The sequence below is a fragment of the Streptomyces sp. BoleA5 genome (genome assembly GCF_000373665.1).
Taxonomy (GTDB): Bacteria; Actinomycetota; Actinomycetes; order Streptomycetales; family Streptomycetaceae; genus Actinacidiphila.
Genome location: NZ_KB892100.1, coordinates 115,344 through 165,417 on the forward strand (window position 1 = coordinate 115,344; position 50,074 = coordinate 165,417).

At 72.0% G+C, this 50,074-nt stretch carries 44 protein-coding genes and 3 pseudogenes (1 of these 47 running past the window's edge); 24 read left to right on the forward strand and 23 right to left on the reverse strand.

From position 1 onward, the window contains the following. The 3 genes from B085_RS42550 to B085_RS42555 form a co-directional block, all read left to right on the forward strand. Window positions 1-2,699, forward strand: partial view of a carboxypeptidase regulatory-like domain-containing protein gene (locus B085_RS42550; protein WP_018559483.1) — the 3' portion only. It extends 1,522 nt beyond the left edge of the window; the window shows 2,699 of its 4,221 coding nt (coding positions 1,523-4,221); its start codon lies off the left edge, out of view; it ends in the stop codon at window positions 2,697-2,699. 512 nt (window positions 2,700-3,211) lie between these two features. Next, window positions 3,212-4,012 (forward strand): SDR family NAD(P)-dependent oxidoreductase, encoded by an 801-nt coding sequence (locus tag B085_RS0115535; RefSeq protein ID WP_018559484.1) that lies wholly within the window; start codon window positions 3,212-3,214, stop codon window positions 4,010-4,012. A gap of 738 nt (window positions 4,013-4,750) precedes the next feature. Further along, entirely contained in the window at window positions 4,751-5,422 is a 672-nt protein-coding gene (locus B085_RS42555) for a TetR/AcrR family transcriptional regulator (protein WP_267881089.1), read from the forward strand. A gap of 224 nt (window positions 5,423-5,646) precedes the next feature. On the opposite strand, the gene B085_RS0115545 is transcribed toward B085_RS42555, so the two are convergent. Then, a complete protein-coding gene (locus tag B085_RS0115545; protein ID WP_037731767.1) occupies window positions 5,647-8,451 on the reverse strand; it encodes an ABC transporter permease in 2,805 nt (934 codons plus the stop codon). 5 nt (window positions 8,452-8,456) lie between these two features. Next, complete coding sequence (locus B085_RS0115550) at window positions 8,457-9,155, reverse strand: ABC transporter ATP-binding protein (protein WP_018559487.1); 699 nt, start codon at window positions 9,153-9,155, stop codon at window positions 8,457-8,459. 69 nt (window positions 9,156-9,224) lie between these two features. Between B085_RS0115550 and B085_RS0115555 the strand changes: the two genes are divergently transcribed. From B085_RS0115555 to B085_RS0115565, 3 genes are all read left to right on the forward strand, one after another. Next, window positions 9,225-9,815 (forward strand): PadR family transcriptional regulator, encoded by a 591-nt coding sequence (locus tag B085_RS0115555; RefSeq protein ID WP_018559488.1) that lies wholly within the window; start codon window positions 9,225-9,227, stop codon window positions 9,813-9,815. 162 nt (window positions 9,816-9,977) lie between these two features. Then, on the forward strand, window positions 9,978-10,433 hold the full coding sequence (locus B085_RS0115560) for a GNAT family N-acetyltransferase (protein ID WP_267881090.1): 456 nt from the start codon (window positions 9,978-9,980) through the stop codon (window positions 10,431-10,433). A gap of 76 nt (window positions 10,434-10,509) precedes the next feature. Continuing rightward, on the forward strand, window positions 10,510-11,043 hold the full coding sequence (locus B085_RS0115565) for a hypothetical protein (RefSeq protein ID WP_018559490.1): 534 nt from the start codon (window positions 10,510-10,512) through the stop codon (window positions 11,041-11,043). 72 nt (window positions 11,044-11,115) lie between these two features. Here B085_RS0115565 and B085_RS0115570 read toward each other — a convergent pair whose 3' ends face one another. Further along, window positions 11,116-11,550 (reverse strand): hypothetical protein, encoded by a 435-nt coding sequence (locus B085_RS0115570; protein WP_018559491.1) that lies wholly within the window; start codon window positions 11,548-11,550, stop codon window positions 11,116-11,118. Between the two features lie 351 nt (window positions 11,551-11,901). Between B085_RS0115570 and B085_RS0115575 the strand changes: the two genes are divergently transcribed. Together B085_RS0115575 and B085_RS0115580 are read left to right on the forward strand one after the other, a co-directional pair. Further along, window positions 11,902-12,348, forward strand: a complete 447-nt coding sequence (locus B085_RS0115575; RefSeq protein ID WP_018559492.1) for a DUF2690 domain-containing protein — start codon at window positions 11,902-11,904, stop codon at window positions 12,346-12,348. A gap of 179 nt (window positions 12,349-12,527) precedes the next feature. Continuing rightward, window positions 12,528-13,019: an FBP domain-containing protein gene (locus B085_RS0115580; protein WP_018559493.1), complete on the forward strand. Its 492-nt coding sequence runs from the start codon at window positions 12,528-12,530 to the stop codon at window positions 13,017-13,019. Between the two features lie 121 nt (window positions 13,020-13,140). Here B085_RS0115580 and B085_RS0115585 read toward each other — a convergent pair whose 3' ends face one another. Both B085_RS0115585 and B085_RS0115590 read right to left on the reverse strand, forming a co-directional pair. Beyond that, on the reverse strand, window positions 13,141-14,007 hold the full coding sequence (locus B085_RS0115585; RefSeq protein ID WP_018559494.1) for an AraC family transcriptional regulator: 867 nt from the start codon (window positions 14,005-14,007) through the stop codon (window positions 13,141-13,143). A 329-nt stretch (window positions 14,008-14,336) separates the two neighbouring features. After that, the gene (locus B085_RS0115590; protein ID WP_018559495.1) at window positions 14,337-15,095 is read right to left on the reverse strand and encodes a helix-turn-helix domain-containing protein; all 759 of its coding nucleotides are present in this window, start codon (window positions 15,093-15,095) and stop codon (window positions 14,337-14,339) included. A gap of 237 nt (window positions 15,096-15,332) precedes the next feature. Here B085_RS0115590 and B085_RS0115595 point away from each other — a divergent pair, with 237 nt between their 5' ends. Continuing rightward, a complete protein-coding gene (locus tag B085_RS0115595) occupies window positions 15,333-15,998 on the forward strand; it encodes a DUF4097 family beta strand repeat-containing protein (protein WP_018559496.1) in 666 nt (221 codons plus the stop codon). Window positions 15,999-16,064: 66 nt separating this feature from the next. On the opposite strand, the pseudogene B085_RS46945 reads toward B085_RS0115595, so the two are convergent. Then, window positions 16,065-16,427 (reverse strand): annotated as a pseudogene (locus B085_RS46945) (class I SAM-dependent methyltransferase); the annotation flags it as partial. A gap of 120 nt (window positions 16,428-16,547) precedes the next feature. Next, window positions 16,548-17,744: an MFS transporter gene (locus B085_RS0115600; RefSeq protein ID WP_106434947.1), complete on the reverse strand. Its 1,197-nt coding sequence runs from the start codon at window positions 17,742-17,744 to the stop codon at window positions 16,548-16,550. 47 nt (window positions 17,745-17,791) lie between these two features. Between B085_RS0115600 and B085_RS0115605 the strand changes: the two genes are divergently transcribed. After that, window positions 17,792-19,207, forward strand: coding sequence for a PLP-dependent aminotransferase family protein (locus B085_RS0115605; protein ID WP_018559498.1), 1,416 nt, complete (start codon window positions 17,792-17,794; stop codon window positions 19,205-19,207). Between the two features lie 35 nt (window positions 19,208-19,242). Here B085_RS0115605 and B085_RS0115610 read toward each other — a convergent pair whose 3' ends face one another. Both B085_RS0115610 and B085_RS0115615 read right to left on the reverse strand, forming a co-directional pair. Next, complete coding sequence (locus B085_RS0115610; RefSeq protein WP_018559499.1) at window positions 19,243-19,518, reverse strand: SGNH hydrolase domain-containing protein; 276 nt, start codon at window positions 19,516-19,518, stop codon at window positions 19,243-19,245. Window positions 19,519-19,623: 105 nt separating this feature from the next. After that, a complete protein-coding gene (locus tag B085_RS0115615) occupies window positions 19,624-20,841 on the reverse strand; it encodes a serine hydrolase domain-containing protein (protein WP_018559500.1) in 1,218 nt (405 codons plus the stop codon). A 408-nt stretch (window positions 20,842-21,249) separates the two neighbouring features. Between B085_RS0115615 and B085_RS0115620 the strand changes: the two genes are divergently transcribed. Continuing rightward, window positions 21,250-22,020, forward strand: a complete 771-nt coding sequence (locus B085_RS0115620) for an alpha/beta fold hydrolase (RefSeq protein ID WP_018559501.1) — start codon at window positions 21,250-21,252, stop codon at window positions 22,018-22,020. A gap of 204 nt (window positions 22,021-22,224) precedes the next feature. After that, complete coding sequence (locus B085_RS0115625) at window positions 22,225-22,653, forward strand: VOC family protein (protein ID WP_018559502.1); 429 nt, start codon at window positions 22,225-22,227, stop codon at window positions 22,651-22,653. 64 nt (window positions 22,654-22,717) lie between these two features. Here B085_RS0115625 and B085_RS42560 read toward each other — a convergent pair whose 3' ends face one another. From B085_RS42560 to B085_RS0115660, 7 genes are all read right to left on the reverse strand, one after another. Continuing rightward, a complete protein-coding gene (locus tag B085_RS42560; protein WP_158689744.1) occupies window positions 22,718-24,280 on the reverse strand; it encodes a hypothetical protein in 1,563 nt (520 codons plus the stop codon). Window positions 24,281-24,493: 213 nt separating this feature from the next. Further along, on the reverse strand, window positions 24,494-25,363 hold the full coding sequence (locus tag B085_RS0115635) for a nucleic acid/nucleotide deaminase domain-containing protein (protein ID WP_026251070.1): 870 nt from the start codon (window positions 25,361-25,363) through the stop codon (window positions 24,494-24,496). Window positions 25,364-25,398: 35 nt separating this feature from the next. Beyond that, window positions 25,399-25,971 carry an SUKH-4 family immunity protein gene (locus tag B085_RS0115640; protein ID WP_018559503.1) on the reverse strand — a complete coding sequence of 191 codons (573 nt, stop codon included), beginning with the start codon at window positions 25,969-25,971 and terminating at the stop codon, window positions 25,399-25,401. Between the two features lie 64 nt (window positions 25,972-26,035). Next, window positions 26,036-27,820, reverse strand: a complete 1,785-nt coding sequence (locus B085_RS45640; RefSeq protein ID WP_051102065.1) for a nucleic acid/nucleotide deaminase domain-containing protein — start codon at window positions 27,818-27,820, stop codon at window positions 26,036-26,038. Window positions 27,821-28,066: 246 nt separating this feature from the next. Next, on the reverse strand, window positions 28,067-29,056 hold the full coding sequence (locus tag B085_RS0115650; protein WP_018559504.1) for an NAD(P)-dependent alcohol dehydrogenase: 990 nt from the start codon (window positions 29,054-29,056) through the stop codon (window positions 28,067-28,069). A gap of 108 nt (window positions 29,057-29,164) precedes the next feature. Beyond that, on the reverse strand, window positions 29,165-29,851 hold the full coding sequence (locus B085_RS0115655; RefSeq protein WP_026251071.1) for a TetR/AcrR family transcriptional regulator: 687 nt from the start codon (window positions 29,849-29,851) through the stop codon (window positions 29,165-29,167). A gap of 113 nt (window positions 29,852-29,964) precedes the next feature. Further along, window positions 29,965-30,183: a hypothetical protein gene (locus tag B085_RS0115660; RefSeq protein WP_158689745.1), complete on the reverse strand. Its 219-nt coding sequence runs from the start codon at window positions 30,181-30,183 to the stop codon at window positions 29,965-29,967. 66 nt (window positions 30,184-30,249) lie between these two features. Between B085_RS0115660 and B085_RS0115665 the strand changes: the two genes are divergently transcribed. Beyond that, the gene (locus B085_RS0115665) at window positions 30,250-30,990 is read left to right on the forward strand and encodes a VOC family protein (RefSeq protein WP_026251072.1); all 741 of its coding nucleotides are present in this window, start codon (window positions 30,250-30,252) and stop codon (window positions 30,988-30,990) included. A 55-nt stretch (window positions 30,991-31,045) separates the two neighbouring features. Here B085_RS0115665 and B085_RS0115670 read toward each other — a convergent pair whose 3' ends face one another. Further along, the gene (locus B085_RS0115670) at window positions 31,046-32,086 is read right to left on the reverse strand and encodes an aldo/keto reductase (protein WP_018559508.1); all 1,041 of its coding nucleotides are present in this window, start codon (window positions 32,084-32,086) and stop codon (window positions 31,046-31,048) included. 185 nt (window positions 32,087-32,271) lie between these two features. On the opposite strand from B085_RS0115670, the gene B085_RS51655 reads away from it, so the two are divergent. The 10 genes from B085_RS51655 (at window position 32,272) to pqqE (ending at window position 42,638) form a co-directional block, all read left to right on the forward strand. After that, window positions 32,272-32,892 carry a TetR/AcrR family transcriptional regulator gene (locus B085_RS51655; protein ID WP_018559509.1) on the forward strand — a complete coding sequence of 207 codons (621 nt, stop codon included), beginning with the start codon at window positions 32,272-32,274 and terminating at the stop codon, window positions 32,890-32,892. Window positions 32,893-33,115: 223 nt separating this feature from the next. Then, window positions 33,116-34,510, forward strand: a complete 1,395-nt coding sequence (locus B085_RS0115680; RefSeq protein ID WP_026251073.1) for a DNA-binding protein — start codon at window positions 33,116-33,118, stop codon at window positions 34,508-34,510. Window positions 34,511-34,541: 31 nt separating this feature from the next. Further along, complete coding sequence (katG, locus tag B085_RS42570) at window positions 34,542-36,821, forward strand: catalase/peroxidase HPI (RefSeq protein WP_018559511.1); 2,280 nt, start codon at window positions 34,542-34,544, stop codon at window positions 36,819-36,821. Window positions 36,822-37,091: 270 nt separating this feature from the next. Further along, complete coding sequence (locus B085_RS0115690; protein WP_018559512.1) at window positions 37,092-37,553, forward strand: MSMEG_3727 family PQQ-associated protein; 462 nt, start codon at window positions 37,092-37,094, stop codon at window positions 37,551-37,553. 13 nt (window positions 37,554-37,566) lie between these two features. Further along, window positions 37,567-39,267, forward strand: coding sequence for a PQQ-dependent dehydrogenase, methanol/ethanol family (locus tag B085_RS0115695; protein ID WP_018559513.1), 1,701 nt, complete (start codon window positions 37,567-37,569; stop codon window positions 39,265-39,267). 44 nt (window positions 39,268-39,311) lie between these two features. After that, window positions 39,312-39,434 carry a pyrroloquinoline quinone precursor peptide PqqA gene (gene pqqA, locus B085_RS46225; protein ID WP_063741021.1) on the forward strand — a complete coding sequence of 41 codons (123 nt, stop codon included), beginning with the start codon at window positions 39,312-39,314 and terminating at the stop codon, window positions 39,432-39,434. Window positions 39,435-39,553: 119 nt separating this feature from the next. Beyond that, window positions 39,554-40,441, forward strand: a complete 888-nt coding sequence (gene pqqB, locus B085_RS0115705) for a pyrroloquinoline quinone biosynthesis protein PqqB (RefSeq protein ID WP_018559515.1) — start codon at window positions 39,554-39,556, stop codon at window positions 40,439-40,441. A 4-nt stretch (window positions 40,442-40,445) separates the two neighbouring features. Then, a complete protein-coding gene (gene pqqC, locus B085_RS0115710) occupies window positions 40,446-41,156 on the forward strand; it encodes a pyrroloquinoline-quinone synthase PqqC (protein WP_018559516.1) in 711 nt (236 codons plus the stop codon). 5 nt (window positions 41,157-41,161) lie between these two features. Then, entirely contained in the window at window positions 41,162-41,485 is a 324-nt protein-coding gene (gene pqqD / locus B085_RS0115715; RefSeq protein ID WP_026251074.1) for a pyrroloquinoline quinone biosynthesis peptide chaperone PqqD, read from the forward strand. Further along, window positions 41,478-42,638: a pyrroloquinoline quinone biosynthesis protein PqqE gene (gene pqqE, locus B085_RS42575; protein ID WP_037731721.1), complete on the forward strand. Its 1,161-nt coding sequence runs from the start codon at window positions 41,478-41,480 to the stop codon at window positions 42,636-42,638. Before pqqD ends, pqqE begins: the two co-directional genes overlap by 8 nt. Here the strand turns inward: pqqE and B085_RS0115725 are convergent. The 5 genes from B085_RS0115725 to B085_RS0115745 all read right to left on the reverse strand — a co-directional run bounded on the left by B085_RS0115725 (window position 42,598) and on the right by B085_RS0115745 (window position 49,321). Beyond that, complete coding sequence (locus B085_RS0115725; RefSeq protein WP_018559519.1) at window positions 42,598-43,137, reverse strand: manganese efflux pump MntP family protein; 540 nt, start codon at window positions 43,135-43,137, stop codon at window positions 42,598-42,600. The two genes, pqqE and B085_RS0115725, sit on opposite strands and share 41 nt — an antisense overlap. Before the next feature lie 274 nt (window positions 43,138-43,411). Next, window positions 43,412-45,940 (reverse strand): CehA/McbA family metallohydrolase, encoded by a 2,529-nt coding sequence (locus tag B085_RS0115730; protein WP_158689746.1) that lies wholly within the window; start codon window positions 45,938-45,940, stop codon window positions 43,412-43,414. A 515-nt stretch (window positions 45,941-46,455) separates the two neighbouring features. Further along, entirely contained in the window at window positions 46,456-47,529 is a 1,074-nt protein-coding gene (locus B085_RS42580; RefSeq protein ID WP_018559521.1) for a PP2C family protein-serine/threonine phosphatase, read from the reverse strand. A gap of 220 nt (window positions 47,530-47,749) precedes the next feature. Continuing rightward, a complete protein-coding gene (locus B085_RS0115740; RefSeq protein WP_037731773.1) occupies window positions 47,750-48,643 on the reverse strand; it encodes a class I SAM-dependent methyltransferase in 894 nt (297 codons plus the stop codon). 93 nt (window positions 48,644-48,736) lie between these two features. Then, window positions 48,737-49,321 carry an XRE family transcriptional regulator gene (locus B085_RS0115745; protein WP_018559523.1) on the reverse strand — a complete coding sequence of 195 codons (585 nt, stop codon included), beginning with the start codon at window positions 49,319-49,321 and terminating at the stop codon, window positions 48,737-48,739. Window positions 49,322-49,424: 103 nt separating this feature from the next. Between B085_RS0115745 and B085_RS50755 the strand changes: the two are divergent. Beyond that, window positions 49,425-49,608, forward strand: a pseudogene (locus B085_RS50755) (FAD-binding protein); the annotation flags it as partial. 136 nt (window positions 49,609-49,744) lie between these two features. Here B085_RS50755 and B085_RS0115750 read toward each other — a convergent pair. Then, window positions 49,745-50,074 (reverse strand): annotated as a pseudogene (locus tag B085_RS0115750) (ABC transporter substrate-binding protein); the annotation flags it as partial.

Below are 50,074 nucleotides of genomic sequence, written 5' to 3' on the forward strand. Positions count from 1 at the left end.
TGACCCGGAACGCCGCGCTCTCCGCCGTGCCGACCGCCACGGTCTCCGGGACCGTCCGTGACGGCGGCGGCCACGGCTGGGGCCTCTATGCCCGGCTGACCGTCGACGGTGTCCCCGGCACCGTCCACACCGACCCGAGGACCGGGCGCTACTCCGTCCGCCTCGAGCGCGGCCGGACGTACACGCTGCGCGCCACCGGCCTCTACCCCGGCTACCGGCCGGCCGAGACGAAGGTCGAGCTCGGATCGTCCTCGAGGACCGCCGACCTCGCGCTGCCCCTGGTCGGCACCGGCGCCCTGCCGCCCGGCTACGCCGTCGAGTACGGCGGTGGCGGCTTCCAGTCCTTCGACACCGCCGCGAAGCCCGCCGGGTGGAGCATCGTCAACCACACCGACGCCGGGGGCTGGGGTTTCGACGACCCGCTCACCCGCGGCAACCAGACCGGTGGTGACGGCGGTTTCGCCCAGGTCGACGACTACGCGCTCGGCTGGGGCGAGGTCGACACCGAGCTGATCAGCCCGGAGTACGACCTGTCGAAGGAGACGCGGCCGACACTGGAGTTCGACACCGCTCTGCCGAGTCTGTGGCGCTTCAACGACCCGACGGCCGACATCGACGTGAGCACCGACGGAGGGGACCACTGGGAGAACCTCTGGCACCACACCGACGTCGTGGAGGGCCCTTCCCACCAGACGGTTGCGCTCACCGCCTACGCCGGGAAGCCCTCGGTGCGGCTGCGCTTCCACTTCGCGGGCTCCCTGACCGGCATCTGGCAGCTGGACAACGTGGCCGTCGGCACCCGCTCCCTGGTCACGGTGCCCGGCGGGCTGCTGACGGGCCGGGTGACGGACGCCAACACCGGTGCCGGGGTCGTCGGTGCGACCGTCTCCGCCGCCAAGACGCCGCAGGACAGCGGCCGGAGCATCGCGTCGCCGGACGACCCGGCCGTCGGCGACGGGCTGTACTGGGCCTTCTCCTCCCGTACCGGCCGCCAGGAGTTCACCGCCGGGCTGCCCGCGTTCGGCTATCCGGCCGGCACGTCCACCGTGAAGGTCGAGGCCGACGCCGTCACCTCCGCGGACTTCGCCCTTCGCCCGTCCCGGCTGAAGGCCTCCCCCGGCGCGGTGGGCGTCACCGTCCCGTGGGGTGGGAAGAAGACCGTCACCGTGAAGGTGCGCAACACCGGGGGCGCCCCGGCCTCTCTCACCGTCGGCGAGCAGGCCGTCGCGCTGACCTCGGCGCGCATGCCGGGGGCGCCGAGGGAGCGGACGGCCGCCAGGCCCGACCCGCTCGACGTCGCGACGGCCACCGCCGCGGCCCCGGGCGGCGCCGCCGGGGCGACCGGCGGGGAGGCGTGGCAGCCGCTCGCGGACCTCCCGCAGCCCATGACCGGGGGGATCGCGGCCGCGAACGACGGAGTCCTGTACAGCGGTCTGGGGCAGACGCCCGACGGCCAGTGGACGACCGCCCTTCGCTCCTACGACCGGGCCACGGCGACCTGGAAGGACCTCGCCCCGGCGATCACCAAGCGCAGCGGCGCGGCCTACGGGTTCGTCCGGGGCAAGCTGTACGTCGTCGGCGGCAAGAACCGCGCGGGCACGCCGATCGCCGGCGGCGAGGTCTACGACCCGGCGACCGACACCTGGTCGCGGATCGCCGACGCCCCGAAGGCATACGGGAATTCCGCCGCGGCGGCGGTGGGCGACCGACTCTATGTGGTCGGCGGCTGCACCAGCGTGTCCTGTGGCACGCGCGACGTCCAGGTCTACGACCCGGCGGGCGACACATGGTCGACGGGCCCGGCCTACCCCGTGCCGACCTCCTGGCAGAGCTGCGGGACCGTCGACGGGACGCTGTACTGCGCGGGCGGTGTCCACCAGGGCGACGGGCAGCCTCCGCACGCCACGGCCGCCGGCTACGCCCTGGACCGTGCCGCCGGCCGCTGGACGCCGATCGCCGACCCGCCCGTGGACTTCTGGGGTGCCGCGACGGCCGTCGGCGCGGGCCGGCTCATGGCCGCCGGTGGTGTGCTCGTCGGGGCCGCCGCGGTGACCAACGAGGCGTACGCCTACGATCCGGCCGCGGACACGTGGAGCGCGCTGCCGAACCTGCCGCAGCCGCTGTACGCGGCGGCGGGTGCACCAGGCTGGTCCGTCGTGGGCGGCCAGAGCGCCGACAGGGTGATGCAGACCTCCGCCCTCGAACTGCCCGGCTACGACGCGCCCCACGGGGACGTGGCGTGGCTGGCGGGGAGGGCGAGCTCCTCATCCGTCGGCGCGGGCAGGACGGCGGAGCTGACGGTCACCGTCGACGCGCGCGCCATGGGGCCCGCCGACGCGGGCGCGCACCGGGCGCGGCTGGTCGTCGACAGCGACGGGCCGTACGCCTCCGTCACCGTGCCCGTCACCATGACGGTGGTGGCGCCGCCCGGCTGGACGCGTCTGAGCGGCACCGTCAGCGGCTCCGGGCGGCACGGCGGCACCACGCCGCTGGCCGGCGCCACGGTCCGGGTCGGGAGCGGAGCGGGTGCGCACACGCTGAGCACCGCCGCCGACGGCACGTACCGGCTGTGGCTCCCGCCGTCCGGAGGCGGCGTCCCGCTCGCGGTGAGTGCCGAGGGGTACCGGTCGGCCGAGCGCACCGTGCGGCCGCGCGGTCGCGACGCCGTGACCGTCGACGTGGTCCTGACCAGGCGTTAGGCGGTTTCCGCACGCCATGATGGGGCCGGTCCGGTGGGACCGGCCCCATTGTGTTCGGCGGGTCTGACGGACACGCGCGGCGGCGGGCGGCCGGGGGGGCACACGGCGGTGATCGACGGATGCCGCGGGGAGGACCCCGCCTTCCGGGCCCGGACGGCCGGCCCCTCATACCGAAGGTCGTGGGGAGGGGCTTCGTGGGCGCCGGGGGGGCACGATCACCCGCGCCGGCTCCTGCCCGGAGCCAGGCAGTGACCGTGGCGCCCGAGGGGGGCGCGTACTCCAACCGCCTCGGCCGCCTGTGACGGCAGGCTTCTCTCGGGGCACGGCCTGCCTCGACTCGACGATGTCCTCGACGTCCCGGCAGGTACGTCCCGCCCTCGCCAAGCTGCGCCACCCCGCGGCGACGCCCCGGCGAACGCGGCGGAACGCCCTCAAGTCTACATCTGTATACTTACCTGCACAGCACTACCTTCCCGTGCTGCGGCACGGGAGCAATCGCATGGGAGCAAGGAATGAACCTCAATCTCGAGGGCAAGCGCGCTCTGGTCACCGGTTCGAGTGCCGGCCTGGGCGAGGCCACCGCGAAGATGCTGGCGGCGGAGGGCGCCGCGGTCGTGATCCACGGCCGGGACAAGGACCGCGCGGAGCAGGTCGCCGCCGGCATCCGCCGGGCCGGAGGCACCGCCACCGCGGTGCTGGGCGACCTGGCCACGGATGAGGGCGCCGCCGCGGTCGCCCAGGCGGCCACCACCGACGGTCCCGTCGACATCCTCGTGAACAACGCCGGCTTCTACCGGCACCTGTCGTGGGCGGAGGCGAGTCCGGCGGAGTGGACCGAGGCCTACAACGTCAACGTCGTCTCAGGTGTCAGGATGATCCGGCATCTGGTTCCGGCGATGCGCGGGCGCGGCTGGGGTCGCGTGGTCACGATCGGCGGCGGTCTCGCGTCCCAGCCGATGAACACCCATCCCCAGTACAACGCCACGCTGGCGGCCCGGCACAACCTCGCGGTGTCGCTGGCCCGAGACCTCAAGGGCACCGGAGTCACCTCGAACGTGGTCTCGCCCGGCGCGATCCTCGTCGAAGCGACGAAGGAGTTCGTCACAGCGATCGGTCCCGCCCGCGGGTGGGGTGAGACCTGGGAGGAGGTCCAGCCGAATGCCGTGGACGCCCTCATTCCGAACGACCGCGGCCGTTTCGGCAAGCCGGACGAGATCGCCGCTGCCGTGGCTTACCTGTGCAGCGACTACGCCGAGTACGTCAGCGGGGCCACGATCCGCGTGGACGGCGGACTGATCCGCTCGGCGTTCTGAACGAGGGCACCGTTGTGGTCCGGGCGCCGTACGGCGCCCGGACACGGGACCCCTCCAGCGGCGGCCCGCACGGCAGGTCGAGGGGTACGGCCCGCGCGCCCATGCGGCACCTGGCCGCCGCGCGCCCGTCGGCACTGCGGCGGGTGTGGGCCGCCCAATTGACCGACGGGTCGACCTTTCGGCCCGCCGTCCCGGCGGGCGGTTCGGGCAAGGCCGTGAGCGGACCCGCGGAGCGCGAAGCCGCCGAAGGCGGAGCCCGGCACAACGCGTCCGCGGCCGGACGGAGTTCGAGGTGAACAGGGGCGTCGACGTCCGCGCGCTCGCGAGCGGCACGGCGGCCCGGCAAGCCGGTACGGCGGCGGCGCCGCGGCGCTGGCCACGTCACGCCTGGGACCGCGAGCGGCACAGAACGCAGGGTGAGGTTCAGCAGTCCGGTGACGGCGCGAAGGCGCCCGCAAGCATGCCGCGCCCCGGTGAGCCGTGGGCGCGGAGTCGGTGCGGCGCCGGCACCCGGGCTGTCGCAGCGAGCGCTCGTCGTGCGGGGCGGGCGGAGACGGGTGGACGGCGTCGGTTCACCGCGGGGCCTCCGGTGTGGCGGGCGCGCGTCCCGACCTCCGCTGCGGCAGGACGTCGAGGCCTCGCCTCTCCGCGAGCGGGGCCGAGTAGGTGTCACAGGCTACGCAGACCCCGGCGCTCTACGACTGTAGACCGCGCTTCCGGCCTCACTACACTTGTGTCGTGGAAAACGAATCGCCCCGGCCCGAGCCGCGCCCTGCCGCCCCCCGCCGGTCCCGAAACGCGGCTGCGACCCGAGAGGCGATCCTCTCGTCCGCGGTGGAGGCCTTCACTCGCCTCGGCTACGACGGCGCGGGCGTTCGGGACATCGCGAAGGACGCAGGCGTCACCGCCATGATGGTCAACCGCTACTTCGGCTCCAAGGAGCAGTTGTTCGCCGAGGTGGTGGACACGACCTTCGCCCCGCGCACCGTGGTGGGCAGCGATCCGGCGACCCTGGTCCGCGACGTCGCCAGGTCGCTGGTCGAGCGCACCGCGCCCGAGGCCGAGGGGCTGAGCCCCTTCCTGCTGATGCTGCGGTCCGCCTCGAATCCGCGGACGGCCGAGATCGCCCGCCAGGGCATTGAGCGGCACGTGGAACGGCGCCTCGTCGGCCTGTTGACGGGCGAGAACACTTCGGAACGTTCCGCGCTCGCGTTGTCGGTGATCGCCGGCGTGTGGCTGATGCGGAAACTGATCGGGAACACGGCACTGGTGGAGGCGGATCCCGACGAGTTGGCCGAACGACTGGAAGACGTTTTGCGGATCCTGCTGGAGGACACTCTCCCGGAGGACAGTGACCAGGCCCGCTCCGCGGCCCGGGCGCCCGTCGACGAATCCTCCCGGATCTCGTAGTCGAACAGACCGCGACCAGTAGTACGTCATGCGTTCCACTGTGGCTGCGACGTATGGTCGGGACCCCATCGGGCGGGACGCGGGTAGGGCCGAACCCACCGCGAGGGTCCGGCCTCCGCTGCCGGCGGTGGACATCACCCGCCGGACCGTCCCACACCGTGCCCGCCGCGCCCGGGGCTCGGTGACCGGTGACCGGTGACGGTAGCCGACCGCCCTGCCGGCCGTCACCCCGCCGCCAGCATCCGCGCGGGGGCGATGCGCGACTGGGCGCGGACGGGGAAGGCCAGGGCGGCGCAGACCAGGGCCACCGCGGCCAGGGTGGCCAGCAGCGCCGCCCCGCCGACCGCCGGGAGGCGTCCGCCCAGCGTGCCCCAGCCGATCGCCAGGACCGTCGCCAGCCCGGTGACCGCGCCGGCGAGGCCGCCCAGCAGCGCGAGCAGGGCACCCTCGTAGAAGCTCAGCCGGGCGAGATCCCGCGTCGTCCAGCCGGTGGCGCGCAGCACCGCCAGATCCGCGGCGCGTTCGCGCATGGACAGCACCAGCACGTCCACGGCGCCTGCGGCTCCCAGCAGCAGCGACAGGGCGACGCTCAGGTAGTCCGCGGTGCGGGCCTGTGCGACGACGGCGTTGCCCAGCAGCGAGCCGGCCACCTCGCCGCGGAAGCCCAGGGTGAGGGCGAGCAGCACGGTGAAGGCCGCCACCGCCAGCGCCAGGCCAGCCGCGCCGAGCGCGGTACGGCCGGGGAAGCGCAGCAGATTGCGTACGGCGAGCCCGAGGACCGAACGAACCGGCGCCGCACGCCCGGTGGCGGTCACCGGGGGTGTGATCGCGTCCAACGGCCTCAGGCGCGTGGCGCGCCAGGCCGGGAGCAGCCCGGCGGTGACCGCGAGGAGCAGCGCGACGGGCAGTACGAGCGCCGCCTTCGGCCCGGAGTCGGGCAGCCCGAGCACCACGCCCAGGACGTAGGCCAGTACGGCGCCGAGGGCTCCCGCGCCCAGGCCGATGACGAGGAGTTCTCCGAGGATGAGCCGGAGGATCTCCGGTGGGCTCCAGCCCACGCAGCGCAGGGTGCCGATCTCGATGCGGCGTGATCGCACCGACGCCAGGGCGGCCTGGGCGAGGAACAGCGCGCACACGATCAGGACCAGGACGAAGAGCATCGCGCTCTTGGTGTCGACGGCCTTGAGGATGTGCAGGGCGACGCCCTTGGCCGTCCAGTTCTCCGTCACGTTGACGCCGGGCAGCGCGACGGTCTGCGGTGCCGGCGAACTGCCGATGGTGATGTCCACCTGCAGCCCGGGGTACGCCGTGCGGATGCGGCCGGCGACGGCGTTGACCCGTGCCTGTGACGCCGCGTCGACGCCGGTCACGCCGGTGACCCGGATCCGGATGGCGCTGATGGGAGCCTTGTCCTGTACGGTCGGCTGCCGCCGGCTGCCGGTCAGTACGGGCAGCGAGTCCAGGGTCGTGAGCATGGTGGGCGGTGCGGCCAGGTAGCCGCCGAGGTTGCGGTCGGGACGCAGCGGCCGGTCGCCCAGGGCCTTCCGCCCGGCCTCGTCGGCGCCGGTGACCTGCGGCGCGCGGTAGGTCTCCAGCGGCACGGCGGACAGCGAGGACGAGCCGGAGAAGCCGGGGAGCTTGGTGGCGTCGTAGCGGCCGACCGGCTTCAGGTAGGGGATCGGTGTCCTGCCGTAGTCCTCGTGCTCGCAGGTGGTGCTGCCCCAGCAGGCGGTTCCGGGGTGGCTGACGACCTCCCGGAACTGGGTGCCGGTGTTCTCCTCCGGCACGAACCCGATGAACTGGCGGTCCTGGTTCGTGCGCCATGCCTCCGGGGACTGGTCCGCGCGGGCGCGGGGCGCCAGGCCCGCGCCGGCTCGGCGGTAGTCGACGGGACCGACCGTCCAGTAGCTGTCGGCCTGCGGGGCGAACAGGGACTTGCCGGGATAGCCCTGCTCGAGGTCGGCGCTGACACGGCCCACCGGTGTTCCGCGCAGGCCGTTGACGAAGTCGTGGGCCGCGGGGCTGCCGAGCTTGCCGCGCAGGTCCTTGGGGTCGCCCGTGTCGAGGCGTTCCACGGTGGCGTTCATGGTCCCGGACGTCAGCGGCCGGTCGCTCAGCACCATCGGGACCGTCCAGTAGGACACGTTGGACCAGCCCTCCTTGCGACCCCAGACGGGCTTGTCGTTCTCGGTGAGCATGCGGCCGGAGGTGACGGTCTGCCCGAGGCCAACCAGACGGTCCTCGGCGGCGGGGTCCACCGCCGACAGCAGCACCGGGTAGGTGACCGGGACCTCGGCGACCGCCTTGCCCCCCTCCGACCGGCAGGTGAGCCAGCTGTTCATGTCGCGGTCGAAGGGCGACGTCTCGCGGCGGTCCTCGGGTATGTAGCCGGGCTTGAGCGGTCCAAGACCACCGTCGTCGGTGTGCATGACGTGCAGATCGGTCTTGTTGTAGTTGTAGAACCAGCACACCGGATAGGTCCGGTGGTCCGCGTGCTCCTCCTGCAGTCCGGGGAACGTGGAGTCGGACAACGTCTTGGACTCTTCGATCGGGTTGCGGCTCACGTACAGGTACTGGTCGGCGGCGCGATAGGTGCCCAGCCCCGCGGTCAGCTGCGGCTTGATCCGCAGCAACTGGCCCTCCGCCGTGCCGTCCACGAACGACGACAGGTCCACCTTCAGCGTGCCCTGCACCATCAGGTATCCGACGTTGGCGACGGGCGCGGCGACCTCGATACCGGGCATCCGCTTGATCCGCTCGTACTGGCTCGTCTGGATGCCGCCGAAGATGCCGGACAGGAAGTTCGCCCCGACCAGTTGGTCGCGGCGCTCCATGGCGGTCTGGCTGCCGTGGGGGCGTACCAGGACGTCGTACGCGGAGCGGGCGTTCTTCCGCACGGTCTCCGTGGTGCGCGCCTGACTGGTGGTCACCGTCGAGGTGAGCAGGGTGAAGCTGGTGGCGGCCACGAGGATGCCCGCGGCCAGGGCCAGCGCGCGGGCCCGGTGACGCCGCAGTTGCGACCAGATCATCGCGATCACGGACGCAACCCCCCGAGCCGGTCCAGGACGTCGGCCGCCGGCGTGACCCGTTCGTCGGCCACGACCCGTCCGTCGCGCAGGCGCACGATCCGGTCGCAGCTCGCGGCGACCTCCAGATCGTGCGTCGCGACCAGGAGCGTCATGCCGTACTGACCGGTCAGTGACAGCAGCAGGTCGATGATCTCCCGGCCCGTCGAGCTGTCCAGATTGCCCGTCGGCTCGTCCGCCAGCAGCAGACCGGGCCGGTTGATCAGCGACCGTGCGACCGCGACGCGCTGCTGCTGACCACCCGACAGCTCCGACGGCAGGGCGCCGGCGCGGTGGGCCAGACCCACGGCCTCCAGCAGTTCCATGCCGCGGGCCCGGCGGTCGAAGTCCACCCGGCGGGGCAGCACCGGGGCCAGCACGTTGTCCAGCACCGTCAGGGCGGGCAGGAGATGGAAGCGCTGGAAGACGAAGCCGATCCGGCGGCGGTGGGCGTCGAGTCCGCCCCCGGCCAGCGCGGTGCCGTCGACCTCCACCGTGCCGGAATCCGGCACGTCCATTCCGCCGACCACATGCAGCACCGTCGACTTGCCGGCGCCCGACGGGCCGGTCAGGGCCACCGATTCGCCGTCACCGATCTCCAGGTCGACGCCGTCCAGCGCCACCACCCCCGGATGCCGGCGGGTCACACCCCGCAAGACCACGCCCATCGTTCCGACCACCCCTCCTGCATTGAGGCAATGCACGGGTACATTGTCACAACACAGAGGGGATGCAAAATGCCACTGCACCACGCCGTGCTCGCGCTGTTGTCCGAGGGACCGAGTCACGGCTACGAGCTCAAGGGCCGTTTCGAGGAGGCGATCGGCCCGCAATGGGGCGGCCTCAACATCGGGCACCTGTACCAGATCCTGGACCGTCTCGTCCGCGACGGCCACGTCTTCCGTTCCCACGTCGCGCAGAACGACCGCCCGGACAAGACCCGTTACACCCTCACCGCCCAAGGAATGGACGAGCTCGGCACCTGGGCCAGGACGGCCTGGGTCCGCACGGGCGGATACCGCGACGAACTCTTCCTCAAGCTCTTCGGTGCGGCCAAGCTGGGTCCCGAGGCCCTCGAAACCCTTGTGGCGGCCCAACGCCAGACCTACCTCTCCGAACTCGCCGCGCTCACCCGGCTGCGCCGCACCCACACACACGACCCCCTCGTCGCCCTCCTCATCGACGCCGCCATCGCCCACACCAAGACCGACCTGCAACTGGTCGACACCGCCACCGAGCGACTGGCCCCGCTCGCCCGGCCCGCCGCCCCCTCGCACGAGGCGACGGAGGAGGCGGAAACCCAGGAGCGCAGCGCGACGACGCCGTAGCCCGGTCCCCCTGTGCGTGCCTCGCCGGGAAGCGCCGACCGCGCCGGCCACGGGTGGACGATCAGAAATGGCCGCCGGGACGGGTCCGTGAGAAGACTGGTGCCCGTGGCCGTGCGAGGCCGCGCTCCCGGGCACGGCACAGGCCGCCCGGTGCCGAGACACCTGGACAGGAACCGGATCATGAGCCTTGAGGTTGCGGTCGCACGCGAAGCGGACGACGAGATGGTCGAGGCGTTCACCCGCCTGCTGCCCCAACTGTCCAGCAGCGCCGCGCCGCCCGACCACGAGTCGCTGCGCCGGCTCCTGGCCGCCGAGGCGAACACGGTGCTGGTGGCGCGGGTCGACGGCCGCGTCGTCGGGACGCTGACACTCGCGATGTTCCCGCTGCCGACCGGCATGCGCGGCTGGATCGAGGACGTGGTGGTCGACGAGGCCGCCCGCGGCTACGGTGTCGGCGCCGCCCTCACCGAGGAAGCGGTACGCCTGGCCGACGCGGCGGGTGCCCGCACGGTGGATCTCACCTCCCGCCCCTCGCGGAAGGCGGCGAACCGGCTGTACGAACGGCTCGGCTTCCTCGTGCGGGACACCCGCGTCTTCCGCTACACCCTGCAGGGTTAGCCGTCTCGGGCTCCCCGGACGCCGGACGCCCGGCGCGGTGAGGAACCGCACGGCCCTGCCCCACGTCATACCTTCCGTGATCAAGCAACCCATGCGGCGCCTGCCCGGTGCCCCGCTGCTCGCCGTCCCGCTCGCGGCGCTTCTGCTCTCGTGCGCCGCGCCGTCGGACGACGTATCCGACCGGACGGCGGCAAGCACCCGCACGCCGATGTCCGCTTCGGCGTCCGCCTCCGTCTCGGCGGCCGCGCCGGCGGACTCCGAGCCCCCTTCGGACGGGCAACCGGATGGGACGACGGAGAAGGTGCGCGACGCGTTCGCCACCCTGCAGGCGACCTACCACTCCGGCTGCACTTCCAGCACGTCCGCGGGCGAGTGCGAGTACTTCCTGACCCGGGTACGCGACGAACTCACCCAACTCGACGAGGCGATGAAGGCCGATCCGCAGGGCCCCGGGCACTTCCGCGAACCGCTCGCGTGGACGGCGGAGCTTCGCGACACCCTCGGCACGGACACCTCATTCGAGAACCTGAAGAAGCACCAGGACCAGCTCGTGGCGACCCGCGACCGGATCAACCGCTGGATGCAGGGCCACCCGGAGGACTACCGCTGAGCCGCGGGATACCGGGCCGTCACCGAGCCCGCCCGTCGGTCCGAGTGGTCCCGGAACCCGACGCGCAGCGACTCAGTTCCCGGCCGGCTCCACACGAATGGGGTCGGCCCCGCCCAGGTAGAGCATGCACCCCGCGTCCTCCCGGTCCATGTCCATCCTCTCCGGAGGGATGACGTGGATTCCCGCGGTGGGTGCGGGAGTCCAGCCGAGGTTTCGTGGAGGGTCGTACTTCTCGTAGTGCCCCACGTAGAGCCGGGTCGGCGGGATGGACACGGTGCAGACGTCTCCCGGGCGGAGGGCGAAGGCCGCCGGTTCCAGACGGTACGGGCTCCATTCCTGGTGGGAATCGCCGTACGGGAGGGCGACTTGCCCATTCCATCGGATATTGAGGGAATTGTCGGCGGTTCTCCACGGCCACTCCACCACGATGTAGCGGTGTTTCTCGACCACCCGAGCGGTTGCCGGCTCGCAGGAGACGATCACTTCGTCGCCGACCTGATGAACCATGCCTGATCACCTTTGTTCCGGTCGCCTATAGGGAAGAACGGCCCAGCCCCGAGGGCTGCACACCCACGGGCAGCGCGGGGCGATGCCGCCCCAGCCCCGAGAGCACGTCCTCTCCATCACACCGCCCCTATTCTGACCCTCGGCCGGGACGTCATGTCGAAGGGGAACCGGCCTCGCCACTTCGACAGGACGTCAACCGGCCAGTGGCCGAACACAGTTGCTACCCCAGGGCCACGGAGCGTGCCAGCATCAGCTTGCACAGGCGCACCTCGCGCATGCCCGCACACCACACCTGACACGTCTCACAGCGGGGCCGCGCCACCGTTTCCGAAGGTCATCCAGGAGGACACCATGCGCACACGCACGCTGCTCGTACGTTCCGCGGTGACGATGCTCTTCGCAGGCGCGGCCACCATCGGCCTGACCTCCCCCGCCAGCGCAGCCACCTGCTCGGGCTCCTCGTGCGACGGCAAGAACCCCAGCACCTACTGCCAGTCCGACGCCAGAACCGTGCAGAGCCTGGCACTGGGTCAGGCGGTTCTCGAGCTGCGGTACAGCCCCACGTGCCGCGCCGCATGGGCACGGATCAGCAACGCCTCGTACAACACCTTCGACCAGTTCACGCCGTACGCGACCGTCCACCGCAACAGCGACGGCCGCGAGTACTCCTGCTCGGTGAGCACCAGCGGATCGTCCTGTTACACCCTGATGGTCAACGACGCCAACGTCACGTCGTACGCGCGCGGGATGTGGGACAGCGGCGCGCGCACCTACGAGGGGCGCACCGGCTCGTACTAGGCACCGCGCCCGGTGGCCGTCCGCCGCGTGAGCACGCGCTTCGGCGGGCGGCCGCGGGCGGCGCAGCCCTGTCCGGCCCGGAAGGCCCTTCTCCAGCCACCCGAGCCGGTGCGCCATGGCTTGGAGCTGCACCTCTTAATTATTTGCCTAATAGATTTAGGCAAACTAGCCTGCCGTTCATGAAGCCACTCACCGAGTCAGAGATCCGCCGCGCCTTCGTGAACTGCAGCAAGGGCGAGGCGAAGCGCCTGCACGTGCCCCGGGACCTGACCGAGCAGCCCTGGGACGACCTGGACTTCCTCGGCTGGCGCGACCCCCAGGCGCCCGACCGGTCCTATCTCGTCGCCGAGCTCGACGGCCGCGCGGTGGCACTGGCCCTGCGCTCCTCGAGCGCCGCCGCCGGGCAGGCGCGGCTCAGCATGTGCTCCATGTGCCTGACCACGCACTCCGGGGGCGTCTCGCTCATGGTCGCCGCGAAGACCGGCAAGGCCGGGCAGCAGGGCAACACCGTGGGGGCCTACATGTGCAGCGACCTCGCCTGCCCGCTGTACGTACGGGGCAAGAAGGACGCGGGTGTCGGCGCACGGCTGCACGAGACGCTCACCCTGGAGGAGAAGATCCAGCGGACCGTCGCGAACCTCGCCGCGTTCATCGCCAAGGTCACCGGGTGAGGCGGCCCGCCGCCCGGCTGCCGTGGGGCGATCCTGATCGCCGCTGCGACCGAGCGTTCCGGCCGGCCCGACAGGCCGGCCGGAACGCTCGCGCACGCCCGCCTTGACGGCCTGCCCTTCGTCAGCCGCGCTCGGGCTCCACCGGGAGCCACAGTTCGGCGTCGGCCTCGGTCTTGTCCGGCGACAGGCGGATGCGCAGGATCTCGGGGCCGGTGCGGCTGCGGTACGGATTCGACGGGAACCACTCGGTGAAGACGTCCCGCCACAGTTCCTGGACGGCCCGCGGCGCGGGCCCGGAGGTGGTGAAGACCGCCCAGGTGCCGGCCGGGACGGCCAGCGTCGTCGTGCCCTCGGGAGCGGCCGCCGAGGTGATCACGGCGTGGTAGTAGTCGAGTTCGGTGCCCTCGGCGCGGCTGGGGTCGAGGTCGTCGCAGACCGCGACGATGCCGTGCGGCTCCTGGTCCGACAGTTTCTCCAGGCGCTCCTGGAGCCGCGGGTCGATCCCGCGGACGAAATCGATGATCGCCTGGTTCGGCCCCGCGTGCACCAGCGGCACCCGGGCCTTGAGGCCGACGACGGCGAAGTCCGCCTTGTCCACGACGCGGTATCGCATGCTGCTGCTCCCTTCGACGGTGAGTCGGAAGGCCATCCGGGACTGGGAGTTGAGCTCCGCGCCGGTCCTGCGGGCGTCACCCGGTCCGATACCGTGCATGGCACGGAACGCCCGCGCGAACGCCTCGCCGGAGCCGTAGCCGTAGCGCACCGCGATCGCCAGCAGCGTCTCCCGCCCGGCGAGCACCTCGGCACCCGCGAGGGTGAGCCGACGGCGCCGGATGTACTCCGACAGCGGCATGCCCGCGAGCGCGGAGAACATCCGGCGCAGGTGGTACTCCGAGGTGGCCGCGATGCGTGCCAGCTCGTCCACCTCGATGTCCTGGTCGAGACGGCGCTCTATGTGCTCCATGGCCTGGTTCAGCCGCTCCAGCACGCCCGGACTCCTTCCTCTTGACGACCACCACGCTAGGCGGCGCCTGTCATGCCGGACCCGACATCCTGTGCCCGATCAAGTCGGGTGCACGAGGCAGACCCGGGGCGGGTTCCACGAGTTGCAGCGCCTCCAGGGTCGCTGCCGCGCTCCCGCGGTACGGCGTGACATGGCTCCACCCGCCGGCACCCATCCGTCGGGCTCCCTTCGCTTCCTCATGGACTCGCGCTCAACCTAGCCCTGGCGTCCGACAACGCAGTGCAACGCAGTGCGAGGAGGTCCACAAGCCATCCTCCCGGCGGGCGTCACGGACCCCGGTTCCGGAGCGCTGGCTATCCGCGCCCCGGATGACCTGGCCGGGCGGAGCCGTGCGAGGTGGTGCCGGGTGCGGTGTGGAGGACTTCGCGCGCCTGTTCCGCGGCGCGGGTGATGCTCTCGCTGATGAAGTCGAGGAAGCGGGCGATGTTCTCCAGGCGGGCGGCGGCCGGGGTGTCGGGGCCGAGGACGGCCACGCCCTGGCGCGCGGTCGCCACCAGCCGGTCGTTGGCCCGGGCACTGGCGATGGTCGCCTGGTAGAAGAGTTCGTCGTCGACGAGGTAGCGGTCCCGGCGGCGCTCGTCGCGTTCCCGGCGGACCAGGCTCTGACTCTCCAGGAAGGCGATCGCCTTGGAGATGGACGCCGGGCTGACCTGGAGGCGCTCGGTGAGCTCGGCCGCTGTCAGACTGCCCGCGTCGGTGGTGAACAGGCACGTCAGCACCCGGGCACCCATCTTGTTCAGACCCGAGGCCATCATGACCGTGGTGAACGTCTCCTCGTACTCGGCCACAGCCTCCGCGTCCCGTCCGTGCGCCTGAGGAGCCGACTGCGCTCCCCTGACGGCGGCGGGCTTGCGCCGGTGGGCGCGGCGCTCGGTGGCCCGGTGGGCCAGGTCGGCGCGGTATGAGGTGGGGCCGCCGTTGCGCATCACCTCGCGCGTGACGGTCGAGGTAGGCCGGTCCAGGCGCCGAGCGATCTCGGCGTACGGGAGGCTGTCGGCCAGCCCCGACGCGATCTGCTGGCGTTCCTGCTGGGTGAGCCTGCCTCCCGGCATCGTGATCTCCCTGGTGATCCCTCGCGATGTTCCCGATTCCCGCACCATAGCGTTCACTCACCGACCATTGCAATGATCGGAAGGGCTGACGTTGCGTTATCCGCAGGATCGTTGCAACGATTTCCCTCACCTTACCTGCAATGACAGCGTCTTTACGCAACAAGAACGTTGCCATTATTTGGAAAGCAACGTAGCGTTTCCAATGTCAGAAACAATCAGCGAGCACGGGAGAGCATGATGCAGAAGTTCGCCACCACCGCCGCCATCTCCGCCGTCCTGGACATCCCCGCCGGACGCGTCCGGTTCATCGCCGCCGACCGCGCCGACACCACCGTCGAGGTCCTGCCCGCCGACCCCTCCAAGAGCCGCGACGTCCGGACTGCCGAGCGGACCACCGTCACCTTCATCGAGGGCGTCCTGCAGATCCACACCCCCGAGTCCGGCAACCGGCTGCTCGGCCCTTCGGGATCCCTGGAGGTCACCGTTCAGCTGCCGACCGGCTCCCGCGTCCAGGGCAAGGCCGCCGGCTGCGAACTGCGCGGCGTCGGCAGGCTCGGTGACGTCGACTTCGACGGCGCCTACCGCCAGATCAAGATCGACGAGGCCGCCGGGGTACGCCTCACAGCGGTCGACGGCGACGTCGAGATCGGCCGGCTCACCGGCCCCGCGAACATCAGCACGGCACGGGGCGACATCCGGGTCGCCGAAGCCGTCCGCGGCACGGTCGAACTCCACACCCAGATGGGCGACATCACGGTCACCGCCGCCGCCGGCGTGTCCGCCGCCCTGGACGCCGGCGCCGGCCACGGCCGCGTCAGCAACGCCCTGAAGAACGACGGCGCGACCGCACTCCACATCCACGCCACCACCCCGCACGGTGACATCACCGCGCACAGCCTCTGAGGGAGCCGCGGGAGGCCGGGACGCCGGGAGGCGAGCCCGGAGGAACCGAGCATCCGTCACGACATCGCTTGCTTGACGCGTCAAACATCGACTCTGGCTGAGCCCAGCGACGCAGCGCACCGCAAGCAAGCGGCCGAGTCGCCGCCGGGCCAGCGCGAGCATCCCGGCACTCGCGTCGACCCCGGTGACGACGGCACCTCGGGCGCTCAGTTCGGCGGACAGCGGGCCCGCGCCGCAACCGGCGTCGAGGATCCGGCGGCCCGCCACGTCCCCCGCGAGGGCCAGGATCGCGGGCCGCTCGTAGTAGGCGTTGGCGATGCCGGCCTCGTTCTCGGCCGTGTACCCCTCGGCGAGAGCGTCGTAGTCGTTGACCGGGGAGGGGTGTGCGGTCGGCGGCTGATTCTCGGACGCGGAAGGCATGCCGGTCATCCTGGCCCACCGGTCGACGTGGGCGTGCGCCGATCGGGTGGATCCGGAGAGGGGATGTGGCGGAGCGGGCGCCGCCACGCCGTACCCGTGTCCGTGTCCGTGTCCGTGCGCCAGCCGGGTTCAGCGGTCGCGCCAGGCCGGGGCCAGGGCGACGAGCGTCGCGGCGGCGGCCAGCGCGAAGGCGGCCGGGTAGCCGGTGTGGGCCGCCGTCACGCCGAAGGCGAGGGCGCCCACGCCCATGCCGCCGTCGTAGGCGACGTTCCACAGCGCGCTGACCGTGCCGTACCCGGACTCCGGGACCCGGGAGTACATCAGTGTGAGCGTCGCGTTCTGCGCCACCCCGAAGCCCGCTCCGAACAGCGTGACGCCGGCGAGCACCGCCACCGGGCTGCCCGTCGCCGCCGTCAGCAGCAGGCCGGCGGCCGACGCCAGCAGGCCGGGCAGCACCAGGCGGGCAGGGCCGTGGCGGTCGCCGTACCGGCCGGCGAACCAGCGCGCCACAGTGGACGTGGCGGGCTGCGCGAAGAGCGCGACCGTCACCAGGGCGGACAGCGACGCGGGGACGGCGACCGGCAGGAACGTGACGATGATCCCCGCCCCCAGCGCGGTCGTCGCGAACACCGCGGTGGGCCGGGCCAGGGCCCCGGTGCGCAGGCCCGCGACCACTCCGCCGTCCCGGCCCGCGGACCGTTCCCGCCCCGGGAGCCCCGGCACCACCACGACCGCGGCCAGCGCGACCACCCCGCCGGCCACGCACACCGGGGTGAACCCCACGTGCGCGGCCAGCCACACACCCAGCGGCAGGCCCACCAGGGACGGTACGCCGGACACGATCCCGGCCAGTGCCAGCCCCTCGCCGCGCCGTTCGGCCGGGATCAGCGACGCCGTCAGGGCGCCGCCCGCGACGACGGTGAGCGCGAAGCCGAGCCCGCGCAGCAGGCACATCGCGACGATCCACACCATGCCGTCCCCGGCGGTCAGCACCAGTGCGGGCGCGCCGAGCAGGACCAGCCCCGCGGCCAGGGCCGTGCGGTAGCCGTAGCGGGCCACCAGGCGTGGGGTGACCAACTCGCCGCCGACGGTGGCCAGCATCAGGGCGCCCGTTGCCAGGCCGGCGTCGCCGCCGCTGCGCTGGGCGTACAGCGGCACCACCGAGAGCAGCAGGAAGAAGCTCGCGGAGGCGCCGATGACGGTCGCGAAGCGCAGCAGCAGCTGACGGGTCATCAATGGGGGGCGGGCGGAGGCGGAAGCGGGGTCCGGGGGATGTGCGGTGCCGGCGGACGTGCCGGTGGGCGGGATGCTGGGCGGCGTGGTCATGCCGTTGACGCTACGAGCCGGCCGGTCCCCCGGTAAGCTCCATTTCCATGCCGCTCCAGTGGTCCGGTCTGTCGCCCGAACTGCTGCTCGCCGTCGACCGGAACAGCGCCGAGGGGCTGCGCGCGCAGCTGGAGCGCCAGATCCGGGACGCCATACGGGCCGGCCGCCTCCAGGTCGGCGAACGCCTGCCGTCCTCCCGCGAACTGGCCCGCCGCGCCGGGGTCTCCCGAGGCCTGGTCCAGGACTGCTACGCCCAGCTCCAGGCGGAGGGCTATCTCACCGGCCGTGTCGGTGCCGCCACCATCGTCGCCGCCCGCGCCTGCCCCCAGCCCGCGCCCGCCACGCCCGCCACGCCGCCGGGTCCCGGGCCGCGGCTCCTCGCCGACTTCCGCTCCGGCGTCCCCGACCTCGCGTCCTTCCCGCTCGCCGACTGGCTCTGGGCGATCCGCGAGGCGGCCCGCACCCTGCCGACCGCCGCCCTCGACTACGGCGACCCGCACGGGACGCCCATGCTGCGCGAGGTCGTCGCCGGGTACCAGCGCCGGGTGCGGGCCGCGGCCGCCGACCCCGAACGCACCGTCATCTGCTCCGGCTACGCCCAGGGCCTCGCCCTGGCCCTGCGCGCGCTGGCCGCCCGCGGCGTCACCACGCTCGCCTACGAGGAGCCCGGCGCGCCCGGCGCGACGTCCCGCGCCGCCGCGCACGCCGGGATGACCGCCGTACCGGTGCCCGTCGACGAGGACGGCGTCGACGTGCGGGCCCTGGAGGCCGGCAGCGCGCGGGCGGTCCTGGTCACCCCCGCGCACCAGTGGCCGACCGGCGTCGTGATGACCGCCCGGCGGCGGCGCGCACTGATCGACTGGGCGCAGCGCCGCGACGCCTTCGTCATCGAGGACGACTACGACGCCGAGTTCCGCTACGACCGCGACCCCGTCGGCGCCCTCCAGGGCCTCGCCCCCGACCGCGTACTGAACATCGGGACCGTCAGCAAGTCCCTCGCGCCGGCCCTCCGGCTCGGCTGGCTGCTCTGCCCACCTCTCCTCCACGAAGCCGTCGTCGCCTTCAAGGCCTCCGACGACCGCGGATCACCGACCCTCGACCAGGTCGCCCTCGCCCATCTGATGACCTCCGGCCGGTACGACCGCCACCTGCGCCGCATGCGCGCGGAGTACGCCGCCCGGCGCGCCACCCTGGTCGAGGCACTCGCCGCGCACGCCCCCGGCGTGCGGCTCACCGGCCTGGCAGCGGGCTTCCACGCCGTCGCCCACCTCGGCCCGGGCCGCGACGAGGAGCAGGTCGTCGCCGCGGCCCGGGCCCGAGGTGTCGGCCTCTACGCGATGGCCGCTCACCGCACGGCACCGGACCCGGCAGGAGAGCCGCGCCTCGTACTCGGCTTCGGCAACACCGGCCGGCACGCGATCACCGGCGGCATCGCCGCCGTGGGCGATCTCCTCACGGGCTGACGGCGGCGCACCCCCGGTGGGCCGCGGCCGGTGGCCTATCGCGGACGGACCGGTTCCGGGAGCCGGCCCGGGTCGGTTCCGTAGAGGGTGGTCATCGTCTGGTCCAGTACGGGTGCGATGGCCTCTGCGTAGGACTCGGTGAGATGCCTGTCGTCGCGGTGGACGAAGGTGTCCTCCCGCACCACGGGGCAGGTGCCGCCCGCGCCGCAGAGCCAGGGCACGGGGTCGACGACAAGGACTCCGGTGGCCGCCGCCGCTTCGGTGATCTCCCCACGGGACGGGGTGGTGCGTTCGGCGACACGTCCCGGCACGAGGAACCGCCGCGCACCCGCCGGGGGATGTGCGGGTACGCGGCGGCGGTCCGGTTCAACCGGGGCCCGGTGACCACCGGGCACGGTGACCACCGGCGGTGGTGACTACCGGTTGTGGCGGACGATCTGGGGGGCGATGTCCTCGGTGAAGGTCTCGTCCTCGGTGGTCTTGAGCGTGGTGGCCTTGGCGGTGGTGGTGCCGCAGAACGCGGCCTCCAGGGTGCCGCCGAGGACGGTGTTGACGGTGCCGTTGTTGGAGGTGTTCGCCATGGACGTCATGCTGCGCTTGCCGTCGGCGGTGGTGAACGCGTAGGTGTAGAAGCCCTGGACGGTGCCGGTGTGGCCGTAGACGGTCACGCCGCAGGACAGCTTCCTGGCGCGCAGGCCCAGTCCGTAGGACTGGGTGCCGTCGGCGTTGACCGGGACCATGGTCATCATCTGCTGGAGCTGCGCGGCGGGCACGAGCTTGCCGGTGACCAGGGCGGAGAAGAAGCGGTTGAGGTCGCCGGCGTTGGAGATGACCGCGCCGGCGGACTGCGCCCAGGAGACGGTCTGCTCGGTGGAGTCCACCAGGGGCAGGGTGGTGTCGTCGTCGCGCAGGTAGCCGTGGGCGTAGGAGCCGGAGATGGCGGTCTGCGGGTGGACGTAGGTGGTGTTCCTCAGGTTCAGCGGGGTCAGGATCCGCTGCTGGTAGTGGGTGGCCATCGGCACGCCGGTGACGTTCTCGATGAGGGCGCCGAGCACCACGAAGTTGGTGTTGGAGTAGCTGTAGGCCGCGCCGGGTGCGTTGGTGGGCTGGTGGGCGGTGGAGAGGTCGATGAGTTCCTGGTAGGTGAAGACCTTGTTCCGCACCGCTTCGAAGCCGGGGACGGTGTAGTAGAACATGTCGTTGGTGTAGTCCCACAGGCCGCTGCGGTGGGAGAGCAGGTGCCGCACGGTGATGCGGTCGTCGGGCAGCGGCTGCGGCAGGTAGGTGTTCGCCGGGGCGTCGAGGTCGATCCGGCCCTCGGCGGCCAGTTGCATCAGGACCACCGTGGTGAAGCTCTTGCTGACGCTGCCGACCCGGAACCGCCGGTCCGCGTCCATCGCCGTGCGGGCGACGGTGTCCGCCTGCCCGGACGCGATGCGGTAGCTCGAACTGCCCGAGTCGATACGGGTCAGCGCGCCGGGGGCGCCGTTCGCCAGGGCCTGCTTCTGGACGGCCAGGACACCCGCGATGTCCGGGGCGGGAAGCGACGGGGTCGCGGCGACGGCCGGCGAGGCGGCCAGGGTGGTGATCACGGCAGTGCTCGCGAGCGCGATGCCCGCAATGGTGAAGCGCATCCGGTTCTCTCTGTCGTCGGTGGAGGAGCGTGGGACGGCACGCGGGCCCAGCGCCCGCAGCGCTCACGGCTCCACACCAACTGACCGGCCCCGCTCCGGTTCTGTGACACCGACATTAACGCCGGCCCCTCGGCGAGGGGCGGGCGCCCCCATGTCCGGGCGCCGCCAACCAACCCTGTAGGCACGCCATGTGACAGAGCATCAGTCATTCCGGCGAGTCAGGGGTTCATGTCGTCCGACGGCCGGGGCCCGTCCGGCACGCCGTCGCCGTCCACGGGCCGGACATTTGATCGCTCACAAGCAACTTGTACACGAGGCAATATGGCGCTAAGTTTCTCGGTGTCGGGCAGCACCCCAGCGGCGCACCGGCGAAGGAACGACCCGCACCGTCCGAGGAGAAGAACCACCATGAACGACACCGCCGCCACCCGCCCCGCGCCGCACAAGCCCACCATCGTGCTGGTGCACGGCGCGTTCGCGGACTCCTCCAGCTGGAACGGCGTGATCCCGCACCTGCGGGAGGCCGGCTATCCGGTCATCGCGGCCGCCAACCCGCTGCGCGGCCTGGCCGGTGACGCCGCGTACGTCGCGAGCGTGGTGAAGGGGGTGGAAGGCCCCGTCGTCCTCGCCGGGCACTCCTACGGCGGCGCCGTGATCAGTGAAGCCGCCGCCGGGGAGGCGAAGGTCAAGGCACTGGTCTACGTCGCCGCGTTCATCCCCGACAAGGGCGAGAGCGCCCTGGAGCTGTCGAACAAGTACCCCGGGAGCACCCTCGGCCCGAACCTCGACGCGCTGCCCTTCCCCCTGACCGACGAGTCGGCTTCACCCCTGACCGACACCGGGACCGGCACCGACCTCTACATCAAGACCGAGGCGTTCCACGACCAGTTCGCCGCCGACGTGCCGCACTCCGTCACCGACCTGATGGCCGCCACCCAGCGCCCCATCGCCGCGGCCGCCCTGGAGGAGCCGGCCACCGTGGACACGTGGCGGGCGATCCCCTCCTGGAGCCTCGTCGCCACCGCCGACCGCAACATCCCCCCGGCCGCGCAGCGCTTCATGTCCGAGCGCGCGCAGGCCCGTACCGAGGAGATCGACGCATCCCACGCCGTCTCCGTCTCCCGGCCCGAGGCCGTCGCCCGCCTCATCCTCCGTGCCGCCGAGAGCACCACCGCCTGACCCCGAGGTTGCCCGCGCCCCCGGCAGTCACTAGATTCCATCAGGTGACTGCCGGGTCGGCCTCGAGCCAAGCACGAACAGGTTCGCCGGCCTTGGCGTGAGCGCGAGGCGGGCCAGAGCCCCGCCCTCCTTCCGAGTCTCCCCGCGGTGCCCCCGTGCGGCACCGATCCCAGCGAACCCGAGACCCGGAGACCGATGTCATCGATGTCCAACGACCGGCAGAACCCCCCTGCGATCGAGCCGCGCCCGGCTCCCGCCCAGTTGAACCACACCGCCGTCTACGCCCGTGACCGGCGGTTGTCCGCCGAGTTCCTGGCCGTCGTACTGGGCCTGGAGGTCGGCGCACCCTTCGGGCCGTTCCTCCCCGTCGAGCTCGGCAACGGCGTCACCTTCGACTACTACGAGAAGCGCGACGAGCCGATCCAGTCGCAGCACTACGCCTTCCTGGTCACCGAGGAGCTGTTCGACCAGGTGATCGCCCGTCTGGAGGCGATCGGCGTCACTCACCACGCCGACCCCGGCCACACCGAGCCCGGTCGGATCAACCGCCTGTTCGGTGGTCGTGGCGCGTACTTCGCAGATCCGGACGGCCACAACATGGAGGTCCTGACCCGGCCCTACGCCCGGCCCTAGCCGGCGGCCGCCGACCTCCGTTCCTTCCGGCCCCGGGCGCGCAGGCCCGGGGCCGGACGGTCACCTACCCGGCCGGGATCCCGGCCTCCCGGGCCCACAGGGCGGTCAAGTCGAGCCTGGTGCTGCGGACGCCCCGGTGCCCGGCCGACACCAGGTGGCCGCCTGCGGTGAGGACCAGGGCCCGGATGTCGTGCAGTGCGGGGACGACGGCCCTGCGTCCGCTCAGCAGATGCCACAGGTGCAGTCGCCGGTCGGACCAGGCGACGGCGAGGACGGGTCCGGCGTCGTGGGTGTCGGCCACGGCCAGTGCCGCGGGGACCGCCGCGCGGCGCTCGACCGGGTCCGGCGGGTTGTCGCCGCCCTCGGTGTCCCACAGCCTGACGGTGCCGTCGAGGCCGCCGGTCACCACCAGCACGGCGGCGTCGGAGACGTCGAGGCAGGCAACCGCCGTCACACCGGTGCGGTGCGGCTCGACGCCGCGGGGGCCGGGCCCGATGTCGTACAGGGGCCACAGGCGTACGCGGCCCTGGCCGTCCGCCACGGCGACGTGGCGCGGGGTCGACGCCACGGCGGTGGGACGCTCGGGAAGGGAGGCCAGCGAGGCGGAGTTGTGGTGCAGGGCCAGGTAGCCCAGACCCATGGGCACCTGGGCCCCGGTGGCCAGCGGGAGCGGGTGGAGCGTCCCCGATCCGTCGAGGGCCAGCAGGCAGTCGTCCGTCACCGCGGTGAGCGCCACCGGTTGCCACGGCGTGCCGCCCGACGACGGGCTCGCGACGACCTGACCGTCGGCGAGCGCGATCCGGGCCAGTTGCCCCAGACCGTTCGCCGACACGAGGGTGCCGTCGGAACCGGCGGCGCCCGGCAGGAGGGCGAGGGCGTCCGCGGGTCGCGACGGCCTGCACCACGACGTGGTCCAGGGGCCCGACTGGGCCAGTGGCCTCAGGTACTCGGCCAGCCGCGGGTCCGTGCCGACGGCCGCGGCGTGCAGGACGGCGGCCCGTTGGGAGTCGGGCAGGTCCGGGGCCGACAGTGCGGGTGCCGCGTCGGCCCACACGGCGCGCAGGCTCGGAGGCAGGGGGACGGCGGGGTCCACCAGGGTGGCGGTGATGGCCGGGACCGATCCGTACACGAGGTAGCCGGGGTCCCTGAGCAGTTCATGGGCCGCGCCCGTGGTCAGCGCGCGGTCGAGGGCGTGTTCGCGCTCGTCGGCCGACGCGGTGCGCCAGTCCCGGCCCGGTGCCGGCGCGGCAGGAGTCGCGGCGCCCTCCGGGCGGGGGCCGGGCAGCGGTGTTCCCACGGGGTGGGCGTCGTCCGCGGGTTCCAGCGTCAGCACGAGCGCGTCCGGTGTGCGGGCGAGTTCCCGTGCCTCGGTCTCGATGAGCATGCGGAGGTCCGGCAGCCGAAGCAGCGGGGCGAGGAGGTCGTCGACGACCGTGCCGGGTCGGCCGGACGGCAGGTGGGCCGGGCCTCGTCCGGCCTGGTGGAGGTCGGCGACGGCGAGCAGCACCGGTCGCGGGTCCGCCCGGAGCCGTCCCAGCAGTTCGTCCGGCTCCGTGGGGCCGTAGCCGAGCTGCCGGCCGAGCTGCCAGGCCAGTGTGCGGGCGGTCTGCCCGCGCGCGAAACCCACGGCGTGCACGGTGATCCGGGGGTCGGCGGCCGATCCCGCGACCAGCCAGGCGATCAGCCGGCTCTTGCCCGTACCGCGCGGTCCGGTGACCAGGGCGGCACGCGGCCGGTCGTCGCCGGGGCCGGCGGCCCAGGCGAGGAGGGCGGGCGCCGGGCGGGCGGCCGGGCCGTCGAGGGGCGGCCACGCAGGGGGGCCGGACGTGGTCAGCGCGGGTCACCCCTTCTCGGACTGGCTTCGGACGAAGGCCTGCAGTTCCCTGATGCCGGCGACCCGTTCCTCGGCGGTCTCGCCGTAGGACACGTTGTGGGTGAGGGAGGCGTCGGGGAAGCTCATCTCGAGCCACATCGAGCAGTAGTGACCCGGCATGAAGCAGGGCTCGAGTTCGGTGTGGATGCGGGTGACCTGGTCGGGTTCGACACCGGCCGCGTACATCCGCGACCAGGTCCGTTCCTCCGCGTGCACGCAGATCGACCCCGGCTCGCTGACGAGGTGCTTGGTGCCGTCCGGGGCGGCGAACTCGAACGTCGCGAAGGACCGGACGCTGGCGGTCGTGCGGATGTCCTCCAGCACCAGTGGCCACCAGTGCTCCGGATCGGCGAAGGCCTCGGGGTCCGCGGACTCGAGCCGGCGGAACGTGGCCTGGTAGGCGGCCGACGCCTGCTCGGGGTCCTCGCCGGTGGTGACGGCCTCCAGGAGGGTGTCCACCTCCAGGAGGCTCTCGGCGAACAGCGCCGGGCCGGAGCTGACGAACCTGTCCGGCTCGTCGTAGCCGAGGAGTACGCCCCACACCTTGCCGTCGGGAGCGACGCAGAGGTCGAAGGCGCGGTCGGAGCCGAGGCGGGTCCAGGAGGCGTGGGGGTCGCCCTCCAGATCCCTGCCCATGCCCCGCGCGTACGCGCGCAGTCCGACCGGCTCCTCCGGCAGCGTGTGGAAGTACGGGTTCACCCGCAGAGGCAGGACGAGGCCCGCGGTGTGCCCCCAGGCGGCGGCGTCCACGAAGTCGGGTACCGCGGGCCCGGTCTCCAGGAGCCGCACTCCCGATGCGCCGAACCGGTCGGTCAGGCGGTCGCCGGTGGGCGTCACGTCGTCGTTCTCCTCAAGGGGTGGGTACCGGTTCGCTAGTCCTGCATGAGGTTCCGCACGTACCGCAGAACGAGGTACCAGGCGGAGTCCTCGTTCTCCATCGCCGCGGCGTCGGTCCGGCGCATCAGCGCCAGCAGCCGGTCGTGCGCGCCCTCCGGGTCGACGCCCTCGTCGGTGGCGGCCTCCGGATCGTAGTCGGGCCGTTCCTCCTCCAGCGCGTGGAGGAAGAACGCCAGCGCGTCCACGCCGCTGTTGAGGACGTGCGGGCTCCCGTCCTCGGGGATGCAGTACACGACCCCGGTCCTGGTGTCGACCATGACGTCGTCCATGCCGATCCCGCCGAGGGACAGCCAGGCCGACATGTCGAAGGGGCAGCTCGGGTACTTCCTCGACACGGCCTGCCAGGCCTCGCCGCCGATGCGCAGGTCACCGTCGACGAGCAGCTGATCCGCCTGGAACCAGCCCATCTGGTCCGGAAGGCCCACGTCCCTCAGAAAGGCCCGGGTCGGCCCGTGGGCGATTCCGGCGAGAGCCGTGTCATCCGGAGTCACCAGTTCGTCGGGGCCGAAAACCGACTCCATGGCGACGCGGTCGATCAGGGGACTCATTTCGCGGCTTCCGGGCTTTCATTCGGGGGTGGCTGACGGGTGCAGATGGTACCAGTGGGGCATCTCAGTGGTGGTGGAGCCCCTTGAAGTTGGTCCAGGGGCTTCTCTTCTCGGGCCGCTCCCCCGGATACATCCGATTGAGCCGGTCCTCCACTTCGCGGTTTCCCTGCTCCATGGATTCCGCTGACGGCCCGTAGTCGATGCTGTGGGTGACGTTGACGTGCGGCATCCATTCCTGGATCCACGCCGCGCAGTCGCTGCTCTCGCTGCAGGGTGCCCGTTCGGTGTAGAGGTCCTTCACATGCTCCCCCGTCCCGTTCTGCAGGAAGGGTATGCCGAGGACCTTTTCCGAGTGCACGGGGTTGTTGCTCCGTCCGACCAGGATGAAATCCCGGGTATTGCCGTCCTCGTGCTCGTATTCCACGCGTGCCGCGGCGTAGTTGTTGCTGCTGAACTTGGGCTCGCCGGTGTTCTTGTCCGGCGTGTAGTTGCCGTAGCTGCCCTGCTCGTGGCGTGCCAGCGCTGTCGCGCGGGAGAGTTCGTCCTCGTAGAAGGGGACCTTTGTCGAGGCCTTGCGCGGCCGCGCGGCCCTTTCCTCCGGGGTGCTCTCCGGCCATGCGTAGGGGTTGTCGGGATTTTTGGGACGGCGCGGGACGGTGTCGTTGTTCGCGCCCGTGAGCTTCAGCGGCACGCCCAGCAGGTCGCGGTCGGCGTCGGTCAGGTCGACGGGCCCGTTCCTGGTGAGCCGCTGGATCTTCCCGCGGTCGCCGAGGAGGTAGACCGGCCGCTCGCCGATCCGGTCGCGCAGTTCGTCACGGCTCGGTTCCCGGCGGTGGATCCTGTGGAGGTCGTCGGCGATCTTGCCGTCGTTCTGGTGGTGGTTGTCGTGCATCAGCTTGACGCCTTGCTTCATGTCGTCGCCGATGTGTTTGGACGCCTTCTTGACCCCCTCGACGATGCCGGTCATCGCCTTGTCCATGGCACCGTTGACGGCGTTGGCTATGGCGTCCTTGCCCCGGGTGCGGCCCTGGTGGGTCTTCGCCTTGCCGATGTGCGACATGCTGTGGCCGTCGAAGTGGTCGCCGGCGCTCTTGAGCGAGTCCTGCAGGGTGCCGTACGACTGCAGATCGACATTGATCTGCCCGGAGCCGCCCCCGGCACCCCCGGTGCCGCCGCTGCCGCCCGAACCGCCTCCGCCCGGCCCTGCGGAGGCCAGTTGCATGGAGTCCTTGCCCGCCTTGGCGGTCCTGCCGAGGTCGACGCCGTTCTGCACACCCAGCGCGTTCGAGCCGACCTGCACCACCAGGTCGCCGACCATGGCCCCGATGGCCTCCTCGATGGGGGCGGTCACCCGGGACATGATCTCGTCGATGACGGCCTGCTGGACCTCCTTGAAGATCCGCTTCACGATCATCCGGCAGGCCTGCGTACCGGCGATCCCGCCGAGGGACGACAGCCCCAGCGTGACGGGCGCGGCCGCCACCGCGGCGACGATCTCCGTGGCGAGGATGCCCAGTTGGACGATGGCCGCGAGCTTGGCGCCCTCGATCAGCACCGCGACCGCTTCGAGCCCGAAAGCTGCCGCCTCGCCGATGTCCGTCAGGCCCGAGAGGTGCTTGCCCCGCACCATCTCCCAATGCGCGGCCAGGGCGTCAACGGCGGGGCCCTCGTTGGCCCCCACCATGTCCTGCATGGCCGCGTGCAGATCGAAGGTGCCGTTGCGCAGGCTCTCCGAGAAGTCGCGCATGGCCTGCGCCATCTCGCGGTAGTCGTCCTCGTCGACGTTGGGCCAGGACACGCCGATCAGGTCGAGAGCCTCATCCAGATAGCTCGGCAACACCACGCCCATGGAACACCCCCGCGACACCGGCGCCGGTCGGTCGGCATCGTCTCGCCCTGTACGACGCCGCGTCAACTGCGCACGAAAACGGGCTGTTCGGAAAGGGCGCGCGGGATGCACCGGCACGCACGAGAGCCAACTACCTTTTCACGGAGCCCCTTTGGGGTTATCCGCGGGCGACGATCCGCGCGGCCCGCGTCGTGACGGCCGGCGGCCCCCAGGGGTACGGCCGTCGGGCGACGCGGGCCGGGGCCTTCAGCGAACGGTGATCACCGTCTTGCCGCGGGCGTGCCCCCGCTCCACATGGCGCATCCCCTCGGCGGTCTCGGCCAGTGGATAGGTCCGGTCCACCACGGGGGTGAGCCGGCCGGCCTCGATGAGCGCGGTGACGGCGAGCAGGTCGTCCCGGGTGGGGCCGCCCGGGGTCGCCGGGAGGATCACGCGCAGTCGCTGCCGGGCGAAGGCGTCGGCGGCGACCAGGCGCAGCGTCGAGCCCACGGCGCCGACCACGCGGCCGGGCGATCCACCGCCGTTGGCCACCAGGGTGCCCGCCGGGGTCAGTGCCCGGCGCAGCCTGCTCAGCGGGTGGTTGCCGACGTTGTCCAGGATCAGGTCGTAGCGGAGGCCGGACCGGGTGAAGTCCTGCCGGGTGTAGTCGATGACGTGGCCGGCGCCCAAGGAGCGCACCAGTTCCGCGTTTCCCGGGCTGCACACCGCGGTGACATCGGCGTCGAGGGCGGCGGCGATCTGCACCGCGAAGTGGCCCACGCCGCCGGCGGCGCCGTTGACCAGTACGCGGTGCCCGGCCTGCGCCCCGCCGACGGTCCGGATACCGCGCAGCGCGGTCACCGCCCCCATCGGCACCGCCGCGGCCTGCTCGAACGTCAGCCCCGCGGGTTTGGGGACCAGCAGGTCCGCGGTGGTGCGGGCGTACTCGGCACAGGCCCCCGGACAGAAGCCCAGCACCTCGTCACCGGGTTCGAGGCCCTGCACGCCCGGTCCGACGGCCTCCACGTGACCGGCGGCGTCGATCCCCGCCACGGCCGTCCTCGGCCGGGTCAGCCCCATGCCGCCCATCAGCCGCGCCACGTACGGGTCGCCGCGCATCATGTGCCAGTCGTACGGGTTGAGCGCCGCCGCGCGTACCCGCACCACCACCTCGCCGGCGCCCGGCTCGGGCCGGTCGAACTCCTCCAGCCGCAGAACCTCCGGCGGGCCGAAACTCTTCTGGACGATCGCTTCCATCGAATCCCCCCAATGTGCGAACTCCCTTGCTGCGCACCGTAGGTGTACGGCGTACACCCGTCAAGAGCCGCGAGGGAGGGAGGTTCTGGCGTACGTGTTCTCAGCGCCTCAGGACGCGTGCCTGAGCCGGTCCAGGCCGTCCAGCATCAGGTCCAGGGCGAATTCGAACTCCAGCTGGTCGTCGCAGCCGGCTCCGACGACGGACTCCGCGTCATGGGCGACCGCCATGGCCAGCTCGGTGACATGCGGGTAGCGCGCGGCCATCTCCTCGGGCGGCAGCGCGTCCGGGTCGGGCTCGCCGCCCGGGGAGTCCTCGAACAGCTCCTGGGAGAAGCCGAGTACACGGCTGCCCATGATGTGCATCGCGTGATGGACCAGATCGAGCGTGAACCCGCCGGCCCGGAAGATCCCGATCATCGAGTCCAGGTACCCCAGCACCGCGGGTGTCGGAGCCGAGCGGGCCTTCATCCGGGCTTCGATCACCCCCGGCGCCCATGGATGGCGCAACAGCATCCGGCGCGCCGACAGCACCCGCCCGCGCACCGCCGGTTTCCAGCCCACCCCGGGGGCGGGCGGGTCGATCTCGCCGACCACGGCGTCGATCATGCCGTCCAGCAACTCGTCCTTGTTCGCCACGTGCTTGTACAGCGCCATCGGCACCACTCCGAGTGCCGCCGCGATCTTCCGCATGCTCAACGCGGCGACCCCGCCGTCGTCGGCCAGCGCCACCGCGGCGGCCAGAATCCGCTTCCTGCTCAGCGGCCTGCGCGTCCGCGCGGCGGCACCGGGCTGCATGGCGATCTCCACCGTCCCCCTCTTCCAGCTGCTCGACCAGGGCTGTTGGCATTGCCACGAGTGTGGACGGGCCCGCCCCATCCTCCCCCACACACGGACGGGAGCGCAGAGGGTCAGCCCTCGCCGTGCCGACGCGGATGCCTGACCGCGGCCAGGGCGGTGCAGGCCGCGGCGGCCAGGAGGAGGAACGTCGCCCCCTCGCCGTAGTAGCCGGTCGCGCTCGCGATGAAGGGGCCGGCGCACAGGATCGCACCGTACGACAGGGCCTGGGCGGCCATGCCCGCCCGGTAGAACACCCCCACGGCGTACGCCACCGCCAGCAGCGCGCCCATGGCGCGGGATGCGGGACGGCTTGCGGTGCGGAGGTCGCCGCGGGGCCGGTGCATAGGATCGCCGGCATGGCACTGCGACCTGTTCAGGTGAACGTGAAGGCTCTCGACGCCTCGGCGGTCGGGCGGTTCTGGGCGGCGGCGCTCGGGTGGAGTGCCTACAGCCCCGGCGTGACCACCTACGTCGGACCCGCGGGCGGCCTCGTCTGGCCGGATCCGGTGACCATGGGTGTCGACGTCGTTCCCGTCCCGGAACCCAAGACGGCGGCGAAGAACCGTGTCCACCTCGATCTCGCCACCACCTCCGCGAGGCATCAGGCGGAGTTGGTCGCGCGCCTGCGGGCTCTCGGCGCGAGGCCCGCCCACGTGGGTCAGGGCGACGTGCCGTGGACGGTCCTCGCCGACCCGGAGGGGAACGAGTTCTGCGTGCTGGAGCCTCGGGAGGTGCACCGGGACACCGGCCCGGTCGCCCGGGTGGTGGTCGACTGCGCGGATCCGCCGGCCATGGCCCGGTTCTGGGGCGAGGCGACGGACTGGACCCTCCACGAGGTGACCGACGATCAGGCGGTCCTGCGCTCCGCCAAGGGGGCCGGCCCGTATCTGGAGTTCCTGCGTACGCCCGACGTGAAGACCGTGCCGGACCGCGTCCATCTGGACCTGCTGCCGTATCCCGGTGACGACAAGGTGGCGGAGGCAGCGAGGTTGCGCACCCTCGGCGCCACCGATCTCGACCTCGGCCAGGGCGACGTCCCTTGGACGTGCCTGACCGACCCGGAGGGCCACGAGTTCTGCGTCCTCGCGCCGTCCTGAGGCCGAACCCGTCCGCCGGATCACCCCGCCGCACGAGCGCCCGAGCGGCAGTCCGTCAGGCCAGGTTCCCGGCGGGGATCCGGGTCGGGGCGAACCACTGCTGGATCCAGTTCGGATAAGTCGCCGGTGGCCTGCTGACCTCGTCGAGTTCGGCGAGGTCCTGCCCGGTCAGCGTAAGGTCGCCGGCGGCGACGTCGTCCGCGAGTTGCTCCACCGTGCGGACGCCGACGATCACGCTGGTGACGGCGCGCTGCGCGAGCAGCCAGGCCAGGGCCACCCGGGCCGGGCCGACCTCGTGCCGTGCCGCGACGGCCCGGACCACGTCGAGCACCGCGAATCCCCGGTCCTCGTCGAACGGTATGAAGTCGAAGCCGTTCCGGGCACGGCGGGAGTCCGGTTCCGTGGTCGCCCCACCACGGTCGAACTTGCCCGTGAGGAATCCGCCGGCCAGCGGCTGCCACACCGTCAGGCCCAGTCCCGCGTCCTCGGCCAGGGGCACCAGCTCGTGCTCGGCGTCGCGCGCCACCAGCGAGTAGTGGGCCTGGTTGGCGACGAACGCCGCCTGGTGGTGCAGCGCGGAGATGCCCAGCGCCTTGCTGATCTGCCAGGCGGCCAGGTTGGAGCAGCCGATGTAGCGGACCTTGCCCTGGCGCACCGCGTCGTCGAGGGCGCTCAGCGTCTCCTCCAGGGGAGTCAGGTGGTCGTGATTGTGGATCTGGTAGAGGTCGATGTAGTCGGTCCCCAGCCGGCGCAGACTGTCCTCCAGGGCCCGCATCACGTGCAGCCGAGAGAGTCCCTGATCGTTGGGCCCCGGTCCGACCGGAGCGAGCAGCTTGGTCGCCAGCACCACGTCCCGCCGGCGCCGCCCGACCGCCCGGCCGAGCAGTTCCTCGCTCTCGCCGTCGGCGTAGACGTCCGCGGTGTCCAGGAAGTTGATCCCGGCGTCCAGCGCCGCGCCGACCACCCGGTCCACGTCCTCCTGACCCAGCGCCCCATGGGTGCCGTACACCGGGTGGTCCCTGCCTCCGAACGTCATCGCGCCCAGGGAGATCTCGGAGACCCAGACCCCGGTACGTCCCAGCAGACGATATTTCACAGTCACTCCTCGTAGGCACACGTACGTGCTTGGTCGCGGCGGCGGCCGGGGCAGGGCGCCCCACACCTTTCCGATCGCCACGTCCGGACATCACGTCCGGAAATTACGCTACACGATGTCCGGACACGGTGTAATCTGACGTTCCCCCGCCGGGCCCCGGCCCCACGACGACCCAGGATCCGGACATGCCCTCGATCACCCGCCGACGCGGCGCGAAGGTCGGCCGCCCCACCTCGGCCGAGGCGGACGTCCTGGCCTCGACCCAGCGCCTGCTGGCCGGCGGCGCCACCTTCACGGAACTCGGCGTGCAGCAGATCTGCACCGAGGCCGGCGTCGCCCGCTCGACCTTCTACAGCCACTTCCGCGACAAGACCGACCTGCTGCTGCGCCTGGCGAACCAGCTCATGGCCTCGTCCTTCGACGTCACCTCGGCGTGGCAGCCCGCGGCCGGCGTCGACGGCCTCGAAGAGGCCTTCCTGCAGGTGATCCAGGTCTACCGGCGGCACGCCGCGGTCCGGCGGGCGCTCGCCGAGGTCGCGACGTACGACAGCGCCGTGCGCGACTACTTCACGGCCGAGCTGAACCAGTTCACCGACTGGACGGTCAAGGTCCTCCGGGCCGAGCAGGAGGCCGGCCGGACCGCCGCCGGCGTCGACCCCGTCAGCGCCACGCGGATCATCGTCACCGGCGGCGAGCGCGCCTTGACGGACCAGGTCACCTCTGCCGACGCGGCGAGCGACCCCGCGTTCGCCCGCGAACTCGCGCACACCTGGTGGCACGGCGTCTACCGTCGCCCCGGCACCTGACCCCCACGGGACGTCCGCAGCCCCTCGGCGGTACTAGGGTGGGCATTGGTGGGCATTGGTGGGCATTGATGGGCTGTGAGACGGCCCGGAACGGGTGACGCAGGAGCAGGGCCCGCGGCCCGGCAACCGGTCCGCTGCAGGTCCGGCCGCCACGAGCGGCGACCGGAGCGGACCGCGCTCAAGCCGTCGGGCATCGGGGATGGACCTGAGGCGGTTCCGAACCATGAGGGACACACATCGGATCGAGCCCGACGCGGCGAGCATCGGCGGCGGCCCCGTGCTCGCCGCATGGGAACGGTTCGTGCAGGGCGAGGATCACGTCCCGGGTGTCCGGCCGCTGGTGGCGATCTCCTGGCACCGCTGCCGGGAGCAGTACCGAGTCGATCCCCACCTCACCAAGGCTCCGGTGGCCGTGGCGAAGCCCGAACACACCCCCGAGCACGATGCGGTCTTCGCCGAACTGGGCTTTCGTGCCGCCGCCGTGGCGCATGAAGTGGGCAGCCTCGGCGGCGTCGTCACCGTCGCCGACGCCACCGGGCGGATCCTCGCCGCGTGGGGTGATCACGCCACGCTCGTGCGGGCCGGCGACTGCAATCTGGCGCCCTGGTTCTGCTGGTCCGAGCGCGCGGTCGGCACGAACGCCACGGGCACGGCGCTCGAGGCGCACGGCCCGGTGTCCATCAGGGGCGCCGAGCACTGGTGCCGGGCTTTCCACAACTGGGTGTGCGCGGGCATCGCGGTGCGTGACGTGGTGACCGGCGAACCGATCGCGGTGCTGAACGTCTCCTGCTGGCGCGGCGGGCTTCCCCCGGCCGTCGAGAGCTGGCTGGCGAGCGCCGTGACCATGACCCGCTACCCCCTCAAGAGCCGCGCCCGGGACAGCGGCGCGGAGCTGGTCGCGGCGTACACCCAGGCCAGGGCGACGACCGGTGCGGCGCTCGCCGCCGTGGACACCGCGGGCAAGGTGGTGATCGCCGACGACATGGCGGGCGTGCTCCTGGGCGTCCCCGCGTCCACCCCGGCGATCGACCCCACCCTGCGATGGAACCCCGGGCTGCCGGAATTCATCGCGGCCGCCCGGTACGCCGGCAGTCAGGCGGTCCACGATCGCGACTGGGTCGGCTCGACGCAGATCTTCGCCCACCTCGCCGACGAGCCGACGTCGATCACCTTCCGGCCCGTCTTCTCCTCCGGCCACCTGATCGGGTCCCTGGTGCTGTTCGGGGTCTCCGACGGTGCGCGGCTGCCCGGGACGGAGGGGTCCGCGCACCCTCGGCTACCGCCGCGCCGGCTGGTCGCGCTGCGTGACAACCGGATGGTGCTGCTGCGGCTGCCGGAAGTCTCCTTCGCCGAGTCGCACGGGAGCGACGTGTGGCTCTCCACCGATCAGGGCCGATTGCGGGCCGCCTCACTGAGCCTGGACAGACTCGACAGCGATCTGGCGGATGTCGGCTTCCTGCGGGTGCACCGCCGCTACGTCGTCAATCTCAGCCGCATCCGGGAGATCGAGCGCGGGCTCAAGGGCGAGCTGTCGCTGGTCATGGAAGGCCGGACGAACGAACTGGTGCCGGTCTCCCGGCGGAACGCGCCGGCCGTGCGTCGCGCGCTGAACATCTGAACCACGACGCCACCTCCGGAAGGAGATTCCCGTGTCCGACTTTCCGGATGCCGCCGCCGACCGGACGAACGCCGGCAACGCGGGCGGCCTCGGTCTCTCCGTCCCCACCGGGCGACGCGGCCGCCCGATCGGCGCCGCGGGCCATCGCGACTGGTGGCCGGGCCGGCTCGACCTGAGGATCCTGCGGAAGCACCCCGCCAGTGCAAACCCCATGGGTGCGGACTTCGACTACGCCGCCGAGTTCCGCACACTCGACCTCGACGCCCTGGCGCGCGACGTCGACGAGGCCCTGACCACGTCGCAGGACTGGTGGCCGGCCGACTTCGGCCACTACGGGCCACTCGTGATCCGGATGGTGTGGCACTGCGCCGGCACCTACCGCGTCCATGACGGCCGGGGTGGCGCCGGCGCCGGCATGCAGCGTTTCGCACCGCTGAACAGCTGGCCGGACAACCGCAACCTCGACAAGGCCCGCAGGCTGCTGTGGCCGGTGAAGAAGAAGTACGGCCGCACAATCTCCTGGGCCGATCTGATGGTCTTCGCCGGCAACCGTGCTCTGGAGACGATGGGTCTCACGACCTTCGGTTTCGCGGGCGGCCGGGCGGACGTGTGGGAACCCGACGAGGACGTCTACTGGGGTCCCGAGCACGCCTGGCTCGGCGACGAACGCCATGGCGGCGTCAGGGAGCTGCAGCGTCCGCTGGCCGCCGACCAGATGGGACTCATCTACGTCAACCCGGAGGGACCGAACAGCGTCCCGGACCCGCTCGCCTCGGCCCGGGACATCCGCGAGACCTTCGGCCGCATGGGGATGAACGACGAGGAGACCGTCGCGTTGATCGCGGGCGGCCACACGTTCGGCAAGACCCACGGCGCCGCCGACCCGGCCACCCACCTCGGCCCCGAGCCCGAGGGTGCTCCTCTTGAGGAGCAGGGCCTGGGGTGGAAGAGCGGCTACGGCACCGGGAAGGGCCCTGACACCATCTCCAGCGGGCTCCACGGCACGTGGACGCCGACCCCCACGACGTGGGACAACAGCTTCTTCGAGACGCTGTTCGGCTACGAGTGGGACCTGGAGCTGAGCCCCGCCGGTCTGTGGCAGTGGATCCCGCGGGACGGCGGCGGTGCCGGCACCGTGCCGGACGCCCACGACCCGTCGACGACGCACGCCCCGACCATGCTGACGACGGACCTGGCACTGCGGTCGGACCCGGTCTACGAGCCGATCTCACGGCGTTTCCTGGACCACCCCGACCAGCTCGCGAACGCTTTCGCCCGGGTCTGGTTCAAGCTGACGCACCTCGACATGGGTCCGGTCCGGCGTTACCTCGGACCGCTGGTCCCGCGGGAGACCCTGCTCTGGCAGGACCCGGTCCCGGCCGTGGACCACGAGCTCGTCGGGGCGGCGGACATCGCCGAGCTCAAGAGCCGGGTCCTCGCCAGCGGGCTGTCGGTCGCCCAGCTCGTCTCGACCGCGTGGGCGTCGGCGTCGACCTTCCGCGCCAGCGACAGGCGCGGCGGGGCGAACGGCGCGCGCATCCGCCTCGAGCCGCAGCGGGGGTGGGAGGTCAACGACCCCGGCAGGCTGGCACAGGTGCTGGGCACCCTGGAGGAGGTCCGGGAGTCCTTCAACGGATCCCAGGCAGGGGACAAGAGGATCTCGCTGGCCGACCTCATCGTGCTCGGCGGGGCCGCCGCCGTCGAGCGGGCCGCCGAAGTGGCCGGCCACGGGATCCGGGTCCCCTTCGTTCCGGGACGCACGGACGCCACGCAGGAGTGGACCGATGTGGAGTCCTTCGCCTCCCTCGAGCCGGCCGCGGACGGGTTCCGCAACTACTGCGGTGGCGGGAACGACCGGCTGCCGCCGGAGCATTTGCTGGTCGACCGCGCGAGTCTGCTGGACCTGAGCGCGCCCGAGATGACCGTCCTGGTGGGTGGCCTGCGGGTGCTGGGCGCCACCTACCGCCAGTCGCCGCTGGGCGTGTTCACCTCGCGGCCCGGGTCGTTGACCAACGACTTCTTCGTGAACCTGCTCGACACGGGCACGGCATGGGAGCCGGCGTCCGCGGCCGCCGAAACCTTCCTGGGGCGCGACCGGGGCACCGGCGAGGTCAAGTGGACGGGCAGTCGCGTCGACCTCGTCTTCGGCTCGAACTCCGAGTTGCGTGCCATCGCGGAGGTCTACGCCGGCGACGACGCACGGGAGAAGTTCGTGAAGGACTTCGTCGCCGCGTGGGACAAGGTCATGAGCCTGGACCGGTACGACCTCGTTCGATCCTCCCGACGGGGGCACACGGGCGACGAACGGTAGCCGGTCGCGGACGAACGGCATGATCCGGCCCGCGCACGCGCTCACCCTTGTCGGTGTGATCCGTCCGGCGTAGCGTGCTTGTCAGGCGGCACATTGTCCGCTTTCCCGCGCATGCAATCCCGCGCAATGGAATTCCGATGCGACGAAATTCTTCGAAGTCCATTCGGAGACCGCTTTCGAGGGCGGTGTGCAACCGGCCGCCACGTACCTCGGTCAGTGCGGCCGGCACAAAGAACACGGCGATCTCGGCATGAGGAGAGTGACGCCCCGATGACGACCACGCAGGAGCGATCCGACCTGCTGGACAAGATCGGGTTGGCCGAACAGAACAAGGCGGCGCTGGGTCAGGTGCTGGGAACCGGGAGCATCGGATACGCCGACGAGACATCGGATGGCACCATGCGGGCCACGATTCGGATCCACCCGGACGAGCTGACCTGGGATCCGTCCATTCTGGTCATGCCCCACGGAGGCGATATCGAACTCGAACTCGTCAATGACGATCTGAACACGCACTGCGCGCTCCTGCCGAGCAATGGCGACCGGAAGTTCATCTGGCTGGTGAACCATTCGCGCGGACGCGCGACCCTCAACCTCGACGGACCGGGCTACTACTGGTACTGCTCGCCCACGGGCAACGACGAGGGCCGGGGGTTGACCGGGGCCATCGTCGTCCTGGGGGAGGCTCCGCCGGAGGCTCGTCTCGACCGCCCCGAGCAACCGCGGCCGTAGGAAGGAGGAGGAGATGTCCGTCGACTACGTGGACGCGGGCGAAGCCGTCGACCAGGGGCTGCTGAGCGGCAAGGTCGCGGGCGGGGACATCGCGCCGCCGGTGGTGGCCGGCCTCGACTACGAGCGCATACTCAACGCCCGCCGGGAACCCCACAACTGGCTCACCTACTACGGCGCCTACAACGGCCAGCGGTACAGTCCGCTGGACCAGATCAACACGGACAGCGTCAAGCGTGTCGTCCCCGCATGGGTCTTCCAGGCCGGTACGACCGGACTGATCGCGGGTGCGTCGACCTACTCGTTCGAGGCCGCCCCGATCGTCGTCGACGGGGTCATGTTCGTGTCCGGCTGGGACGGCTGGGTCTGGGCACTCGACGCGAAGACCGGCGTGGAGATCTGGCGCTACAAACACGCCGTCCCCTTCGACGTGTCCCTGTGCTGCGGGAACGTCAACCGCGGGGTCGCCGTGGCCCAGGGGAAGGTCTTCACCGTCACGCCGAACGCCCGTCTCCTCGCACTCGACGCCACCACCGGCAAACGGGTCTGGGACAAGACCTACGGCGACGTCAGAGCCGGCGAGAGCGCCACACTCGCCCCGCTGGTCGTGAAGAACATGGTCGTCGTCGGCAGTTCCGGCGGCGAGTTCGGCGTACGCGGCCACCTCGACGCATTCGACCTGGCCACCGGCGAGCACCAGTGGCGCTGCTACACGGTGCCCAAACCCGGGGAGCCGGGCTCGGAGACCTGGCCCGCCGACGGCGAGGCCTGGGCGCGTGGTGGGGCCAACTGCTGGGTCACCGGCACGTTCGACCCGGAGACCAACCTGCTGTACGTCGGCACCGGCAATCCGGCGCCCGACTTCGACGGAGGTGTCCGCGAGGGGGACAACCTCTTCACCGACTGCGTCATCGCCGTCGACGTCGACAGCGGCCGGATCCGCTGGCACTACCAGTGCACCCCGCACGACGTGTGGGACTACGACAGCATCGCCGAGTGCATCCTGTTCGAGCGGGACGGACGCAAACTGCTCGGGCACTTCGACAAGAACGGCTACTTCTTCGTCCTCGACCGCACGAACGGGGCGAGGGTCGGCATCACCCCCTTCGTGGACCGCATCACGTGGGGGGCCATCACGAGGGACGGCCGGGTGACGGCCAAGGCGTACCCCGACAAGGAGGGAGAACCCGTCCACTTCTACCCGGGACCGGCCGGCGCCAAGGAATGGACCCACGCGGCCTACAGCCCGAAGTCCGAGCTGTTCTACGTCCCCGTCCAGGACACGGGTGCCACGGCCACCCGGCGGCGCCGGGAGTTCAGGGAGAGCATCCCGTACTGGGGCGCGGGCGTTCAGGTGGACATCGAGGACATGGCCGGGTCCGTCAGCGCGTTCGACGCCGACGGCGCGGAGAAGTGGCGCTGGCGCAACGAACTGCCGATGTGCGCCTCGGTGCTGGCCACCGGCGGTGACCTGGTGTTCGCCGGTGAACCGTCCGGCGAGTTCAACGCGCTCGACGCCCGCACCGGGAAGCTGCTGTGGCAGTTCCAGTGCGGGAGCGGCCACCACAGCAGCCCGACCACCTACATGGTCGACGACAGGCAGTACGTCGCCGTGCCGGTCGGCTGGGGCGGGTGGGCCGAGGGATTCCTCCCCGGCATGCTCGGTGCGGGGCACGGAAGCGCCCTGATCGTCTTCGCCCTCCCTGACTGGTCGTAGCGCGACGCGGATCTGCCGTATCCGGTCGGAAAGGAGGTGGGTCCATGGAATCCCAGCCCATGGAATGCCAGCTGGAATCCCAGCTCGCCGTGTGGGAGACGCCCGAGTTCGAGGAGATCGCGGTCGCGGCCGAGGTGACGGCCTACGTCGCCCGGCTCGAGGACTAGCGGATGCGGGGCACGCCGGACCGTGTCCGGCGGCGCCCCCCACGGCTTGGGACGCCCACGTACGGCCGGGCGGACGATCGACCGGCCCGAAGGCGGACACAGGACGAAGGGAGTGCGGCGTGCTGCTGCGCGTGCTGGGCTCAGCGGCGGGAGGCGGATCCCCGCAGTGGAACTGCGGCTGCCCGGTGTGCGCCGCGGTCCGCTCCGGGGCCGCACCCCCGCGCACCCAGTCCTCGATCGCCGTCAGCGCCGACCACCGCCGGTGGTTCCTCCTCAACGCCTCCCCCGACCTCCGCGCCCAGTTCGAGGCCTTTCCGGGCCTGCACCCGCGGGGCGACCGGACGACACCGCTGCAAGCGGTGCTGCTGACCGACGCCGAACTGGACCACACACTGGGCCTGCTGCTGCTGCGCGAGGCCCGGGCCCTGCGCGTGTACGCCACACCGGCGACACACAAGACCCTGTGCGACGGCTCGGGGATCCTGAGCACGCTGCGGCACTACTGCACCGTCGATTGGCAGGCCGTGGTCCCCGGCAGCGACCTGGCGCTGGCCGACGGGCTGTCCTGCCGGGCGTTCGACGTTCCCACCGCCAAACGCGCCCGGTTCGGAGCCGAGGCGGACCACGGCCGTGTCGTGGGCTACCGGCTGACCGACGAGCGCACCGGGGGCACGCTGGTCTACCTGCCGGCGGCGCAGTCGCTGACAGCAGCGCTGCGCGGGGAGATCGAAGGCTGCGGATGCCTGCTGTTCGACGGGACCTGCTGGCGCGACGACGAGCTCGTCCGGCTCGGCCTGACAGGCAGGACGGCCCGGGAGATGGGTCACCTGCCCATCGACGGCCCGGACGGCAGCCTGTCCCAGCTCCCGTCGCTCGCCGCGGGGCGGACGATCCTCGTCCACATCAACAACACCAACCCCGTTCTCCTGGAGGACGCACCCGAGCGGCGCGCACTGCGGGAGAGCGGCATAGAGGTGGCCGCGGACGGCCTCGAGGTCCAGGTGTAGAGCCGTGACGACAACTCCCGCGAGGACAGCCGGGAACAACGGCACCGACGGCTTCGTCGAGACGTTGCGGGCCCACTCGCGGCGCTACCACGACCAGCACCCGTTCCACGTCCTGATGAACGCCGGCGGGCTGAGTCCTCGCCAGATCCGCGGCTGGGTGGCCAACCGTTTCTACTACCAGGAGAACATCCCCCGCAAGGACGCCGCGATCCTCTCCAACTGCCCCGACCTCGAGTTCCGCCGTCGCTGGCTGCGGCGGATCACCGACCACGACGGCACCGCCGCCGGCGAGGGCGGCATCGAGGCGTGGCTGCGCCTCGGCGAGGCCGCGGGGCTGACGCGCGAGGAGGTCCGCGACCACCGGCACCTGGTACCCGGGGCGCGGTTCGCCGTCGACGCCTACGTGAACTTCGCCCGGACCCGCCCGTGGGTGGAGGCGGTGGCCTCGTCGCTCACCGAGCTGTTCGCACCCGATCTGATGGCCGCGCGCCTGGCCGCGTTCGAGCGCTGGTACCCCTGGATCGAGCCCGAGGGCCTCGCCTACTTCCGCACCCGCCTGGAGCAGGCCCCCCGTGACTGCGAACACGCCCTCCAGGTGGTCACGTCGCACTGCGTCTCCGCCGAGTCCCAGGCCCGCGCCGTCGACGCGCTGTCGTTCAAGTGCGACGTCCTGTGGAGTCTGATGGACTCCATCGAACACGCCTACCCGAAGTGACCGCCATGGACACGACCTCCACAGGAACGACCAGGACCAGGACCGGCCCCGGCGTCGAGGTGTGCGGCGCCGACCGGCCCGTGCTGGCGCGCCATGTCCGGCTCACCTTCTGCCGGACCAGACAGCGCCCGATCCTGCTGCACCCCGAGACGGTGGTGGTCCTGAACGGCAGCGGCGCGGCGATCCTCGAACTGTGCGACGGGCGGCACACCGTGGTGGAGATCGTGACCGAGCTGGGCACCCACTACCAGGCCGTTTCCGGGAACGAGGTGCGGCGGTTCCTGGCCCGGCTCGTCGCCCGGCGCTGGATGGAGCTCACCGATGGATAGCCCGTTCGGGTTGCTCGCCGAACTCACCTACCGCTGCCCGCTGGCCTGCCCGTACTGCTCCAACCCGCTGAACATGGCCGGCTACCGGGACGAGCTGGCCCTGGACGAGTGGCGGCGGGTGCTGGCCGAGGCCGCGGACCTGGGGGTTCTGCAGTGCCACCTGTCCGGCGGGGAACCTTTGCTGCGGCGCGACCTGGTGGAGATCACGGCGGCCGCTCACGACCTGGGTCTCTACACCAACCTCGTGACCAGCGCCCTGGGGCTCTCCCGTCCGAAGGCCGGGCAACTGCGGGCGGCCGGGCTGGACCACGTGCAGATCAGCATCCAGGCCGACGAAGCGGCCGTGTCCGACCGGATCGCCGGCATCCCGTCCTTCCGGCGCAAGATCGAGGCGATGCGACTGGTCAAGGAGCTGGGCTGGCCCCTGACCGTGAACGTGGTGCTGCACCGGCACAACATCGACCGGGTCGCCGAAGTGCTCGCCCTGGCCGAGGAGGTCGGCGCCGACCGGCTGGAGCTGGCCAACACCCAGTACTACGGCTGGGCCTGGCGCAACCGTGCCGCGTTGCTGCCCAGCCGGGCCCAGCTCGACGCCGCCGAGGCCGTCGTGCGGGCCGCCCGCGACAGGTTGCGGGACCGCATGGACGTCATCTACGTCATCTCCGACTACTACAGCCGCTACCCGAAGCCCTGCATGGGCGGCTGGGCGTCCCGGCAGCTGACCGTGACGCCGAACGGCGACGTCCTGCCCTGCCCGGCCGCGCAGTCCCTGCCGTTGCCTCGGGCCAGCGTGCGGGAGGACTCGCTGGCGCGGATCTGGGCCGAATCCCCGGTGATGACGGCGTTCCGGGGGACCGACTGGATGCCCGAGCCCTGCCGGAGCTGCTTCCGGCGGGAGGTCGACTTCGGCGGCTGCCGCTGCCAGGCGTTCCTGCTCACCGGCGACGCGGCCCGTACCGACCCGGTCTGTCACCTGTCGCCCGACCACCAGCTCGTCGCCCGGGCGGTCGAGGACGCCAACACCGGCTCGCGGGCCGACGATCCCGCGCTGGTCCCCCGGCCGCACCGGCCGGACCGGCCCGCCGGCCGGACCGGATCCGGGGCGGATCGGGCTAGCCACCGAACCACAACGGCAGCGCCACGGCGGCGATGATCAAGGTGACCCCGCTCAGCAGGTCCGAGCGGATGCGGATCAGACGCGCCGTGGCCCGCCCTAGCTGCAGCCCCACCAGCGACATCACCGCCGTCACGATTCCGAAGAGGGCGGCCGAGAACCACGGCGAGAGCCCGAGGAGACCCAGACTCGCTCCCGCGAACAGGTTGTCCAGGCTCAGTGTCAACGGGATGCCGAACAACGCCCACGGGTGGTCCAGCTCCTCGGGCTCGGGGTTCCGCAGGGCCGAGACGACGAGGTAGAGACCGTACCCGCCGAGTGCGGCGGCGCCCACCAGGTCGGCGACGTCCCCGACGGACTCCCCGAGCCGGCGACCGATCAGCAGCCCGACAAGGGGCATGACCGCGTCCCACAATCCGAAGGTCAGCGCCACCTGCACCGCCCGCCTCAGACCGAACGGGACGGTGCCGAGCGCGATCGACACCCGGAAGTTGTCGAGACTGAGTACAAAACCCAGGACCAGTATTTCCCACACCATGACGACGGCGCTGCCCGATGACGACGGACGACGGCGGCGCCGGATCCACCGCGTGAACCATCCGTCAGGTGGGGAACGATCCCCAACGGGCCGCGAAATTCGCTCAACAAAGCCGACTTCCGGCGCGTTTTCCACACTACTCGCCGCGACGCCCGGGGCCAATCGACGCATGGGGCGGCCCGCACGGCACCGCCTCCCCCGGCGCGCCATCGGTCGTACCGCGTGTCCGAGGCGCGTGGGGAGGGCGGTGCCGTGCGGGCCGCGCGCCGACGGGTCAGACCAGCTTCGCCCGGAAGACCTGCTGCGTCTCGTCGCGCTGAGTACGGGTCGCGCCGCGGTCACTGGTGAACACCACGACGCCGCGGTGCAGGGCGGGCCAGGTGCCGTTGCCCCGGTGACTCACCTGGGTGGCCTGGGACCAGCCCTTCTTCCCGTCGAGAGTGGCGGTGAAGATCTTCCACCGCCAGTCGGCCGAGCGGGAGTCGTACCAGACCGCGCGAACCGTGCCGTCGGGGTCCACGCCGAGCTTCGCCCGCTGGCTCATCGCGTCGGCGTCGAGGCCGACGTTCTCGAACGCCGTCCACGTGAGGCCGCCGTCGGTGGAGCGGCCGGCCCGGAGCTGGAGGTTGGAGCCGGAGCTCTGCAGCGCGCCGCTCTCCCAGATCGCGACGAACGTGCCGTCCTCGTCGACGGTCAGCTCCGGATGCCTGTCGGAGCGGTCGCTGACCTTGCTGACCTGGACAGGGGTGCCCCAGCCGCGGCCCGGTGCCTTGCGTACCGACGCCAGCACCTGCCAGTTGTCGGGGTCCGTACCGCCGCCGGCCGGCTCGCCAGCGGGCGGTGTGTGGCCGGTCCACAGCGGGTCCGGGTCGTAGCGGTCGTCCTGCCAGCTGATCACCGCGTGCCGGCCGTCGTGGACGGCGACGGCCGGGAACAGGGAGGCGGGGTAGCGCGGGGAGCGCGCGTCGCCGGGCACGCCGGGACCGGTCACCTTGCCGGCCGCGGAGATGTTGACCGCGGCCTTGTCGACGCCGACGATCTGCGCGTACACGTCGAAGGCGCCGCCGCTGTTGTCGGACCACGCGACCAGCGGGTGGCCGCCGACCAGCGCCAGCGCCGGGTGGACGGCGCGCCCCTTGCCCTTGCTGATCTTGTCCGGGGCCTTGAAGGAGCTGCCGCCGTTCGCGCTGTGCGCGAGCAGGATCACCGGACGGTGCGGCTGCTCCTTGCCCTGCTCGTCCTGCCAGACCACCCACACGTCCTGGGAGTCGGCGGCTATGCGCGGGAACCGCGCGGTGGCCGAACGACCGGAAAGGGTGACGGACTTGGAGATCCGGCCCCTGCCGTCGATCCGGCGGTAGACCACCTTGCTGGCGTGGTCCTCGTGCACCTCCGCCACGATGTGCGTGACGTCTCCGACGACCGCGACATCGGAGAATCCGGCGAACGCGCCCAGGTCGCCGGTGACGATTTCCGCCTTGTCGTCGGCGGTGTCGGCGGCGGGGAGCGGGAACTCGGGCCGGGGGACGGCCGGAGCGCCGACCGAGACGAAGATCGGCGAGGTGGCGCCCCGCAGCTGGTCCGGCAGGTTCGGGTCGGCGTCGGAACCCGAGGGGCTGCCGGGTGAGCGGGCCTCGGCCCGGAACCAGCCGTGGTCCGTGCCCTTGAGGACCAGCGGCAGCTCGTAGCTCTCGTTGGCCCGCTGCGGCCGGTAGCTCGCGATCGGGCCCGCGGTACGGCCGGGGGCGGCGTACACGTGGACGGTGGTTCCCTTGCCGCCCCTCACCTTCACCCGCAGCGTGGCCTTCTTGGGCAGCTTGCGGTCGGCCACGACCACCTCGTCGCCGCCGATCGCTTCGAACACGCCGTCACCGTCCGCGTCCGCCTCGATCGTCAGGAACGGCCCCGAGGTGTTCTGGGCGACCGTCGTACGGCCGCTGCGGAACCCGTCGAGGATGCCCAGGACCGAACGCTCCGCCGCGAAGACATGGGTGGTGGGTGTCCCGGGGGCGTCGACGTCCCACAGCTCGCGGAAATGGCAGTCGCTCGCCGCCGCCACCCCGAAACGGAAACCGGCGTTCCACCGGTTCTCCGCGTACTCGACCTGCTCGTCCGGGCCGGTGGAGACGTTGAGCACCTCGGCGAGGTCCGCGCCCTGGACGCTGGCGTTGGCGTTCGGGCCCGTCGCCGGCGTGTACTCGCCGTCGTCGGGGTGGGCCTGCGACCACACGGCACCCTGCGCGTGGGCGTCCCAGACCGACTGCTGCACGTGCCGGAAGGCCGCGGAGCCGGGCGGGTTGGCGCCGTCCACGATCACGTCCACGTTGCCCAGCACGATGGCGTGGGGCGAGCCGTTAGCCTCCTCGCCCGGGATCAGCAGCAGTTCGGACGACTTCCACTGGGGGTCCCAGACCTGGTCGTACGTCCGATGGTCGGTCAGCGGCATGAAGTCGAGGCCGGCCTTCTCGCCCTGCGCGATCTGGTCGCCGACGGGAAGGTTGCCGGGCAGGGTCTGGTGGGACGTCTGGCGGGGCCCGCTGCCGTCCGAGGAGTGGTCGTCGTGGACGTGGGTGTCACCCGCGAGCCACTTGCCCGTGGGCGCCTTCGCCCGGTTGAGCGCGGACGTCCGGCCCGCGGTCTTGACCTTGCCGCCCTGCCCCGAAGCGGGCCCCGCGGCGGCCTCGGCGGTGCCCGCGCCGACGCTGACCGCCACGACGGCGGAACCCGCCATGACCACGAACTTCCGCCGGGTCAGTGCCTCGGACCCGCGGTCCTGCCCGCTGGACCCTCTTGTCGTTTCCATGTACCGCGCCTTTCCTCGCACCGTTCCCCTGCGGATCGGTGCAGCCTCCTGGACACTAAGGCGCCCCTTTTTCGGGGAAATGAACTGATAGAGAACTGTTCGCGGTGATCGGCGCATCAGACGCCCGCGTCCCGGACGGCCGCCGCCAGGCAGCGGGTTACGTCAAGCCCGGCTCCTACGGGACCCGGGCGGGCCGTCCCTGGCGGCTCGCGCCAGGAGGCCGCGGACGCAAACGCCCCGGGGCAGCGCTGAGGAGCCGGCCTCTCGACCGGCTTCGCGCAGGACCCAGCCGTCTCCTCCCGCCCCGCCAGTCTGGCAGTAGGTGCATGCCCCACGCATGGGTCAAACGCCCCTATGGGTGCGGCCGCCGTCCGGGTCGAACGACCCCCGTGCGTGCCCCCGGATCCCCCGCGGAACGGCCGCGGTCCGGTGTTCCGCGGGCTGCACCCCCGCGGAACACCGGACCCCTCCCCCTGCAGCCCAGCACCCCGGCATCCCGGCATCCCGGCAAGAGGTCAATCCGGCCCCCACTGCCCCGCGTCCTCGCGCCACGCCTCACCGGCCGGCCAGGTCAGCACAGGCGCGCCGGGTTCCTCCACGCGCGTCAGCGCCACCATCGCCAGGTCGTCGGACGGGAGCGCGCCGGCGTGGTCGACGACATCCTCGAGGATCTCCCCCAGCACGTCCGGCAGGCACACATGACTCGGCGCGCCCTGCCGGACCCACCGCCACCCGGTCGCCCGCTCCAGCAGCGGGTAGCAGCGTCCGGCGGCGTCGCGTGCCTCCATCAGCCCATCGGTGTAGAGCAACAGCGTGTCCCCGGGGCACAGTTCGAAGCGTTCCTCGATGGCGCCGCAGTCCCGAAGCCCGTAGAGGCCCAGCGGAGGAGCCGGGCACCCCGCCACCAGGGCCACGCTCCCCCGGCGGGCCCGGATGGGGGGCGGATGGCCGTGGTTGACCATGCGGGCGAACCGCTCGCCGTCCCGCACCTCCAGCAGCAGCGCCGTGACGAATCGTTCGTCCTTGTCGCGGGAGAGGTCTTCGCTCTCCGCCAGGTGGAACAGGAAGCTCTCCTCCAGACGAGCCGACAACTCGGCCAGGGTCGCCGCGCGCGGCGCCCATTCCCGGAAGGCCCCGAGCACCGCCGCGACGTCCTCGAAGGTGGGCAGGCCCTTGCCGCACACGTCTCCGATGATCAGCCGGGTCGCCCCGCCCGCGCGTGCGACCGCGTAGAGGTCACCACCGACCTGCCCCCGGCCCCCGCAGGGCCGGTAGATGGAGGCGAGCCCCAGAGCACCGATGCGCCCGGGGAGCGGCCGCAGCAGGACCCGCCGCACGGTGTCCGACACGGCGTGCGCCCGCGCCTCCCTGCAGCGATAGCGGTCCTTCACGTTGCCGAGCACCATCGCCGCCGTCCCCGCGGTGACCAGCGGCGCGAGGCCGCACGCGAGGCTCGGATGGGAGTACAGCGGCAGGATCACGCACACCGCGCACACCGCGAGGATCCACGCCACCACGCTGGCGGTGGCCAGATACCGCACCGGTTTGCCCTCGTCCTGCCCCTCCTCGAACTGCTCGATGTCCGCCATAGGCGTCACTCCCTCGCGGTCCGCGCCGGGCCGGGACCGGCGGATCCCCGCGCGGTTCCCGGCCGGCGCATCGACGTCCCACTCGTGATGGGACACCTCGACCGTAGGGAGGAAGGCGACCTTGCCCCTTGCCCGATCGTGCACAGCGTTTTGCCCGTCCCTGCACTGCACGGCCCGAGGGCGGCGTCACGGGGCGGATCGGGGGCGGATCGGGGGCAACTCAGGGGCGGCGGGCGGCCCAGACCGTGCGTTCGGTGCGCACGCGCAGGTCGGTGCGGTGCGGGATGCCGTCGGGGCTCCCGGCGTCCAGCAGGCGGTCGAGGGCGGCCAGGTCGTCCGGCGTCAGGGCGGGGGCGACGGCACCGCGTATGCGGCGCAGGGCGCCGAGGGCGTAGCGGGTGACGGTCTCGGTGGGGGGCGGGGCGATGTCGACGGCCAGGGTGCGCTCGGCCTCCACGGCGAAGCCGGCCGCGGTCAGCTTGCCGGCCCAGTCGGCGCCGCGGTGGGGGACGTGCTCGGCGTGGTGGCGGTCGAGTGCGGCGTGGCAGCGCTCCTCCAGGCCCGGAGCGTCGGCCGGGGCGTCCTCGGGCAGGAAGCGGGGGAAGCCGGCCAGTTCGACGACGGCGAGGAGGCCGCCCGGGGCCAGGAAGTCGTGGACCTGGCGCAGGGTTCTGTCGGGGTCGGCCATGTGGTGCAGGGAGGCCGAGGCCCAGACCAGTTCCGGGGCGCCGAGGCCCGGCCAGGCCGGTGCGTCGAGGTCGGCGCGGACCAGGCGTACGCGGTCGGCCACTCCGGCCGCGGCCGCCTTCGCCTGCAGGCGGTCCAGGTGCGGGGCCGAGGAGTCGACGGCCGTCACGTGTGCCGCGGGGAAGCGCCGGAGCAGGGCGAGGGTTCCGGCTCCTGTGCCGCAGCCGAGGTCGACGATGCGGCGTGGGCTGTCCTGCATCGGCAGCCATGCCGTGACGGACGCGGTGTGTTCGGCGAGCACTTCCGCGTCCAGGTCGAGGATCTCCGCCTGGCCGGCTGCGTCGTTGTCGTGGTCGTGGTCGTACCCGTTCTCCTGCTCGTGGACGTGGACGTGAGGGGCGGCTGCCTGCGGGCTGGGGTGGCTCATGGCCGTCACGCTAACCGGGCCGTGGGCGCCCGGCCCCGCGGCTTCCGGAAAGCGCAAGGCGATCGCCGGCTGGGCTGCGGCAGGCGCAAACCGTCAGGGCTGCGCGTTCCCCGTGTCGTCGCCGCGCTGGTGGCCGCGGCGGGCGTCGCGGTCGAAGATGCCGAGGATCTCGCACGGTCCGCCCTCGGCGCCGATGGCGTGCGGGAGCATCGTGGGGAACTCCGCCGCCTGGTTGGTCTCGATCCGCAGGCGCCGGTTGCCCAGGAGCAGGACCGCGGTGCCGGACAGGACGACGAGCCATTCGCGGCCGGGGTGGGCGCGCATGCGCGCCGGCTGGTCGGGCGGCGGGTTCGTCATGCGCTGCCGAACGACGGTCATGCCGGGTTCCGCCTTGATCGGCCAGCGCATCTGACCGCGCGCCCTGTCGATCGCCGGGTTGGACACGACGTCGTCCGACGCGTTCTCGACCAGCTGGTCGAGGGAGGTGTCCAGCGCGCGTGCGAGGGTGACGAGCTGGTCGAGGGCCAGCCGGCGCTGCCCGTTCTCGATGCGGGAGAGCGTGGACTGGCTGACGTTGGCGCGGGTGGCCAGCTCCTCCAGGGACCAGCCCTGGGCGACGCGCAGAGCACGGATGCGTTTGCGTACCAGGCTGTCCAGGGCGTCATCGTCTTGCGGCATGGGCAAGAGCCTATGCGTTCACGGCAAGGAGTGCCTGGCGCGGTGCTGTGCGGCTCCGCCGCGTCGCGGGGCCGCGGGCAAGGACTCGACGCAAGGAGACGGGATGGCGGCGCTGCCCGACCGGACGATCGACGCGGTGGTGATCGGCGGGCGGCGCCGCCGGGCTGAACGGGGCTCTGACGCGGCCCCGCTCCCGCCGCCCGGTCGTCGTGATCGACAGCGGAACGCCGCGCTACGCGCCCGCCCGTGGCGTCCACGGACTGCCCGGCCTGGACGGCACTCCCCCGGACCGGGACGCGGCAGTCGCGCGAGGCTCGCGCGGCTGCCGCGTCCGCTTCCGTCACGGCCTTCGTGGTGCGGGTGCGGCGTGAGCGCCCTCGACGCCGCGTCCCCGGTGGCCGACGATGCCCGACCGCGTGCCGGTTACTGAGTCACGCCCTTCTGGATCTCCCAGAAGCGGAAGACGGTGGAGGGGTCGAGGGTCCATTCCAGGCCGTTGATGTTGTCCCGGGACACGACGTACTGCTTGCCCTGCCACAGCGGGATGATCGGCACGTCGTCCGCGACCATGTCCTGCAGTTCCTCGAAGTCGGCGGAGGTGGCGGCGCGGCCGGCCTCGGCGGCGGTGCGCGGGAGCAGCTCGCCGGTGATCTTCTTGTTGACGTAGTTGTTGCCCAGGACGTTGCCGTCGCCGAAGAAGGGGGCGGTGAAGTTGTCCGGGTCGGGGTAGTCCGGGACCCAGCCGCGTACGTA

Bases quoted from the DNA above. Each gene is read 5' to 3' on its own strand.
- B085_RS0115535 (WP_018559484.1), top strand. From the start codon at position 3,212: ATGAACCTCAATCTCGAGGGCAAGCGCGCTCTGGTCACCGGTTCGAGT.
- B085_RS0115570 (WP_018559491.1), bottom strand. From the start codon at position 11,550: ATGGTTCATCAGGTCGGCGACGAAGTGATCGTCTCCTGCGAGCCGGCA.
- B085_RS0115615 (WP_018559500.1), bottom strand. From the start codon at position 20,841: ATGCGCTTCACCATTGCGGGCATCGCGCTCGCGAGCACTGCCGTGATC.
- B085_RS0115665 (WP_026251072.1), top strand. From the start codon at position 30,250: ATGGCACTGCGACCTGTTCAGGTGAACGTGAAGGCTCTCGACGCCTCG.
- B085_RS0115555 (WP_018559488.1), top strand. From the start codon at position 9,225: ATGCCACTGCACCACGCCGTGCTCGCGCTGTTGTCCGAGGGACCGAGT.
- B085_RS0115605 (WP_018559498.1), top strand. From the start codon at position 17,792: ATGCCGCTCCAGTGGTCCGGTCTGTCGCCCGAACTGCTGCTCGCCGTC.
- B085_RS0115575 (WP_018559492.1), top strand. From the start codon at position 11,902: ATGCGCACACGCACGCTGCTCGTACGTTCCGCGGTGACGATGCTCTTC.
- B085_RS0115660 (WP_158689745.1), bottom strand. From the start codon at position 30,183: ATGGGCGCGCTGCTGGCGGTGGCGTACGCCGTGGGGGTGTTCTACCGG.
- B085_RS0115545 (WP_037731767.1), bottom strand. From the start codon at position 8,451: ATGATCTGGTCGCAACTGCGGCGTCACCGGGCCCGCGCGCTGGCCCTG.
- B085_RS0115640 (WP_018559503.1), bottom strand. From the start codon at position 25,971: ATGAGTCCCCTGATCGACCGCGTCGCCATGGAGTCGGTTTTCGGCCCC.
- B085_RS0115690 (WP_018559512.1), top strand. From the start codon at position 37,092: ATGACGACCACGCAGGAGCGATCCGACCTGCTGGACAAGATCGGGTTG.
- B085_RS0115590 (WP_018559495.1), bottom strand. From the start codon at position 15,095: ATGCCGGGAGGCAGGCTCACCCAGCAGGAACGCCAGCAGATCGCGTCG.
- B085_RS0115600 (WP_106434947.1), bottom strand. From the start codon at position 17,744: ATGACCACGCCGCCCAGCATCCCGCCCACCGGCACGTCCGCCGGCACC.
- B085_RS0115680 (WP_026251073.1), top strand. From the start codon at position 33,116: ATGAGGGACACACATCGGATCGAGCCCGACGCGGCGAGCATCGGCGGC.
- B085_RS0115625 (WP_018559502.1), top strand. From the start codon at position 22,225: ATGTCCAACGACCGGCAGAACCCCCCTGCGATCGAGCCGCGCCCGGCT.
- B085_RS0115655 (WP_026251071.1), bottom strand. From the start codon at position 29,851: ATGCAGCCCGGTGCCGCCGCGCGGACGCGCAGGCCGCTGAGCAGGAAG.
- pqqA (WP_063741021.1), top strand. From the start codon at position 39,312: ATGGAATCCCAGCCCATGGAATGCCAGCTGGAATCCCAGCTCGCCGTG.
- pqqE (WP_037731721.1), top strand. From the start codon at position 41,478: ATGGATAGCCCGTTCGGGTTGCTCGCCGAACTCACCTACCGCTGCCCG.
- B085_RS0115620 (WP_018559501.1), top strand. From the start codon at position 21,250: ATGAACGACACCGCCGCCACCCGCCCCGCGCCGCACAAGCCCACCATC.
- B085_RS0115550 (WP_018559487.1), bottom strand. From the start codon at position 9,155: ATGGGCGTGGTCTTGCGGGGTGTGACCCGCCGGCATCCGGGGGTGGTG.
- B085_RS0115650 (WP_018559504.1), bottom strand. From the start codon at position 29,056: ATGGAAGCGATCGTCCAGAAGAGTTTCGGCCCGCCGGAGGTTCTGCGG.
- B085_RS0115580 (WP_018559493.1), top strand. From the start codon at position 12,528: ATGAAGCCACTCACCGAGTCAGAGATCCGCCGCGCCTTCGTGAACTGC.
- B085_RS45640 (WP_051102065.1), bottom strand. From the start codon at position 27,820: ATGGGCGTGGTGTTGCCGAGCTATCTGGATGAGGCTCTCGACCTGATC.
- B085_RS0115740 (WP_037731773.1), bottom strand. From the start codon at position 48,643: ATGAGCCACCCCAGCCCGCAGGCAGCCGCCCCTCACGTCCACGTCCAC.
- B085_RS0115730 (WP_158689746.1), bottom strand. From the start codon at position 45,940: ATGGAAACGACAAGAGGGTCCAGCGGGCAGGACCGCGGGTCCGAGGCA.
- B085_RS42580 (WP_018559521.1), bottom strand. From the start codon at position 47,529: ATGGCGGACATCGAGCAGTTCGAGGAGGGGCAGGACGAGGGCAAACCG.
- B085_RS0115745 (WP_018559523.1), bottom strand. From the start codon at position 49,321: ATGCCGCAAGACGATGACGCCCTGGACAGCCTGGTACGCAAACGCATC.
- pqqD (WP_026251074.1), top strand. From the start codon at position 41,162: ATGGACACGACCTCCACAGGAACGACCAGGACCAGGACCGGCCCCGGC.
- B085_RS0115695 (WP_018559513.1), top strand. From the start codon at position 37,567: ATGTCCGTCGACTACGTGGACGCGGGCGAAGCCGTCGACCAGGGGCTG.
- B085_RS0115595 (WP_018559496.1), top strand. From the start codon at position 15,333: ATGCAGAAGTTCGCCACCACCGCCGCCATCTCCGCCGTCCTGGACATC.
- B085_RS0115725 (WP_018559519.1), bottom strand. From the start codon at position 43,137: ATGGTGTGGGAAATACTGGTCCTGGGTTTTGTACTCAGTCTCGACAAC.
- B085_RS51655 (WP_018559509.1), top strand. From the start codon at position 32,272: ATGCCCTCGATCACCCGCCGACGCGGCGCGAAGGTCGGCCGCCCCACC.